The 55,187-nt window shown below is 63.1% G+C and carries 55 protein-coding genes, 1 tRNA gene and 2 pseudogenes (2 of these 58 only partly in view); 40 read left to right on the top strand and 18 right to left on the bottom strand.

Annotated elements, in window-relative coordinates:
* The 9 genes from rpsA to cysM form a co-directional block, all read left to right on the top strand.
* Positions 1–1,359 carry the 3' portion of a 30S ribosomal protein S1 gene (gene rpsA, locus ACEN9T_RS20295; RefSeq protein ID WP_004629196.1) on the top strand. It extends 330 nt beyond the left edge of the window, so 1,359 of the gene's 1,689 nt are visible here — the last part of the coding sequence; its start codon lies beyond the left edge, outside the window; its stop codon occupies positions 1,357–1,359.
* A gap of 45 nt (positions 1,360–1,404) precedes the next feature.
* Positions 1,405–1,833 (top strand): integration host factor subunit beta, encoded by a 429-nt coding sequence (locus tag ACEN9T_RS20290; protein WP_252693158.1) that lies wholly within the window; start codon positions 1,405–1,407, stop codon positions 1,831–1,833.
* Between the two features lie 182 nt (positions 1,834–2,015).
* On the top strand, positions 2,016–2,342 hold the full coding sequence (locus ACEN9T_RS20285; RefSeq protein ID WP_092971681.1) for a lipopolysaccharide assembly LapA domain-containing protein: 327 nt from the start codon (positions 2,016–2,018) through the stop codon (positions 2,340–2,342).
* A 3-nt stretch (positions 2,343–2,345) separates the two neighbouring features.
* Entirely contained in the window at positions 2,346–3,620 is a 1,275-nt protein-coding gene (gene lapB, locus ACEN9T_RS20280) for a lipopolysaccharide assembly protein LapB (protein ID WP_413706875.1), read from the top strand.
* Positions 3,621–3,684: 64 nt separating this feature from the next.
* Complete coding sequence (locus ACEN9T_RS20275) at positions 3,685–5,049, top strand: UDP-glucose dehydrogenase family protein (protein ID WP_092971679.1); 1,365 nt, start codon at positions 3,685–3,687, stop codon at positions 5,047–5,049.
* Positions 5,050–5,087: 38 nt separating this feature from the next.
* Positions 5,088–6,020: a D-glycero-beta-D-manno-heptose-7-phosphate kinase gene (gene rfaE1 / locus ACEN9T_RS20270; protein WP_092971678.1), complete on the top strand. Its 933-nt coding sequence runs from the start codon at positions 5,088–5,090 to the stop codon at positions 6,018–6,020.
* Positions 6,021–6,038: 18 nt separating this feature from the next.
* Positions 6,039–7,034, top strand: a complete 996-nt coding sequence (gene rfaD, locus ACEN9T_RS20265; RefSeq protein WP_092971677.1) for an ADP-glyceromanno-heptose 6-epimerase — start codon at positions 6,039–6,041, stop codon at positions 7,032–7,034.
* Positions 7,035–7,175: 141 nt separating this feature from the next.
* Positions 7,176–7,499, top strand: a complete 324-nt coding sequence (locus tag ACEN9T_RS20260) for a ComEA family DNA-binding protein (RefSeq protein ID WP_413706874.1) — start codon at positions 7,176–7,178, stop codon at positions 7,497–7,499.
* Positions 7,500–7,610: 111 nt separating this feature from the next.
* Positions 7,611–8,513, top strand: coding sequence for a cysteine synthase CysM (cysM, locus tag ACEN9T_RS20255; protein ID WP_092971675.1), 903 nt, complete (start codon positions 7,611–7,613; stop codon positions 8,511–8,513).
* Positions 8,514–8,580: 67 nt separating this feature from the next.
* Here cysM and mltB read toward each other — a convergent pair whose 3' ends face one another.
* Complete coding sequence (gene mltB, locus ACEN9T_RS20250) at positions 8,581–9,705, bottom strand: lytic murein transglycosylase B (protein ID WP_413706873.1); 1,125 nt, start codon at positions 9,703–9,705, stop codon at positions 8,581–8,583.
* A gap of 130 nt (positions 9,706–9,835) precedes the next feature.
* Here mltB and ACEN9T_RS20245 point away from each other — a divergent pair, with 130 nt between their 5' ends.
* The 7 genes from ACEN9T_RS20245 to ACEN9T_RS20215 all read left to right on the top strand — a co-directional run bounded on the left by ACEN9T_RS20245 (position 9,836) and on the right by ACEN9T_RS20215 (position 17,335).
* Positions 9,836–10,759 (top strand): histone deacetylase family protein, encoded by a 924-nt coding sequence (locus ACEN9T_RS20245; RefSeq protein ID WP_413706872.1) that lies wholly within the window; start codon positions 9,836–9,838, stop codon positions 10,757–10,759.
* A gap of 166 nt (positions 10,760–10,925) precedes the next feature.
* Entirely contained in the window at positions 10,926–11,975 is a 1,050-nt protein-coding gene (locus ACEN9T_RS20240) for a methionine ABC transporter ATP-binding protein (protein WP_092971672.1), read from the top strand.
* Complete coding sequence (locus ACEN9T_RS20235; protein WP_012761567.1) at positions 11,965–12,618, top strand: methionine ABC transporter permease; 654 nt, start codon at positions 11,965–11,967, stop codon at positions 12,616–12,618. The genes ACEN9T_RS20240 and ACEN9T_RS20235 overlap by 11 nt, the downstream gene beginning before the upstream one ends.
* Before the next feature lie 33 nt (positions 12,619–12,651).
* The gene (locus tag ACEN9T_RS20230) at positions 12,652–13,452 is read left to right on the top strand and encodes a MetQ/NlpA family ABC transporter substrate-binding protein (RefSeq protein WP_045204497.1); all 801 of its coding nucleotides are present in this window, start codon (positions 12,652–12,654) and stop codon (positions 13,450–13,452) included.
* Positions 13,453–13,641: 189 nt separating this feature from the next.
* On the top strand, positions 13,642–14,391 hold the full coding sequence (locus ACEN9T_RS20225; protein ID WP_413706871.1) for an electron transfer flavoprotein subunit beta/FixA family protein: 750 nt from the start codon (positions 13,642–13,644) through the stop codon (positions 14,389–14,391).
* A 54-nt stretch (positions 14,392–14,445) separates the two neighbouring features.
* Complete coding sequence (locus tag ACEN9T_RS20220) at positions 14,446–15,381, top strand: electron transfer flavoprotein subunit alpha/FixB family protein (RefSeq protein ID WP_027677863.1); 936 nt, start codon at positions 14,446–14,448, stop codon at positions 15,379–15,381.
* 169 nt (positions 15,382–15,550) lie between these two features.
* Positions 15,551–17,335, top strand: a complete 1,785-nt coding sequence (locus ACEN9T_RS20215) for an acyl-CoA dehydrogenase (protein WP_413706870.1) — start codon at positions 15,551–15,553, stop codon at positions 17,333–17,335.
* A 65-nt stretch (positions 17,336–17,400) separates the two neighbouring features.
* Here ACEN9T_RS20215 and ACEN9T_RS20210 read toward each other — a convergent pair whose 3' ends face one another.
* Positions 17,401–18,690 carry a D-amino acid dehydrogenase gene (locus ACEN9T_RS20210; RefSeq protein WP_413706869.1) on the bottom strand — a complete coding sequence of 430 codons (1,290 nt, stop codon included), beginning with the start codon at positions 18,688–18,690 and terminating at the stop codon, positions 17,401–17,403.
* Between the two features lie 122 nt (positions 18,691–18,812).
* Between ACEN9T_RS20210 and ACEN9T_RS20205 the strand changes: the two genes are divergently transcribed.
* The 3 genes from ACEN9T_RS20205 (at position 18,813) to ACEN9T_RS20195 (ending at position 22,201) form a co-directional block, all read left to right on the top strand.
* The gene (locus ACEN9T_RS20205; RefSeq protein WP_092971668.1) at positions 18,813–19,310 is read left to right on the top strand and encodes an Lrp/AsnC ligand binding domain-containing protein; all 498 of its coding nucleotides are present in this window, start codon (positions 18,813–18,815) and stop codon (positions 19,308–19,310) included.
* A gap of 64 nt (positions 19,311–19,374) precedes the next feature.
* Complete coding sequence (locus tag ACEN9T_RS20200; RefSeq protein ID WP_413706868.1) at positions 19,375–20,994, top strand: alkaline phosphatase D family protein; 1,620 nt, start codon at positions 19,375–19,377, stop codon at positions 20,992–20,994.
* Positions 20,995–21,076: 82 nt separating this feature from the next.
* The gene (locus tag ACEN9T_RS20195) at positions 21,077–22,201 is read left to right on the top strand and encodes a PA0069 family radical SAM protein (RefSeq protein WP_413706867.1); all 1,125 of its coding nucleotides are present in this window, start codon (positions 21,077–21,079) and stop codon (positions 22,199–22,201) included.
* Here the strand turns inward: ACEN9T_RS20195 and ACEN9T_RS20190 are convergent, their stop codons facing one another.
* From ACEN9T_RS20190 to ACEN9T_RS20175, 4 genes are all read right to left on the bottom strand, one after another.
* Positions 22,202–22,657 (bottom strand): NINE protein, encoded by a 456-nt coding sequence (locus ACEN9T_RS20190; protein WP_092971665.1) that lies wholly within the window; start codon positions 22,655–22,657, stop codon positions 22,202–22,204.
* Positions 22,658–22,844: 187 nt separating this feature from the next.
* A complete protein-coding gene (locus ACEN9T_RS20185) occupies positions 22,845–23,027 on the bottom strand; it encodes a hypothetical protein (RefSeq protein ID WP_413706866.1) in 183 nt (60 codons plus the stop codon).
* A 128-nt stretch (positions 23,028–23,155) separates the two neighbouring features.
* Positions 23,156–23,545, bottom strand: coding sequence for a hypothetical protein (locus ACEN9T_RS20180; RefSeq protein ID WP_413706865.1), 390 nt, complete (start codon positions 23,543–23,545; stop codon positions 23,156–23,158).
* Between the two features lie 193 nt (positions 23,546–23,738).
* Positions 23,739–24,812 (bottom strand): PQQ-dependent sugar dehydrogenase, encoded by a 1,074-nt coding sequence (locus tag ACEN9T_RS20175; protein WP_413708489.1) that lies wholly within the window; start codon positions 24,810–24,812, stop codon positions 23,739–23,741.
* Between the two features lie 145 nt (positions 24,813–24,957).
* On the opposite strand from ACEN9T_RS20175, the gene rpsP reads away from it, so the two are divergent.
* The 6 genes from rpsP to ACEN9T_RS20145 all read left to right on the top strand — a co-directional run bounded on the left by rpsP (position 24,958) and on the right by ACEN9T_RS20145 (position 29,032).
* Positions 24,958–25,212 carry a 30S ribosomal protein S16 gene (rpsP, locus tag ACEN9T_RS20170; protein WP_024976244.1) on the top strand — a complete coding sequence of 85 codons (255 nt, stop codon included), beginning with the start codon at positions 24,958–24,960 and terminating at the stop codon, positions 25,210–25,212.
* Between the two features lie 133 nt (positions 25,213–25,345).
* Positions 25,346–25,900 carry a ribosome maturation factor RimM gene (rimM, locus tag ACEN9T_RS20165; RefSeq protein ID WP_092971885.1) on the top strand — a complete coding sequence of 185 codons (555 nt, stop codon included), beginning with the start codon at positions 25,346–25,348 and terminating at the stop codon, positions 25,898–25,900.
* A gap of 23 nt (positions 25,901–25,923) precedes the next feature.
* The gene (trmD, locus tag ACEN9T_RS20160; RefSeq protein ID WP_413706864.1) at positions 25,924–26,712 is read left to right on the top strand and encodes a tRNA (guanosine(37)-N1)-methyltransferase TrmD; all 789 of its coding nucleotides are present in this window, start codon (positions 25,924–25,926) and stop codon (positions 26,710–26,712) included.
* A gap of 73 nt (positions 26,713–26,785) precedes the next feature.
* On the top strand, positions 26,786–27,172 hold the full coding sequence (gene rplS / locus ACEN9T_RS20155) for a 50S ribosomal protein L19 (RefSeq protein ID WP_045204485.1): 387 nt from the start codon (positions 26,786–26,788) through the stop codon (positions 27,170–27,172).
* A 105-nt stretch (positions 27,173–27,277) separates the two neighbouring features.
* Positions 27,278–27,982: a CoA pyrophosphatase gene (locus ACEN9T_RS20150; RefSeq protein WP_413706863.1), complete on the top strand. Its 705-nt coding sequence runs from the start codon at positions 27,278–27,280 to the stop codon at positions 27,980–27,982.
* 108 nt (positions 27,983–28,090) lie between these two features.
* On the top strand, positions 28,091–29,032 hold the full coding sequence (locus tag ACEN9T_RS20145) for a CobD/CbiB family protein (protein ID WP_413706862.1): 942 nt from the start codon (positions 28,091–28,093) through the stop codon (positions 29,030–29,032).
* A 29-nt stretch (positions 29,033–29,061) separates the two neighbouring features.
* Here ACEN9T_RS20145 and ACEN9T_RS20140 read toward each other — a convergent pair whose 3' ends face one another.
* Genes ACEN9T_RS20140 through ACEN9T_RS20130 form a run of 3 tightly spaced genes read right to left on the bottom strand, consistent with a single transcriptional unit; the run spans position 29,062 to position 31,609 of the window.
* A complete protein-coding gene (locus ACEN9T_RS20140; RefSeq protein WP_092971659.1) occupies positions 29,062–29,376 on the bottom strand; it encodes a hypothetical protein in 315 nt (104 codons plus the stop codon).
* A 29-nt stretch (positions 29,377–29,405) separates the two neighbouring features.
* Positions 29,406–30,353 carry a ribosome small subunit-dependent GTPase A gene (gene rsgA / locus ACEN9T_RS20135; protein ID WP_413706861.1) on the bottom strand — a complete coding sequence of 316 codons (948 nt, stop codon included), beginning with the start codon at positions 30,351–30,353 and terminating at the stop codon, positions 29,406–29,408.
* The gene (locus ACEN9T_RS20130) at positions 30,350–31,609 is read right to left on the bottom strand and encodes a M48 family metallopeptidase (protein WP_413706860.1); all 1,260 of its coding nucleotides are present in this window, start codon (positions 31,607–31,609) and stop codon (positions 30,350–30,352) included. The genes rsgA and ACEN9T_RS20130 overlap by 4 nt, the downstream gene beginning before the upstream one ends.
* Positions 31,610–31,685: 76 nt before the next feature.
* On the opposite strand from ACEN9T_RS20130, the gene orn reads away from it, so the two are divergent.
* Positions 31,686–32,333 (top strand): oligoribonuclease, encoded by a 648-nt coding sequence (gene orn / locus ACEN9T_RS20125; RefSeq protein ID WP_413706859.1) that lies wholly within the window; start codon positions 31,686–31,688, stop codon positions 32,331–32,333.
* A 3-nt stretch (positions 32,334–32,336) separates the two neighbouring features.
* Here orn and mog read toward each other — a convergent pair whose 3' ends face one another.
* Entirely contained in the window at positions 32,337–32,984 is a 648-nt protein-coding gene (gene mog / locus ACEN9T_RS20120; RefSeq protein ID WP_413706858.1) for a molybdopterin adenylyltransferase, read from the bottom strand.
* Positions 32,981–33,598, bottom strand: coding sequence for a ribosome biogenesis factor YjgA (gene yjgA, locus ACEN9T_RS20115; protein ID WP_413706857.1), 618 nt, complete (start codon positions 33,596–33,598; stop codon positions 32,981–32,983). Before yjgA ends, mog begins: the two co-directional genes overlap by 4 nt.
* Before the next feature lie 93 nt (positions 33,599–33,691).
* On the opposite strand from yjgA, the gene pmbA reads away from it, so the two are divergent.
* On the top strand, positions 33,692–35,065 hold the full coding sequence (gene pmbA / locus ACEN9T_RS20110) for a metalloprotease PmbA (RefSeq protein ID WP_413706856.1): 1,374 nt from the start codon (positions 33,692–33,694) through the stop codon (positions 35,063–35,065).
* Between the two features lie 63 nt (positions 35,066–35,128).
* Here pmbA and ACEN9T_RS20105 read toward each other — a convergent pair whose 3' ends face one another.
* Together ACEN9T_RS20105 and ACEN9T_RS20100 are read right to left on the bottom strand one after the other, a co-directional pair.
* Positions 35,129–35,632, bottom strand: coding sequence for a dihydrofolate reductase (locus ACEN9T_RS20105; protein WP_092971652.1), 504 nt, complete (start codon positions 35,630–35,632; stop codon positions 35,129–35,131).
* Between the two features lie 4 nt (positions 35,633–35,636).
* Positions 35,637–36,431 (bottom strand): thymidylate synthase, encoded by a 795-nt coding sequence (locus ACEN9T_RS20100; RefSeq protein WP_413706855.1) that lies wholly within the window; start codon positions 36,429–36,431, stop codon positions 35,637–35,639.
* Positions 36,432–36,647: 216 nt separating this feature from the next.
* Here ACEN9T_RS20100 and ACEN9T_RS20095 point away from each other — a divergent pair, with 216 nt between their 5' ends.
* On the top strand, positions 36,648–37,649 hold the full coding sequence (locus ACEN9T_RS20095; protein ID WP_413706854.1) for a threonine dehydratase: 1,002 nt from the start codon (positions 36,648–36,650) through the stop codon (positions 37,647–37,649).
* On the opposite strand, the gene ACEN9T_RS20090 is transcribed toward ACEN9T_RS20095, so the two are convergent.
* Positions 37,646–38,338 (bottom strand): TerC family protein, encoded by a 693-nt coding sequence (locus ACEN9T_RS20090; RefSeq protein WP_092971649.1) that lies wholly within the window; start codon positions 38,336–38,338, stop codon positions 37,646–37,648. The genes ACEN9T_RS20095 and ACEN9T_RS20090 overlap by 4 nt on opposite strands.
* 516 nt (positions 38,339–38,854) lie before the next feature.
* Here ACEN9T_RS20090 and egtD point away from each other — a divergent pair.
* Entirely contained in the window at positions 38,855–39,901 is a 1,047-nt protein-coding gene (gene egtD, locus ACEN9T_RS20085; protein WP_413706853.1) for an L-histidine N(alpha)-methyltransferase, read from the top strand.
* A gap of 65 nt (positions 39,902–39,966) precedes the next feature.
* The gene (locus ACEN9T_RS20080) at positions 39,967–41,265 is read left to right on the top strand and encodes an ergothioneine biosynthesis protein EgtB (protein ID WP_092971647.1); all 1,299 of its coding nucleotides are present in this window, start codon (positions 39,967–39,969) and stop codon (positions 41,263–41,265) included.
* Between the two features lie 143 nt (positions 41,266–41,408).
* On the opposite strand, the gene ACEN9T_RS20075 is transcribed toward ACEN9T_RS20080, so the two are convergent.
* Entirely contained in the window at positions 41,409–43,280 is a 1,872-nt protein-coding gene (locus ACEN9T_RS20075; protein ID WP_413706852.1) for a DEAD/DEAH box helicase, read from the bottom strand.
* Between the two features lie 498 nt (positions 43,281–43,778).
* Here ACEN9T_RS20075 and ACEN9T_RS20070 point away from each other — a divergent pair, with 498 nt between their 5' ends.
* Entirely contained in the window at positions 43,779–43,967 is a 189-nt protein-coding gene (locus ACEN9T_RS20070; RefSeq protein WP_012435166.1) for a hypothetical protein, read from the top strand.
* 111 nt (positions 43,968–44,078) lie between these two features.
* Here ACEN9T_RS20070 and ACEN9T_RS20065 read toward each other — a convergent pair.
* Positions 44,079–44,153: transfer RNA gene (locus tag ACEN9T_RS20065), tRNA-Arg, on the bottom strand.
* Between the two features lie 311 nt (positions 44,154–44,464).
* On the opposite strand from ACEN9T_RS20065, the gene ACEN9T_RS20060 reads away from it, so the two are divergent.
* Positions 44,465–44,680, top strand: coding sequence for a hypothetical protein (locus ACEN9T_RS20060; protein WP_024976225.1), 216 nt, complete (start codon positions 44,465–44,467; stop codon positions 44,678–44,680).
* Positions 44,681–44,811: 131 nt separating this feature from the next.
* On the top strand, positions 44,812–45,786 hold the full coding sequence (locus ACEN9T_RS20055; RefSeq protein ID WP_092971645.1) for a Kdo hydroxylase family protein: 975 nt from the start codon (positions 44,812–44,814) through the stop codon (positions 45,784–45,786).
* 60 nt (positions 45,787–45,846) lie between these two features.
* Here ACEN9T_RS20055 and ACEN9T_RS20050 read toward each other — a convergent pair whose 3' ends face one another.
* Positions 45,847–46,758, bottom strand: a complete 912-nt coding sequence (locus tag ACEN9T_RS20050; protein ID WP_413706851.1) for an amino acid ABC transporter substrate-binding protein — start codon at positions 46,756–46,758, stop codon at positions 45,847–45,849.
* 463 nt (positions 46,759–47,221) lie between these two features.
* A complete protein-coding gene (locus ACEN9T_RS20045; RefSeq protein ID WP_092971884.1) occupies positions 47,222–47,428 on the bottom strand; it encodes a hypothetical protein in 207 nt (68 codons plus the stop codon).
* Positions 47,429–47,451: 23 nt separating this feature from the next.
* Between ACEN9T_RS20045 and ACEN9T_RS20040 the strand changes: the two are divergent.
* The 7 genes and pseudogenes from ACEN9T_RS20040 to ACEN9T_RS20010 form a co-directional block, all read left to right on the top strand.
* Positions 47,452–48,429: pseudogene (locus ACEN9T_RS20040) on the top strand (ABC-F family ATP-binding cassette domain-containing protein); the annotation flags it as partial.
* Positions 48,430–48,636: 207 nt separating this feature from the next.
* Positions 48,637–48,948 (top strand): annotated as a pseudogene (locus tag ACEN9T_RS20035) (ATP-binding cassette domain-containing protein); the annotation flags it as partial.
* 258 nt (positions 48,949–49,206) lie between these two features.
* Complete coding sequence (locus tag ACEN9T_RS20030) at positions 49,207–49,512, top strand: hypothetical protein (RefSeq protein WP_413708488.1); 306 nt, start codon at positions 49,207–49,209, stop codon at positions 49,510–49,512.
* A 172-nt stretch (positions 49,513–49,684) separates the two neighbouring features.
* A complete protein-coding gene (locus ACEN9T_RS20025; protein ID WP_413706850.1) occupies positions 49,685–51,670 on the top strand; it encodes a DNA topoisomerase IV subunit B in 1,986 nt (661 codons plus the stop codon).
* 16 nt (positions 51,671–51,686) lie between these two features.
* Positions 51,687–52,577, top strand: coding sequence for a lytic transglycosylase domain-containing protein (locus tag ACEN9T_RS20020; RefSeq protein WP_413706849.1), 891 nt, complete (start codon positions 51,687–51,689; stop codon positions 52,575–52,577).
* A 49-nt stretch (positions 52,578–52,626) separates the two neighbouring features.
* The gene (parC, locus tag ACEN9T_RS20015; protein WP_413706848.1) at positions 52,627–54,969 is read left to right on the top strand and encodes a DNA topoisomerase IV subunit A; all 2,343 of its coding nucleotides are present in this window, start codon (positions 52,627–52,629) and stop codon (positions 54,967–54,969) included.
* Between the two features lie 4 nt (positions 54,970–54,973).
* Positions 54,974–55,187 carry the beginning of a chromate transporter gene (locus tag ACEN9T_RS20010; RefSeq protein ID WP_092971640.1) on the top strand. It continues 359 nt past the right edge of the window, so the window shows 214 of its 573 coding nt (coding positions 1–214); the start codon lies at positions 54,974–54,976; its stop codon lies beyond the right edge, outside the window.

The following is a 55,187-nucleotide window of genomic DNA, read 5'->3' as shown; positions in this document are numbered from 1 at the left end:
ATCTCCGGTACCGTGACCGGCAAGGTCAAGGGCGGTCTGACCGTTATGGTCAACGGTATTCGTGCATTCCTGCCGGGTTCGCTCGTCGACGTGCGTCCGATCAAGGACACCACGCCGTACGAAGGCAAGACCCTCGAATTCAAGGTCATCAAGCTGGACCGCAAGCGCAACAACGTTGTGCTGTCGCGCCGTGCCGTGGTTGAAGCCACGCTGGGCGAAGAGCGTCAGAAGCTGATGGAGACGCTCAAGGAAGGTGCGATCGTCAACGGTATCGTCAAGAACATCACCGACTACGGCGCGTTCGTGGATCTGGGTGGCATCGACGGTCTGCTGCACATCACCGACCTGGCATGGCGTCGTGTGCGTCACCCGAGCGAAGTGCTGTCGGTTGGCCAGGAAATCACTGCCAAGATCCTCAAGTTCGACCAAGAGAAGAACCGCGTCTCGCTGGGCGTCAAGCAGCTGGGCGAAGATCCGTGGGTCGGCATCTCGCGCCGCTACCCGCAAGGCACCCGCCTGTTCGGCAAGGTGACCAACCTGACCGACTACGGCGCGTTCGTCGAGATCGAAGCTGGTATCGAAGGCCTGGTCCACGTGTCGGAAATGGACTGGACCAACAAGAACGTGGCTCCGTCGAAGGTTGTCCAACTGGGCGACGAAGTGGAAGTCATGGTTCTGGATATCGACGAAGACAAGCGTCGTATCAGCCTGGGCATGAAGCAGTGCAAGGCCAACCCGTGGGACGATTTCGCGCGCAACCAGAAGAAGGGCGACAAGCTGGCTGGCCAGATCAAGTCGATCACCGACTTCGGCGTGTTCATCGGTCTGCCGGGCGGCATCGATGGCTTGGTGCACCTGTCGGACCTGTCGTGGCAAGAGACTGGCGAAGAAGCCGTTCGCAAGTACAAGAAGGGCGACGAAGTCGAAGCCGTGGTTCTGGCCATCGACGTCGACAAGGAACGCATCTCGCTGGGTATCAAGCAACTGTCGGGCGACCCGTTCAACAACTTCATCTCGACCAACGACAAGGGTTCGATCGTGCAGGTCACGATCAAGGCCGTTGATCCGAAGGGCGCCGTGGTGCAGCTGGCTGACGACGTGGAAGGCTACCTGCGCGCCTCGGAAATCTCGAGCGACCGTGTTGAAGACGCCCGCAACGTGCTGAAGGAAGGCGAAACGATGACCGCGATGATCGTCAACATCGATCGCAAGTCGCGCAACATCAACGTTTCCATCAAGGCGAAGGACAGCGCCGACCAACAGGAAGCGATGCAGAAGTTCTCGGCGGATACCGGCGCAGCTGGTACCACGAACCTCGGCGCGCTGCTGAAGGCCAAGCTGAACGAAACCAATCAGTAAGCATCAACCGGGTCGACCCTAAAGAACGACGAGGACGCGCGCAAGATGCCCATGACCAAGTCCGAACTCGTGGAAAAGCTGGCCGCCCGCTTTCCGCAGCTGCTGCTGCGGGATGCCGACATCGCGGTCAAGACGATCCTGGATGCGATGTCCGACGCCTTGGCGGACGGCCACCGCATCGAGATCCGCGGATTCGGGAGTTTTGGTCTGAATCGGCGTCCGCCGCGTGTCGGTCGCAATCCCAAATCTGGCGAGAAGGTGCTGGTGCCCGAGAAGCGGGTGCCGCACTTCAAGGCGGGCAAGGAGTTGCGCGAACGGGTTGACCGCAGCCTAGAGCGTCAAGGCGACCCCTCTTCGGAGGGCGAGCCTGCCGTGTCGCTCGCGGCTGTAAAGGCTGCGCGAAAGACTGACAGCACCCGTCAGGCTGCCGGATTTCCGGTAGACACGGCGGTGCCGTTGGCTATGTCGCGCTGAGCCCAAGTAGCACCTGGTAGTTTCAGGAACGCCCCGCTTGCCGGGGCGTTTTTTATTCTGGCAATGCTTGTCTCCCGCCCAGCGAGGCGTCGCTGGCCGCCATATGAATCCGCTACAATGCGGCACAACACGGCAATCGTGCCGCATCCGGCTGCTGCACCGCCGCCCGTTTCCGAATCCGCATGAAATTTCTCGTCTGGGTCATCCGTATCCTGTTGTTTGTGCTGCTTTTCGTGCTGGCACTGCACAACACGGCGGAAGTCTCGCTCGCGCTGCCGTTTGGCGTGGTCTGGCATGCACCGTTGATCCTGATCGCCTTGGCGTTCTTTGTCGCTGGCATCTTGCTGGCCATGCTGGCGATGGCACCGCGTGTGATGCGGCATCGCTTTGCGGCAAGCCGCCTGCGTCGCCAGATCGGTCGCATGAAGAAGGCCGAAGAGGTGACCGAGGCGCCGACGACGCCCGTTGTTGCCGATTCTCCGTATCACGTTCCCGGCCCCAAGGTCTGACGCATGGATTTTGATCTCTGGTGGCTGTTGGCCATCCCCCTGGTGTTTGGCTTGGGCTGGGTGGCTGCTCGGCTCGATGCCCGCCAGTTGCGCACCGAACAATCGTCGCTGCCGCGCTCGTATTTCAAGGGGCTGAATTTCCTGCTCAACGAGCAGCCGGACAAGGCCATCGACGCTTTCATTGAAGTTGCGCGTCTCGACCCGGAGACCACTGAGCTGCACTTTGCGCTCGGTAGTCTGTTCCGCCGGCGCGGCGAAACCGAACGCGCCATCCGCGTTCACCAGAACCTCGTCAACCGTCCGGATCTTCCGCCCAATGAACGCGATCACGCGTTGTTTGAACTGGGGCAGGATTTTCTGCGAGCGGGCCTGCTGGATCGCGCAGAGGAATCCCTGCGGATGTTGATGGAAGGCACATTCGCCGAGCCGGCCAAGCGCGTGCTGCTTGAGTTGTACGAAGTCGAGAAGGAGTGGCGCAAGGCCATTGAAGCCGCACGTGAATTGCAGAAGCTGCAAGGCAAGGATCACGTGGTGCAGATCGCGCAGTTCTGCTGCGAGGTCGCGCAGGAAGCGTTGCAGCGCAAAGACGTGCTGACTGCCATCGAATGGCTGGAACGTGCCCTGCAGGAGAATCCTAAGAACGTGCGTGCCACCATCCAGTTGGGCGATGTGGCGCAAGGGCAGGGCGATGTGGAAGGTGCCATCAAGCGTTGGCGCAGCATCGAACAGCAAAACACAGCGTTCTTGCCGCTGGTGGCCGAACGCCTGATGAAGGCGTACACGCAGCTTGGCCGCGCCGCCGAGGGACTCGCTTGGCTGCGCTCCAAGATGGACGCACGCCTGGGCCCCGAACTGCTCGATACGGTCTACAAATACGAATTGGACGTACACGGTATCGACGATGCCGTGGCGCTGATGCGCGACCAGATCCGTCGTCAGCCCTCGTTGATGGCGTTGACGCGGCTGGTGGAAGCCGAGGCGACGCGCGCGTCCGAGGCGGTTGGGCATGAAGCACCCGCGACGGCCGACGTTGCCGAGAGTGCACTAGCGGATCCGGTTGAAGCGGGCGGCAATGCTGACATCCAGCGCGCGCAGGATCTCGGCGCCATTCGCGATTTGCTGCAAAGTCGTACGCGCAATCTGGCGCGCTACACCTGCCAGGAGTGCGGTTTCCGCGCGCGTCTGTTTTATTGGCAATGCCCCGGCTGCAACCGCTGGGAAACGTATGCTCCGCGCCGTACCGAGACGCTCGGCGGCAGCGGCGGCGCCAGCATGTAATTCAGTCCGGCGCGGCGCGTTTGTAGCGGCCGCGCTGGCGCTTTTTTAATCTTCAAGTGTTTGTATGAAAATCACCATCATCGGTAGCGGTTATGTCGGTCTGGTCACCGGCGCGTGTCTGGCGGAGCTGGGCAACGATGTGTTTTGCCTCGATGTCGACCAGAAGAAGATCGACCTGCTCAATGCCGGCGGCGTGCCGATCTACGAACCGGGGCTGAAAGAGCTGATCGAGCGAAACCGCGCGGCCGGCCGCATTCAGTTCTCGACCGACGTGGCTGCCAGCGTGGCGCACGGCGACGTGCAGTTCATCGCCGTGGGCACGCCCCCCGATGAAGACGGTTCGGCTGACCTGAAATACGTGCTGGCGGCCGCCCGCAACATCGCCCAGCACATGACGAGCTTCAAGGTGATCGTCGACAAATCGACGGTGCCGGTGGGAACGGGCGACAAGGTGCGTGCCGCGGTTGACGAAGTGCTGGCAACGCGCGGCAAGTCGGACGTCGGCTTCTCGGTGGTGTCGAACCCGGAGTTCCTGAAAGAAGGCGCCGCGGTGGACGATTTCATGCGCCCGGACCGCATCGTGCTCGGCACGTATGGCGATAACGACGGCCTACGCGCCAAGGCCATCATGCGCACCCTCTACGCGCCGTTCAACCGCAACCATGAACGCACGTTCTACATGGACGTGCGCTCCGCCGAGTTCACCAAGTACGCCGCCAATTCAATGCTGGCCACGCGCATCTCGTTCATGAACGAGATGGCCAATCTGGCCGACAAGGTGGGCGCGGATATCGAACTCGTTCGCCTGGGCATCGGCTCGGATCCGCGTATCGGCTATAGCTTCCTCTACGCTGGCACTGGCTACGGCGGGTCGTGCTTCCCGAAGGATGTGCAGGCGCTCGTGCGCACGGCGCAGGAGTACGGTCAAACGCTGCACGTGCTGGAAGCCGTTGAAGCGGTCAACGACAAGCAGAAGGAAGTGCTGGTCGACAAGATCGAAGACCGCATGGGCGTCGACCTTACCGGCCGCGCCTTCGCCATCTGGGGTCTGGCGTTCAAGCCGAACACCGACGACATGCGCGAAGCACCGAGCCGCATCCTGATTGCAGCGCTGTTGGCGCGTGGCGCTCGCGTGCAAGTGTATGACCCGGTTGCGATGGAAGAAGCCCGCCACGCGTTGGCACTCGATCTTTCTGCCGAACAACTGGAACGTGTGACCTTCTGTGCCGGTCAGATGGACGCGCTCAAGAATGCCGACGCGCTGGTCATCGTGACCGAGTGGAAGGCGTTCCGCAGCCCGGACTTCAACGCCGTGAAGGCCCTGCTGAAGACACCGATGGTGTTCGATGGCCGCAACCTGTTCGAGCCGCAAGCCATGCGCGACGCAGGCTTTGAATACCAGGCCATCGGGCGCTCCACCCAATCGTAATCACAGAGACCCTCCGGCCGCTGCCGACGCTTAGACCCATGACCACGCTTGCTTCCGAACAGATCCACGCCGCCCGCATTCTCGTGGTCGGCGACATGATGCTCGACCGCTACTGGTTTGGGGATGTCGATCGGATTTCGCCGGAAGCGCCGGTACCGGTCGTGCAGATCAAGCGCCAGGATGAGCGTCTTGGTGGGGCCGCCAACGTGGCGCGCAACGTGGCGGCACTCGGCGCGCAGGCAGCCATGCTTGGTGTGATTGGCGACGACGAGCCGGGTCGCAGTATTGAAACGCTGCTCGGCGAGAGCCATGTTACGGGTCACCTGCATCGTGATCCGGCAGTCAACACGACGATCAAGCTGCGCGTGCTGGCACGTCAGCAACAATTGATTCGCGTTGATTTTGAAAACGCGCCCACGCACGAAGTGCTGATGTCGGTGCTCGATCGTTTCGGTACGCTGGTGCCGCAGCACGACGTGGTGGTGCTGTCGGACTACGGCAAGGGCGGACTCACGCACGTCGGCAAGATGATCGAGACCTCGCGCCGGGCGGGCCGACGCGTGCTTGTCGACCCGAAGGGCGATGACTATTCGCGCTACAAGGGTGCAACCATGATCACGCCCAACAGGGCTGAAATGCGCCAGGTGGTGGGTTCGTGGAAATCGGAGCAGGACCTGACCATCCGCGCACAGAACCTGCGTCGCGATCTGCAACTCGAGGCGCTGCTACTCACGCGCTCGGAAGAAGGCATGACGCTTTATACCGAGCACGAGGTGTTGCACGTGTCGGCGCAGGCGCGCGAAGTGTTCGACGTCTCCGGCGCCGGCGATACCGTGATCGCCACGCTGGCCACGCTGCTGGGGGCGGGCGCCAACATCAAGGAAGCCGTGCAGTACGCGAATCGCGCAGGCGGCATCGTGGTCGGCAAGCTGGGCACGGCGGTCGTCACCCACGCAGAACTCTTCAACTGATCACCTGATCAACGGATCATGACCATCATCGTCACCGGCGCGGCCGGCTTTATCGGCGCCAACATCGTCAAAGGTCTGAACGAGCGCGGCGAGACCGACATCATCGCCGTCGACAACCTCACACGGGCCGACAAGTTCAAAAACATCGTCGACTGCCAGATCAGCGACTACCTGGACAAGACCGATTTTGTTGAGCGTTTTGCGCGCGGCGAGTTCGGCAAAGTCCGCGCGATCTTCCATGAGGGCGCCTGCTCCGACACCATGGAGACCGACGGCCGCTACATGATGGACAACAATTACCGCTACTCGCTGGCGGTGATGCGCGCGTGCCTGGACCAAGGGGTGCAGTTTCTCTATGCCTCGTCGGCAGCCACGTACGGCGCGTCGGAAACGTTCCGCGAAGCGCCCGAGTTCGAGCGGCCGCTCAACGTGTACGGCTATTCCAAGCTGCTGTTCGACCAGATCGTGCGGCGTGTCATGCCAACCGCGCTGTCGCAGATCGTCGGCTTCCGCTACTTCAACGTCTACGGTCCGCGTGAGCAGCACAAGGGTCGCATGGCTTCTGTGGCGTTCCACAACTTCAACCAATTCCGCGCAGAAGGGACGGTCAAGTTGTTCGGCGAGTACAACGGCTACCCGCAAGGTGGCCAAATGCGCGATTTCGTGTCGGTGGAAGATGTGGTGAAGGTCAACCTGTTCTTCTTTGACAATCCGGACAAGTCGGGCATCTTCAACCTCGGCACGGGCCGCGCGCAGCCGTTCAACGATATCGCCACGACGGTCGTGAACACGTTGCGCGCAGCTGAAGGCAAGCCGGCGCTTTCGACCGAAGAGCTGGCACAGGAAGGCCTGATCGAATACGTGAAATTCCCCGACGCATTGCGTGGCAAGTATCAGTGCTTCACGCAAGCGGACCAGTCGCGCCTGCGCGCGGCGGGTTACACGGCGCCGTTCCTGACGGTCCAGGAAGGCGTGGAGCGTTACTGTCAGTGGCTGTTGAAGCAGCCGGCCTGATCGATCAGTTCTGCCAAGAATCAGACGGCGTGTGACTTTTTGTCCGTTCGCTGCGGAATCGCCAGGACGCTCTTTAAGATGTGTCGAAACCGCCACCTCATGTGGCGGTTTTTTTTTCCTCCCAATACCAAGGAGAAGCACATGTTGAAGAAGCTGTTGGCTACCGCGTTGATGTCGCTGTCGATGCTGTCGGTCTCGTGGGCCGCGGTAGATGTGAATACTGCAGATCATGCTGCGCTTGAGACGCTGTCCGGCATCGGTCCCAAGCGTTCCAAGTCGATCATTGAAGAGCGCACCAAGAACGGTCCGTACAAAGACGCCGCCGACTTCAAGGCTCGCGTGTCCGGCATTGGCGACAAGACGCTCGTCAAGCTGGAGAACGAAGGTCTGACGTTCGGCGCTCCGGCAGCGGCATCGGCGCCGGCCGCAGCCAAGAAGGACAGCAAGGACGCAAAGAAGAAGTAAGTCTGCGGTCACCTGCAGCCAACGCCCCGCCCCGAGCGGGGCGTTTTGCCATGTGTGGGGCAAGGGATTTGGGCTGCATTACAATGCCTTGATTCCCGTCCCCCACGCATCATGGCCTATCTCACCATCGAAGACACCATCGGCAACACGCCGTTGGTTCAGCTCCAGCGCATTCCCGGCGAAGGCAACGCGCGCCGCGGCAATGTCATCCTCGGCAAACTCGAGGGCAATAACCCAGCCGGCTCGGTCAAGGATCGCCCTGCGCTGTCCATGATCAAGCACGCCGAAGCGCGTGGCCGCATCAAGCCGGGTGACACGCTGATCGAATCCACGTCGGGCAACACGGGCATTGCCCTGGCCATGGCCGCCGCCGTGCGTGGCTACAAGATGGTGCTGATCATGCCGGAAGACCTGTCGGTGGAACGCCGCCAAAGCATGGCCGCTTACGGCGCGGAGATCATCCTCACCCCCGTCAAAGGCGGCATGGAATACGCACGTGACCTGGCCGACGCGATGGAGAAGGAAGGTAAGGGCGTCATCCTCGATCAGTTTGCCAATCCGGACAACCCGCTTTCGCACTACGAAACCACCGGCCCCGAACTGTGGCGCGACACCGAGGGCCGCATCACGCATTTCGTCTCGGCGATGGGGACGACGGGCACGATTACCGGTGTCTCGCGCTTCCTGAAAGAGAAGAACGCCGACATCCAGATCGTGGGCGCACAGCCGGAAGAAGGCTCGCGCATTCCGGGCATCCGCAAGTGGCCCGAGGCGTACATGCCGAAGATCTACGATCCGAAGTACATCGATCGCACCGAGCCGGTGAGTCAGTCCGACGCCGAGCACATGGCGCGTCGCATGGCTCGCGAAGAAGGTATCTTCTGCGGGATATCTGCGGCGGGTGCGTTGTGCGTGGCACTGCGTGTGGCCGAGGAAGTCGAAAACGCGACGATCGTGTTCGTGGTGTGCGATCGAGGCGACCGTTACTTGTCGACGGGCGTTTTCCCCGCCTGACGGCACGCCGCATCGCCAAGAAAAAAGCGCAGCCGGAGCTGCGCTTTTTGTTTGCGTGGACGGTGGATCAACCCTGCATCGCCTGCCGCACGGCTTGGCCCAACTCGTACACCGCAGCTGCGTAGAAGAAGCTGCGGTTGTAGCGCGTGAGCACGTAGAAGTTGCGCAGGCCGACGCGGTACTCGGTCGGCTGACCCGGCGTGGGCAGGTCGATCATCAGCACCTCGGTTTCCTGCTCGCGTGTGGCATCGACGCCCGGAGCCAGCGCCAGACCAGCGCGCATGAGCCTCGACAGCGTCATGCCGGGATACGGCTGGCCGTCCGCTGCCGCTGCTGCGATGCCTTGGCTGTCCGCATCACGGGCAATGTTCCACATCACAGGGCGGTTCGGTTCCCAGCCGTGCATCTGCAGGAAGCGTGCGACGCTGCCGATGGCATCCACCGCGCTGTTGCGCAGGTCGATATGACCATCGCGGTCGTAATCGATGGCGTATTCGCGGATGCTGGTTGGCATGAATTGCGGAATGCCGACTGCGCCCGCATACGAGCCGAGGACCGAGAAGGTGTCCGTGCCCGTGTCGCGGCACCAGAGCAAGAAGTCCTTGAGTTGGTTGCGGAACATCGTGCTGCGGTCTTCGCGGTTGGGCGTATCGGGGTAGTCGAAGGCCAGCGTGGACAACGCGTCCATCACGCGGAAGTTGCCCATGTCTCGGCCGTAGATGGTCTCGACGCCCAGGATGCCCACGATCACGTCGGCCGGCACGCCAAATTCGTTCTCGGCACGGCGCAGTGTGTCGCCGTATTGCTGCCAGAAGCGTACGCCGGCGCCAATGCGGATCGGCTCGATGAAGCGTCCGCGATAGGCCGTCCAGCTGCGACGCGCGGGCGTGGCCGGAGGCAGGATCAGGCGCGCCACCGTAGCGGAATAGGCCGTTCCGGCAAACAGCGTATCGAGCGATGTCCGGTCAAAGTTGTACTGCGCGACCAGCATGCCGATGAAGGCCTGCGTTTGCGGATTGTTGCGATAACGATCGGGGTCGATCTCTTCTTCATGCACCGCAACGCGGCGCGTGGGCGACTTGGCAGCTTTCTTGGCAGCCAGCGAGAGCGCCGGGAAAGAGAGCGCGGAAAGCGCTGCGCCAGCCACCAGGGCGCGCAATACGGGACGACGGGAAGAAGGCGATTGGCTCATGGGCAGGCTTCATACGGGATCGGGGCATTGTAGCGGATGCGTCTGTTGGATCGCCCGGGGGGGCGGCGTTGTCGCACAGCCGTGCTAACGTAGCGGCTGGAGACACTGAAGCACACCGGATCACAACAACATGGCGACCGGCCTCTACACGCATCCCGAATTCCTCCGGCACGAGATGGGACCGCACCATCCCGAATGCCCGGACCGCCTGCGCGCGATCGAAGATCAGCTCATCGCCAGCCGCATCGACGACCTGCTCGTTCCCTGCGAGGCGCCGCCCGCCACCGAGGCGCAGCTATGTCGCGTCCATCGCGCTGAATACGTGCGCGAGCTGGTGGCCAGCGTGCCGATTGCCGGTTATATGCCGATCGATCCCGACACCTCGATGAACCCGCACACATACATGGCTGCAGTGTTGGCGGCGGGGGCTGCGGTGGACGCCACCGACAAGGTCATCGCCGGCGAGCTGGAGAACGCCTTCTGCAGCGTGCGCCCACCTGGCCATCATGCGGAGCCGGGCCGCGCAATGGGCTTCTGCTTCTTCAACAATGTGGCCGTGGCCGCGCGTCATGCGCTGGACCATCACGGCTTGCAGCGCGTGGCGATCGTCGACTTTGACGTGCACCACGGCAACGGCACCGAGGCGGCGTTCATCAACGAGCCGCGCGTGCTGATGTGCAGCATCTTCCAGCACCCGTTCTATCCGTATTCCGGCACCGAAGCGGTAGCGGCCAACATGGTGAACATCCCGCTGCCGGCCTATACGAACGGTTTGACCGTGCGCGAAGTGGTGGAAACCATTTGGGTGCCTCGCTTAGATGCGTTCCAGCCCGAAATGCTGTTCATCTCCGCCGGTTTCGATGCGCACCGCGAAGACGATCTGGGCCAGATGGGCCTGGTCGAGGCGGACTACGCGTGGATCACGCAGCAGCTCATGCAGGTGGCGCGCACACACGCCAAGGGCCGGATCGTCAGTTGTCTGGAGGGCGGCTACAACCTCAGCGCGCTCGGGCGCAGTGTGGTGGCGCACGTTAAGGCGCTGGCCGAGCTTTAAGCGATCGACGGTGACGAATCGTCAATGACATTCAAAAAAGTAATAAAGACATCGTTAAAGAATCGTTCCTCGCATGTAGGGTCTGCCTTACACTAGCGTCTTATTCCAACAAAAAAGAGACGGCAACGGCCTAGGCACTGGGCGGTTGCCGTTTTTGTCTGTACGCATGATCGAACTCAAGGGGATATCGCAGCACTTTCGGGGAGCGGGCGGCCATGACGTCCACGCGCTGCGCGACGTGGACCTCACCATCGACCGGGGAGAAATCTTCGGCATCATCGGCCGCAGCGGCGCGGGCAAGAGCACGCTGGTCCGCGTCATCAATCTGCTGAATCGGCCGACCTCCGGCACCGTTACCGTGGCAGGGCAGGAGCTCACCGCACTCAATGCCGACGGCCTGCGGCAAGCGCGCCGCAAGATCGGCATGATCTTCCAGCACTTCAACTTGCTGTCCTCGCGCACCGTATATGACAACGTGGCGCTGCCGCTGGAGTTGGCCGGCACGTCGCGTGAACGCATACGCGAGATCGTGTTGCCGCTGCTGGAACTGGTGGGCCTGTCTGCGCACAAGGACCGCTACCCCGCGCAGATTTCCGGTGGCCAAAAGCAGCGCGTTGGCATCGCCCGCGCGCTGGCCAGCCAGCCAGATGTGCTGCTCTCCGACGAGGCGACCTCCGCGCTGGACCCGGAGACGACGCGCTCGATTCTTGACCTGCTGCGCAAGATCAACCGCGAACTGGGCCTGACCATCGTGCTGATCACGCACCAGATGGAAGTCATCAAGCAGGTGTGCGACCGTGTGGCGGTGCTCGACGCCGGCCGGGTGGTGGAACTGGGCCGTGTGATCGACGTGTTCCTGAAGCCCGCGCATGACGTAACGCGCGCGCTCATCGGCGAGGTGATCTCGCAGGAACTGCCGCCCTCGGTACTGGCCCGCGTGGAAAGCCGGCTCGTTGCGCGCGAGCAGGGCGGGCGGGACCATCTGTTCCGCCTAGCCTTCACGGGTGCGGGTGTGGATCAGCCGGTGCTGGCGCAGGCGATCCGCAACTACGGGCTCGACTTCAACATCCTGCACGGCCATATCGACGAGATCCAGGGCCAGGCCTTTGGTTCGCTGGCGATCCTGGCATCGGGGGAGACCGCCGACATCAACAACGCGATGAACTTCCTGCGCGAGCAAGGCGTGGTGGTCGAGGAGATCAACCATGTGGTCTGACCTGACCGATCTGTTCCTGCCGGCCTTCTGGGAAACGCTCGCCATGGTTGGCGTGTCCGGCGGCATTGGTGCGCTGTTTGGCGTGCCGCTGGGCGTACTGCTGTATCTGACGACTTCGGGCGGCGTGCTGTCGGCGCCGGTGTTCAACCGCGTGGCGGGCCTTGTCGTCAATGCCGTGCGCTCCGTGCCGTTCATCATCCTGCTGGTCGCGGTGATTCCGTTCACGCGCCTGCTGGCGGGCTCCTCCATCGGCACCGCCGCGGCCATCGTGCCGCTGACGATCGCGGCGATTCCCTTTGTCGCCCGCCTGGTCGAGACCGCGTTGCGCGAAGTGGACCGCGGCCTGATCGAGGCAGCTCAATCGATGGGGGCGACGACGGGCCAACTCGTCTACAAGGTGCTGTTGCCAGAGGCGATGCCGGGCATCCTCGCCGGCCTGACAATCACCTTCGTCAGTCTTGTAGGCTACTCGGCCATGGCCGGTACCATCGGCGGCGGCGGCCTGGGCGATCTGGGCATTCGCTACGGCTATCAGCGCTACGAATCGGACATCATGCTGGCGGTTGTCGTCATCCTGATCGTCTTTGTGCAGGCGGTGCAATCGACGGGCGATTGGCTCGTGCGCCGCCTGAGCCACCGTTAATCACCCAATCGACAGACAAAACGAGGAAACACAATGAATCGCCGTCAACTGCTTCAATGGTCCGCGAGCCTTGGTGCCGCACTGGCGTTGGTCGCAGGCAGCGCCCTGGCGCAGAGCAAGCCGATCAAGATCGGCGTGACCGCCGGCCCGCACGCCGAGATCATGGAAGAAGTGAAGAAGGTCGCCGAGAAGGACGGCCTGAAGCTCCAGATCGTCGAGTTCAACGATTACATCCAGCCGAATGCGGCCCTCGCTGCCGGCGATCTGGACGCCAACAGCTATCAACACCAGCCGTATCTGGACGACCAGATTGCCACGCGCGGCTACAAGTTTGTGAGCGTCGGCCAGACCATCACCTTCCCGATGGGGATCTACTCGAAGAAGATCAAGTCGCTGAAGGAATTGAAGGACGGTGCGCGCTTCGGCCTGCCGAACGATCCCACCAATGGCGGCCGCGCGCTTCTGCTGCTGCAATCGCAAGGCGTGATCAAGCTCAAGCCGAACGCCGGTTTCAAGGCCTCGCCGCGCGACGTGGCGGAGAACCCCAAGAAGCTGAAGTTCGTCGAGTTGGATGCCGCGCAACTGCCGCGCTCGCTGGATGACCTGGATGCCGCCGCCATCAATGGCAACTATGCCGAGAAGGCCAACCTGGACCCGACCAAGGACGGCATCGCCATCGAAAGCCCGAAAGGCCCGTATGCCAACGTGATCGCCATCCGCGCCGCCGACAAGGACCAACCCTGGGTCGCCAAGCTGGTGAAGGCGTATCATTCCGACGCCGTGAAGTCTTTCGTCAAGACGAAGTACAAAGATGCGGTGATTGTGGCTTGGTAATCACTTTATGATTTCTCGGTGACCCGGTAGAGGGTTCTACCGAACAGATTGCCGGACGTTTGACTGGCGTCCGGCAAATTTTCGCGGTTAAAATAGCACGACCGTTCGGAAAAATTACGCGAGCGACCAGCCCCCCTTATAATGGCCGGCGTTTTGCAAAATCGTCTTATCAATTAGTGGAGTGAGCGCATGAAAGTCCTGGTCGCAGTCAAGCGCGTGATCGATTACAACGTGAAGGTTCGCGTGAAGACGGACGGCAGCGGTGTCGATCTGGCCAACGTCAAGATGAGCATGAACCCGTTCGACGAGATCGCCGTGGAAGAGGCGGTCCGCCTGAAGGAAGCGGGCGTCGCTACCGAAGTGATCGCCGTCTCGTGCGGCGTGACGCAGTGCCAGGAAACCCTGCGCACCGCCATGGCCATCGGCGCCGACCGCGGCATTCTGGTCGAGACTGCCGAAGAGCTGCAGCCGCTGGCCGTCGCCAAGCTGCTCAAAGCGCTGGTCGACAAGGAACAGCCTCAGCTGATCATCCTCGGCAAGCAGGCGATTGACGACGATGCCAACCAGACCGGCCAGATGCTGGCTGCGCTGGCTGGCCTGCCGCAAGCCACGTTTGCCTCGAAGGTGCAGATCGCTGATGGCAAGGCTTCGGTCACACGTGAAGTGGACGGCGGTCTGGAAACCCTGTCGGTCAAGCTGCCGGCCGTGGTCACCACCGACCTGCGCCTGAACGAGCCGCGCTACGTGACGCTGCCGAACATCATGAAGGCGAAGAAAAAGCAGCTCGACACGGTCAAGCCGGAAGACCTGGGCGTGGACGTTGCACCGCGCCTGAAGACGCTGAAGGTCGTCGAGCCCGCCAAGCGCAGCGCCGGTGTGATGGTGCCCGACGTGGCCACGCTGGTGTTCAAGCTCAAGACGGAAGCCAAGGTGCTGTAAGGCGGTCAACCGCTACTGCACGCAACTTCAAGCACACCGAACAGGCAGATCAAGATGACCGCACTCGTTATTGCTGAACACGACAACCAATCCATCAAGGCCGCGACACTGAACACCGTGACGGCCGCCGCCCAATGCGGCGGTGACGTCCACGTGCTGGTGGCCGGCGCTGGCTGTGGCGCCGCTGCACAAGCCGCCGCGCAGATCGCCGGCGTGACCAAGGTGCTGGTGGCCGACGCCCCTCAGTTTGCCGATGGCCTGGCCGAGAACGTCGCCGAGCAGGCCCTGGCCGTTGCCGGTAACTACAGCCACATCCTGGCGCCCGCCACCGCCTACGGCAAGAACATCCTGCCGCGCGTGGCCGCCAAGCTGGACGTGGCCCAATTGTCCGACATCACCAAGGTCGACGGCCCGGACACCTTCGAGCGCCCGATCTACGCCGGCAACGCGATTGCCACCGTGCAATCGGCCGACAAGGTGAAGGTAATCACCGTGCGCGGCACGGCATTCGACCCGGCCGCTGCCACCGGTGGCTCCGCTGCTACCGAAAACCTGACCGCCGTGGCTGACGCCGGCATCTCGCAATTCGTCTCGCGCGAAGTGACGAAGAGCGACCGCCCGGAATTGACCGCCGCGAAGATCATCGTGTCGGGCGGCCGTGGCGTAGGCTCGGGCGAGAACTACACCAAGGTGCTGACGCCGCTGGCCGACAAGCTGGGCGCAGCGCTGGGCGCCTCGCGCGCGGCAGTGGACGCCGGCTTTGTGCCCAACGACTACCAGGTTGGCCAGACCGGCAAGATCGTCGCGCCGCAGCTGTATATCGCCGTCGGTATCTCGGGCGCGATCCAGCACTTGGCAGGCATGAAGGATTCCAAGGTGATCGTTGCGATCAACAAGGATCCGGAAGCGCCGATCTTCCAGGTGGCGGACTACGGCCTCGTGGGCGATCTGAACGCCGTCGTGCCGGAGCTGGTGACCGCACTGGGCTGATTGCAACGCGCTGCGCGCATCAAGAGAGGCGCGCAGCAATGCCCGACGCAAAGCCGTTTCCGACCTGTTTGGAAACGGCTTTTTTTGTACGCGAGCGCCATCAGGAGAGTGCGTCACGCACTCGATGCGGCACTGTCCTGATCGCGCTTAACAAGAGTTGGAGAGAGACATGACCTATCAAGCCCCAGTCAAGGACATGCTGTTCGTGATGAACGAGCTGGCCGGCCTGGACAACGTCGCCAAGCTGCCCGGCTTTGAAGACGCCACCGCCGACACGGCACAGGCCGTGCTGGAAGAAAGCGCGCGCTTTACCGGTGAAGTCGTTGCGCCGCTGAATGTGGAAGGCGACCGTAACCCGAGCAGCTGGAAGGACGGCGTCGTCACGGCCACCGCGGGTTTCAAGGAGGCGTTCGCGCAGTTCGGCCAAGGCGGCTGGCAGGGCGTGCAGCATCCGGTGGAATACGGCGGCCAGGGCCTGCCGAAGCTGATCGCCACGGCGTGCATCGAAATGCTGAACGCGGCGAACCTGTCGTTCGCGCTGTGCCCGTTGCTCACGGATGGCGCCATTGAGGCGTTGTTGACGGCCGGCACCGAAGAGCAGAAACAGCTTTTTGTTCCCAAGCTCATCTCGGGCGAATGGACGGGCACGATGAACCTGACTGAGCCGCAGGCTGGCTCCGACCTGGCACTCGTACGCACGCGCGCCGAGCCGGTAGGCGACGGTACGTTCAAGATTTTCGGCACGAAGATCTTCATCACCTGGGGCGAGCACGATATGGCCGAGAACATCGTCCACCTTGTGCTGGCGCGTACGCCGGGTGCGCCGGAAGGCGTGAAGGGCATCTCGCTGTTTGTGGTGCCGAAGTTCATGGTCAATAAAGACGGCTCGCTGGGCGCGCGCAACGATGCGCATTGCGTGTCGATCGAACACAAGCTCGGCATCAAGGCGAGCCCGACGGCCGTGCTGCAATTTGGCGACAACGGCGGCGCGATCGGCACGTTGGTTGGCGAAGAAAATCGCGGCCTGGAATACATGTTCATCATGATGAACGCGGCGCGTTATGCGGTGGGCATGCAGGGTATCGGCGTGTCGGAGCGCGCGTATCAGAAGGCCGTCGCCTATGCGCGCGAGCGTGTGCAGAGCCGCCCCGTGGATGGCTCTGCTGCCAAGGCCGTGCCCATCATTCACCACCCGGATGTGAAGCGCATGCTGCTGACGATGCGCGCCATGACGGAAGGTGCGCGTGCGCTGGCCTATGTGGCTGCTGCGGCGTGCGATGCCGGCCATCACGCTGCCGACGACGCTGCACGCAAGCAGAACGCAGCGCTGTACGAATTCCTGGTGCCCATCGTGAAGGGCTGGAGCACCGAGATGTCGATCGATGTGACGAGCCTGGGCGTGCAGGTGCACGGCGGTATGGGCTTTATCGAAGAGACGGGCGCCGCGCAGTTCTATCGCGATGCGCGCATCCTGCCGATCTACGAAGGCACCACGGCCATCCAGGCCAACGATCTGATCGGCCGCAAGACTGTGCGTGACGGCGGTGCGGTGGCGCTGGGCATTTGCGCGGAAATCGCTAAGGTGGAATCGGCGCTGGCGGCAAAGGGCGGTGCGCATTGCGACGCGATGCGGGCGCGTCTGGCAGCAGGTCGCGAGGCACTGGAATCGGTGGTGCGCTTTGTGGTCGCACAGACCAAGGCGCAGCCGAACGCCGTGTTCGCGGGCAGCGTGCCGTATCTGCGTCTCTGCGGCATCGTGCTGTCGGGTTGGCAGATGGCGCGTGCGCTGCTGGTGGCCCTCGACCGCGAGAGCGAAGACCCGAACTTCTATGGTGCGAAGATCGCCACCGCGCGCGTGTTCGCTGACGTGTTGCTCACGCAGGCACCCGGTATTGCGCAGAGCGTGCTGACAGGCGGCGAGACGATCGGCGCGATGCCTGAATTGCGGTTCTAAGCGGCATCAGCGGAACAAAAAAGGGAGGCTTCGGCCTCCCTTTTTATTGCATGCAGCGTAGGCGATCAGGCCAGCGCAGGCTGGGTTGCCGGCATCGGCGTCCCACCCATGTAGCGATACACCGACAGGTCATCTGAGCGGATGGCAGGCGAGCGGCCGGACACCAGATCCGACAGCAGCTTGCCCGAGCCGCATGCCATGGTCCAACCCAGCGTGCCGTGCCCAGTGTTGAGCCACAGGCCGCGCACGGGCGTCTGGCCGACGATGGGCGTGCCGTCCGGCGTCATCGGGCGCAGGCCCGTCCAGAACGAGGCACGCGACACATCCCCGGCACCCGGGAACAGGTCGTTGACCACGAACTCCAGCGTCTTGCGCTTGCCCGGGTCCAGGCGCTTGTCATAGCCGACGATCTGCGCCATGCCGCCCACGCGGATGCGGTCGTCAAAGCGCGTCACGGCCACTTTGTAGGTCTCGTCCAGGATGGTGGACGCAGGGCTCTTCGCCGCGTCGGTCATCGGTACGGTGATCGAGAAACCCTTGAGCGGGTAGACCGGCACGTTCACCAGATTCTTCAGGAACGGCGTGCTGTAGCTGCCCAGTGCCACGACCACGAGATCGGCGTCGATCGGCTGGCCGTCGACCAGCGCGCCGCGTACGGCGTCGTTCTTGAAGATGAGGCTGTTGATCGTGCTGTTGAAACGGAAGCGCACGCCGAGCTTTTCCGCCATCGCGGCGAGGCGCGTGGTGAAGAGTTGGCAATCGCCCGTTTCGTCATTGGGTAGGCGCAAGCCACCGGCCAGCTTGTGGCGGGTCGAGGCCAGGCCTGGTTCACTGCGCACGAGGTCTTCGCGCGAAAGCAGTTCGTAGGGCACACCAGCACGCTCGAGCACGGCGATGTCGTTCGCGGCGCCGTCGAGCTGTTGCTGGGTGCGGAAGATTTGCAGCGTGCCTTGCTGGCGGCCTTCGTAGGCGATGCCGGTGTCGGCGCGCAGGTCGCGGATGCAGTCACGGCTGTATTCGGCCAGGCGGACCATGCGCTCCTTGTTTTGCGCATAGCTGGCGGCGTCGCAGTTGCGCAGCATCTGCCACATCCACTTGAGCTGGAAGAGCGTGCCGTCGGGGCGGATGGAGAGCGGCGCGTGCTGCTGGAACATCCACTTGATGGCTTTGAGCGGCACGCCCGGGGCGGCCCACGGCGACGCGTAGCCCGGCGAGATCTGGCCAGCATTGGCAAAGCTCGTCTCCAGCGCCGGACCGGCTTCACGATCGACGACGGTGACTTCATGGCCCGCGCGGGCCAGGTAATAAGCGCTGGTCACGCCAATCACGCCGCTGCCAAGAACGAGCACGCGCATGGTGATACTCCCCGGAGATGCATTTGCGATAGATGCCGCTATCGTATTCGCACAACTCCAGTAGATGTTTCTGTATATTTATTGGAAACAGTAACAACTTCGATTTTGAGGCGTTTTCCACCATGCGAACCCAGCGCAAGCCCGTCCGGGCCCTCGATAAGCTTGACCGGCGCATCCTCGACCTGCTGCAAAAGGACGGACGGTTGTCGATGAAGGAACTCTCCGAGGCGGTCGGCCTGACCATCACGCCGTGCATCGAGCGTGTCAAACGGCTGGAGCGAGAACGCTTCATCCTGGGCTATTACGCGCGGCTCAACCCGGCCATGCTGGGCGCGTCGCTGCTGGTGTTTGTGGAGATCAGCCTAGGCAGCAAGTCGGGCAACATGTTCGAGCAGTTCCGGCGTGAGGTGCTGCGCATTCCCGAGGTGCTGGAGTGTCATCTGGTGTCGGGCGATTTCGATTACCTCATCAAGGCGCGCATTCGCGAGATGAGCGAATATCGCCGCTTGCTGGGCGACATCCTGCTGCAGTTGCCCGGCGCGGTGCAGTCCAAGAGTTACATCGTGATGGAGGAGATCAAGGAGACGCTCGCCATCGATGTGACGGAAGAGGGCGGGTGACGTAGCGTTGTCACGGAAGCGCCTTAGGCTGGCCGGCACCTTCATCACCGACACCGGAGCCCGCATGTCCGACCAGCCGATCTTCAAACCGACCCGCCGCACGCTTATCAAGGGCCTCGTTTCCGTCAGCGGCACGGCGCTGCTCGGCTCGCGTATTGGCGACGTGCTGGCCCAGGGCGTCGCGCCGGCCGCAGTGACGTCCGAACGCCTGCGCCCGCAACTGCCTGGCGGTGTGATGAGCGGTGATATCACGGCCGAAAGCGCCATCGTCTGGAGCCGCTCCGATCGTCCGGCACGCATGATCGTCGAATATTCCACGGATGCCGCGTTCAAGAATGTCGTGCGCCGTGTGGGGCCGGCGGCCCTCGACAGCAGCGGCCTGACAGCCCGCGTTGACCTCAATGGGCTGCCCGCTGGCGCTGACCTGTTCTACCGCGTCCGCTTCCAGGATCTCGTGCACGACAAAGCCTTCAGCGAGCCCGTCACTGGTCGGTTTCGTACGGCACCTGTGTCGGCCAATCGCCCGATCTGCTTCGTCTTCTCTGGCGATGAAGCCGGCCAGGGCTGGGGCATCAACGAGCGCTTCGGCGGTTACCGGCTGTACGAAGCGATGCGTCGCGAATCGCCCGACTTCTTCATCCACTCCGGCGATCAGATCTATGCCGACGGCCCGATCCAGGCCGAGGTGAAACTGCCCGACGGCTCGCTGTGGACCAACCTCGTTACCGAGGCCAAGTCGCACGTTGCCCAGACGCTCGACGACTACCGCGGCGCCTTTGCCTACAACCAGCTCGACAAGAACAAGCGGGCGTTCTCGGCTGAAGTGCCGTTCCTCGTGCAGTGGGACGACCACGAAGTGCGCAACAACTGGTATCCCGGCCAGCAGATCGGCCCGGAAGAGAAGCGCTACCAGGAGCGCAGCGCGTCGCTATTGGCGGCGCGTGCGAAGCAGGCGATGTTCGAGTACAACCCGTTCCGCTTCAACCCGATCGACCCCGAGCAAATCTATCGCGCGTTCCAATACGGGCCGCTGCTCGACGTGTTCATGCTGGACGAGCGTAGCTACCGCGGGCGCAATTCGCCGAACCGCCAGACCCGGCTGGATGCCGATTCGGCCTTTCTCGGCCCGGCACAGGCGGCGTGGCTGAAGAAATCGCTCAAGCAGTCGAAGGCGACGTGGAAGGTGATTGCGAGCGATATGCCGATCTCGCTGGTGGTGCCCGATCTGAATCCGGACGTGCCCAAGGGCACCTACGAAGCCTGGGCGAACGCGGACGATGGCGCGCCGTCGGGCCGCGAACTGGAACTGGCTGAGATCCTGCGCTTCATCAAGCAGGAGAACATCCAGAACGTGGTGTGGGTGACGGCCGACGTGCACTACGCACAGGCCACGTACTACCACCCCTCGCGCGCGAAGTTCACGGAATTCAAGCCGTTCTGGGAATTCGTCGGCGGGCCGATCAACGCGGGCACGTTCGGGCCGAACGAAGTGGATCAGACCTTTGGGCCGGACCTGCGCTACATCAGCATTCCCAAGGACAATCCGCAGAACCAGTCACCGGCAGCGCTGCAGCAGTATTACGGCCGCGCCAAGATCGACCCGGCCACGCGGACGATGCACGTGTCGCTCCATGACCTCGACGGCAAATCGCTCTGGGAAGTGAAGCTCGATCCCGAGGCGTAGCCAGCGTCACCCACAGCGGAGCGGGGGCGGATGCGATAGGATCAGCAAGCCCCCGCATCCATTCTGTTCTGCTGTGTCCGATATGTCCGATCGCCATGTCCCCCGCAAGGGACGCGGCGCCACTTCCAATCTGCAAGGCCGCTTCGAACGCGACGAACGCACGCGCGTCGACGACGGCTGGCAACCGCTCGTCGGGCACCTCGAACCGGACGACGCGCCGCCGCGCATCCAGACCTCCGTCTCCATCGAACGCGCGCGCTCGATCCTGAGCCATAACCAGTCGCCGGATATTCCGTTTGGGGTGTCGCTCAATCCATATCGTGGCTGTGAGCATGGTTGTGTGTATTGCTTTGCGCGGCCGACGCACGCGTATCTGGAGTTATCGCCCGGGCTCGATTTCGAGACCAAGCTGTTCGCCAAGACCAATGCTGCCGAGGTGCTGCGTGAAACGCTGGCCAAGCCCAGCTACCGTTGCGAGGCAATTGCGCTGGGCGTGAACACCGATGCGTATCAGCCAATTGAGCGCGAGCTGCGCATCACGCGCGATGTGCTGCAGGTGCTGCACGATTGCGATCACCCCGTCGGGCTCATCACCAAGTCGACATTGATCGAGCGCGACGTCGATCTGCTCGCCCCGATGGCGGCGAAGAATCTTGTCGTCGCCGCCGTCACAATCACCACGCTCGACGCCGATCTGGCGCGCAAGCTGGAGCCCCGTGCCGCCACGCCATCGCGCCGCCTGCGCACGATTCGTACGCTGGCCGAGGCGGGCATTCCGGTGGGAGTCAGCGTCGCGCCGATGATTCCCTTCATCACGGACGACCACATGGAGCAGATTCTGGAAGCCGCGCGCGAAGCGGGCGCCACGTACGCGAGCTATATCGTGCTGCGCTTGCCAAACGAGCTGAACACGGTGTTTCAGGACTGGCTGATGGCGCATTTCCCCGACCGCGCGCAACGCGTGATGAATCGCATCCGCGACCTGCACGGCGGGCAGGATTACAAGGCGGATTTCGCCACGCGCATGCGCGGAACCGGCATTTGGGCGGACTTATTGCGGCAGCGTTTCTACAAGAGCGCCGACAGGCTCGGCTTCAGTTACCACCGCTACAACGAACTGGTGCTTGATACCTCGCAGTTCAAACCTCCGGCGCGCGCCGTCAAGCCGCGAAAGCCGGTCGATGAGCGCCAGGGCAGCTTGTTTTGACTACTGCGACAGTTCTTTCGCTGCCTGCACCTGCGTTTCGAAATACGTCTGGAAAGTAATGGCGAGGCCGGCCATCAGCAGGCCGGTGCCAATCATCAGCGTGAGAATGCTCAGCAGGACGACAGGCCAGCCCGAATGCGTGGGCGTGCCGTCGGCATTGAACTGCGCATCCCATTTTTCGTCGGGGCGCAGGCCGTAGACCAGCGCAGACAGATACCCTGCCAGCACTGAAGATCCACCGATCATCGCGCAGACCCAGCCTGGGACGCTCGCACGCTGCGTCGACCACAGCAGCGCCACGCCAACCACGCCGAGCACCATGGCAAGCACTTGCGACCACGCCCAGAAGTCGCGTCCGCCCTTGAGGTAGAAGCGATGTGCGCCCACGCTCCCGAACAGGAAGGCGAGCAGCACGGTCAACAGCTTGGATTTTTTCTGGAGAGCGGTCGTAGACATAGCGGGCGATGAACACACGGCAAGACACAGCGCCGCGCATTCTACGCCCAACATCAACCGCGGCGCAGCCAAATGACGACGCCGGAAGCGCGTCCTAAAGACGTATCAGCAACTAAAAGAAGAGGCCGTCAGTTCGGCCGGATGCGCGCAACGCTGCGGAGCGCTTGCGGCAGGAGAGGCCGGATCACTAAATCGGAACCGGACGCAGCGACGGCACGCTCATTGAAACCGTCGAGTCCTGCTGTAGCTGAGGTGCCTGATGGCGCGAACCGACTTCACCGTAGAGCAGGTGAGCGAGCATCAGCATAAAGGCCGTGGTCCAGACGAGGCCAAGGATAAGCCGCACATGGCGGTGGAGGGGGAATGCCATTGGAGCACCTGTTGTCGTTGTGATTGGTGTGATGCTGCGTGCGCGCCAAACGTGTGCACGCAGCATCCAATACGACTCAGATGTGCCCCGGCAAGTTCCGGGATGTGAAATGCGGCGGCGTGTGCGCCTCAGCCCCGGCGCGAACCGCGCCAGTTGCCTTGGTCGCCGTTGCCTCGTTCCTGGCGCATGCGCTCCTGCTGTTGCCAGTCACCGCGGCCGCCGCCGTCCCGAGGTTGAACGCGACCATTAAGGCGGTCATCTGCACGGGCACGCGCTTCCATGCGCTCCACTTGCGCGCGGATGCGGGCCGCCTGCTCGCTACGCGTGTCGGCAAAGAATTGCGCCACCAGCGGACGCGTCTGCGGCGCCGTCTGTGCCGTTTGCGTCCAGACGGGCAGGGCGGATTTTGCAAAGGCGACGGCGGCTTGACGCGCCGATGCGTTGGCAGCCACAGCGCCCGCAGAGGCGACGATCAGAACGCCTGCCGCCAAGGGGCGAAGCAATGCGCGAATCGGCATGGCTATCTCCTGTCGGGCAAGGATTCGAAAGCGCCACGCGCCGCGTGCTTCTGATGTATGCAACAGAGATCGGCTGCGCGTGTTCATGCTTGTCAATGTAAGGCTTCACTCAGTAGGCATCCACTGTCCGAACGTTACCCGTGTAACGAGATGTTTCGTGCACGCTTTGCCATGGCGAGGGGCGACGCCGAGGTCATTTCCCCGTGTAGCGGATGCGATACACAGCGCCGGCCAAGTCGTCGGACACAAGCAAGCTGCCATCGGGCGCCACGAGCACATCGGCGGGGCGTCCCCACGCCTGTTCGCCCTGCAGCCAGCCGTGCGCGAACGGTTCCTGCTTCGTCACATTGCCGGCAGCGTCCAGTGCGACGCGCATGACGCGGTAGCCCACCTTTGACGATCGGTTCCAAGAGCCGTGCTCGGCAATGAAGATGTTGTTCCGGTACTCCGCCGGAAAGCTGCCCCCCGAATAGAACCGCATGCCCAACGCCGCCACATGCGCTCCGAGCTTGGCCACAGGCGGCAGGTAGTTGCTGCACGGGTGTCCGGCGCCGAATTCCGGGTCGGGAATGTTGCCCGCGTGGCAGAACGGGTAGCCGAAGTGCGGGGTGGGTTTGGTGATGCGGTTCAACTCGTCGTCGGGCACGTCGTCACCCATCAGGTCACGGCCGTTGTCGGTGAACCACAATTCGTGCGTGGTCGGGTGCCAGTCGAAGCCGACCGTGTTGCGAATGCCGCGCGCCACCAGTTCCAGGCCGCTGCCGTCGGCGTTCATGCGCATGATGTTGGCGTACCGGTTTTCATCCGGGCGGCAGATGTTGCAGGGTGCGCCAACGGGCACATACAGTTTTCCATCCGGCCCGAATGCGATGAATTTCCAACCGTGATGGGCTTCCGTCGGCAGCTTGTCGTTGATAACCACTGGCTCGGGTGGATTGCTGAGTTGCTTGTCGATGCCATCGAGCCGCACCACACGCGAAACCGCAGACACATACAGGTTGCCGTCACGCCATGCCACGCCAACAGGGAGTTGCAGCCCGGACGCCACCACACGGATGGGCGCATTCGGCGTTTGCCATGGCATTGCGTAGACTTTGCCGGCGCGGCTTCCAACATAAAGAATTCCGGCCGGAGAAAGCGCCATTTCACGTGCGGCCGGCATCGCGTCGGTCAGCACCTCGACACGGAAGCCAGGCGGTACGTGGAGTGTCTCGATGGGCAGCTTCGCGAGCGCCGCGGTGACTGTACCAAGCCAAGCTGCGACCACAATAGCGGGCTTTATGTACCGTCGTTGCCGCGCGTACCGCCCGGCATCTCCATTCGCTACGCCTAAGTGTTTGTTTGGCCGGAGGAATTGCGCTATACTTGCGTGTTTCTCTGTACGCATATCCAGTTTTTCAAGGAAAAGATCCATGGTCGTGATCCGTCTGGCCCGCGGTGGCTCCAAGAAGCGCCCGTTCTTCAATATCGTTGCGACCGACTCGCGTAACCGCCGTGATGGCCGTTTCATCGAGCGCGTCGGTTTCTACAACCCGCTCGCCGGTGAAGGCGAAGAAGGTCTGCGCATCGTGCAAGACCGCCTGACCTACTGGGAAGGCGTGGGCGCACAACTGTCGCCGACGGTTGCCCGTCTGGTGAAGCAAAACGGCAAGAAAGCTGCTGCCTAAGTTTTAGCATGCGTCGATCGACGGTGCCGTCCGAGCACTTCCTGCTGTGACGCGCGCCGCATCGACACGGCCCGGTCCTGTGGCTGCTGCAACGCAAGCAACCTCGCAAAAGGTTGCCGAACGGCTGCAAGCCATGCGCCCGGGCGCGGGCTCCAACCCGGCGCTCCCCGACGATCTCGTCGAGGTGGGTTATGTGGGTGGGGCTTACGGTATTCGCGGCTGGATCAAGGTCCAGTTGCACGGCGACGCCGACGCGCTGCTGAATGCTCGCACCTGGTGGCTCAAGCCGGCTGCTGGCGCACTGGCAACGTCGGCGGACTGGCGGGTGTTTCCCGTCGGCACGTCGCGTGAGCATAGCGGTACGGTGGTGGCGGGTTCGCCTGCCGCGCCTGACCGCAATGTTGCCGAGGCACTGCGCGGCTATGCCGTGTGGGTTAGCCGGGCCGATTTTCCCGAGCCGGACGATGACGAGTTCTACTGGGTCGATCTGATCGGCGCCACGGTCGTCAACGAGCAAGAGGAAACGCTTGGCACGGTGGGCGGCCTGATCGATAACGGCGCGCATCAAATCCTGCGTATCGTCGGTGAAGGCGAGGTCGAGCGGCTCGTGCCGTTTGTCGAGGTTTACGTGAAGTCGGTGGATGTTGCGGGCAAGCGCATCGTCGTCGACTGGGGTCTGGATTACTGAACATGCGGCCGGAGAATTCGGCGATGCAGTTCGACGTCGTCTCGCTGTTTCCGGACATGTTCCGGGCGCTCACGGATTGGGGGATCACCAGCCGTGCAGCCAAACAGCAGGTGTACACGTTGCGCACCTGGAACCCGCGCGATTTCACGACGGACAACTACCGCACCGTGGACGACCGCCCTTACGGCGGTGGCCCAGGCATGGTGATGTTGGCCAAGCCGCTGGAAGCGGCGCTGGACGCGATTCAGGAGGCGCAAGCGCCTGCGGTGTCGCATGTGGTGCTGCTGTCGCCGCAAGGCAAGCCGCTTACGCACAAGCGGGTGATGGAACTGGCGCAACTGCCGGCCCTCACGTTGCTGTGTGGCCGTTACGAAGCGATCGATCAACGTCTGGTCGACCGTCGCGTAGATGAGGAAATCAGCCTTGGTGATTTCGTCCTCTCCGGCGGAGAGATTGCTGCGATGGCAATCATCGACGCCGTAGTGCGGCAATTGCCTGGCGTGCTGGGCGATGCGCAGTCGGCGGTGCAAGACAGCTTCGTCAACGGTTTGCTGGACTGCCCGCACTACACGCGGCCGGAAGAGTACGAAGGTGTGCGTGTGCCCGATGTGCTGTTGGGGGGGCACCATGCCGAGATCGAAAAGTGGCGCCGCCAGCAGGCGCTGTTGAATACGATGCGCAAGCGGCCCGATCTGATCGAGGTAGCGCGCAAGCAGGGTTTGTTGTCCCGCAGCGATGAGGTCTTCCTCGCTGCCGCGGCGATAACGGCAAAGGGGTCAGAGGCTTCCACACAGGAAGGTTCGACCAAGTGAAGTTCCCATCCTCTACCGGGGCCGCGATCAACCGATCAGGCAAAACGCCGGCATGATGGTCTAGGAGAAAAAGATGAATATCATCGAGCAAATCGAGCAGGAAGAAATCAAGCGCCTGACGGCCAACAAGACGATCCCCCCGTTCGCCCCTGGCGACACCGTGATCGTCAACGTGAACGTCGTTGAAGGCACCCGCAAGCGTGTGCAGGCGTATGAAGGCGTCGTGATTGCCAAGCGCAACCGTGGCCTGAATTCGTCGTTCATCGTTCGCAAGATTTCCTCGGGCGAAGGCGTGGAGCGTACGTTCCAGCTGTACTCGCCGCTGCTGGCGAGCATCGAAGTGAAGCGTCGCGGTGATGTGCGCCGTGCGAAGCTGTACTACCTGCGCCAACGCTCGGGCAAGTCGGCACGCATCAAGGAGAAGCTGACCTTCAAGCGCAAGGAAGCCGTAGCGGAGTAATCTGCGCGCGTTGCGAAAAGGCACCTTCGGGTGCCTTTTTTCTCTTTTGCGGCGGAAGATTGACCGCATATGTTTCTTCGGCCCATACCCATACATTCCCATCCGATGCGCCGTCCCGTGTTCGATCCTGAGCAGTTGCCGGTGGTGCCGACCGAGGCATCATTGCCTGCGCTCGGGGTCGCGCGCCTGACCGCCGAGTTCGTGCGCGAGCGGCTGCAAATGCCGCCCGACTGGCAGCCGGAGCAGACGGATGAATCCCGCTTGATCGACGCCTCGCTCAAGTTGCGCGAGGCAGCGGTGTTGGTGCCGCTGGTGCAGCGCGAAGCGGGTCTGACGGTGCTGCTGACCCAACGCAATGCGTCGCTTAGCCAACATGCTGGCCAGGTCAGTTTTCCGGGCGGCGGGCGCGAGGACTTTGACCGGGACATGGTTGATACCGCGCTGCGCGAAACGATGGAGGAAGTCGGCATCAGTGCGGATCACATTGAAGTGATCGGTCGCCTGCCTGACTACATCACCGGAACGGGTTTCCACGTGAGCCCGATTGTCGGGTTGCTGGTGCCTGATTTCACACTTCAGCCTGACCCAAGTGAAGTGGCCGAGGTGTTTGAAGTGCCGCTGGCCTTTTTGATGGACCCGGCCAACCACGAAGTGCGCGAGCTGCGGTGGGAAGACCGTGTGCGTCGTTTCTATGCGATGCCTTATCGACGATCTGGGCGATCTGGCCAAGAATCTGACTCTGGTCATCACTTTATATGGGGTGCGACGGCGGGTATGCTGCGCAACCTGTATCACCTGCTGGCAGCGTAGCGTCGGCGCGAATATGGGCCCGAAGGTGCGCTGTTGCGCGCACGCTGTGTGCTATCGTCTTGCACATCGCCTCCACGGCGTGATCCACGCCTTCGCAACGCCCTTCCAATGACTTTTTTCTCCGTACTCTGCGCGCTGATTCTTGAACAGTTCCGTGCGCTCAGCCGGGACAACCCGATCTACGACGTCGTACGCGCACTGGCCGCGCGGGCAGAAGAATGGTTCGACACGGGCCATCGTCGCGATGCTGTGCTCGCCTGGTGTGTGGTCACGCTGCCGGCCGTGGTGGTCGTGGCGCTGGTGCACTATCTGCTGTCGTCGATCAGCCTTGGGCTGGCGTTCCTGTGGAACGTGCTGATGGTCTATCTGACGCTCGGTTTCCGCCAGTTCAGCCACTACTTCACCGACATCCATGAGGCGCTGCGCAGCGATGACATTGTCACTGCGCGCCTGCTACTCAACGAATGGTCGGGCCGGGACACGACCGATATGCCCGTCAACGAGATCGTCCGCCATACGCTCGAATGCGCGATCGTGGCGGCGCATCGTCACGTGTTTGGCGTGTTCTTCTGGTTTCTGGTGCCAATTGGGCCGGCGGGTGTGGTGCTGTATCGCGGCGCTGAATACCTCGCTCGCCACTGGAGCGATACGTCGACGGAGCGCAGCCCCGCGCTGGGCCTATTCGCCCGTCAGGCGTTTTTCGTCATCGACTACATCCCCGCGCGCCTGACTGCGATTGGCTTCTCCATCGTCGGCAACTTTGAAGATGCCGTGTACGCGTGGCGCAACCGCGCTGCCAAGTGGAACGATGAAGTGAATGGCATCCTGCTGGCCGCCGGCGGCGGTGCACTCGGCGTGCGTCTGGGCACGCCCATTCCACAACGCGATTCTGCCGATAGCATTGCCGACGAAGACGGCGCCTATCCAATGGAAGTGGGGCAGGAGCCAAATGTACGCACGCTGCAGTCGGCTGTGGGACTAGTGTGGCGCGCGGTGGTGCTGTGGATGCTGCTGCTGGCGATGCTGTCGATTGCCGTGTGGCTGGGCTGATGCGGCTCGCCTAGCTGCTGAACGATCAATCAGGCCGCATCCTCGCGATCTTTGCCGCAGCGCCAGCACTGGGCGAACTGCGGCTCGTGACTCTCTCCGCAATGCACGCAACGCCATGCCGGCCCGGTGGGCGGGTGCTGCGCCTGATCGATCAGCGCTCGGGCCTGCGCTTCCTGCTCCGGGTTCACGAGCCAGACTTGCGCCGCGCAGTCCTGCGGCGGAACGTCACCCGCTACGCTGCTTAGGTAAATGTTGCGCAGCTCGGTGCGGATGCCGGCTGCAGCCAGCACGTTCTGCCAGTGTGCGGCCATGCCGAGCGATGAACTGCTGATCAGCAACTTCATCCCAGCCCCCCGAACGTGTTACGAAGCCGTTACCAAGGCTTCTGTTGCTCCGATTCGTGCAGCAGTTGCGCGTAAAGCTGGTGCCGCCGTGGATCGATCTTGCCTTCGGCAATCGCGCCCAGAATGCCACAGCCGGGCTCTTGCAGGTGCCGGCAGTTATAAAAGCGGCACTCGGTCAGGCGCGGGCGGAACTCGGGAAAGGCGCGTTCCAGCATCCCTTCGCTCAAGTGATGCAGACCGAACTCCTGGAAGCCCGGCGAGTCGATCAGCACGCCGCCCTGGCCCCATTCAGTAGGCAGGTGATAGAGCCGTGTGAACGTGGTTGTGTGCTTGCCGGAATCCAGCTTTTCGGAGATCTCGCGCGTTTGCGCATCCACACCCGGAATCAGCAGGTTCAGCAGTGACGACTTGCCCATGCCCGACTGCCCGATCAGGATCGAAGCGCGCCCGGTCACGTGCGGTTCGAGCGCGGCGTGCGCGGCGTCCGGCGCACCATGCACCGTCAGTTCCACAATGGTGTAACCCAGGTCTCGATAGAGCGCCAGGCGTGAGCGAGCCGTCTCCAGCCGAGCGGTCAGGTCGATCTTGTTGAGCAGGATGAGTGGGGTGAGACCGAGGGATTCTGCTGCGACGAGCGCGCGGCCGAGCAGGTCTTCCGAAAAGCTCGGCTCGGTGCCGAGCATGATGATGACTTGATCCAGGTTCGCCGCCAGCACCTTCGATTTGAACTGGTCGGAGCGGTGGAGCAGGTTGCGGCGATCGTCAACGCGCACGACGACGCCCTGGTCGACGGCGGTGGCTTCATAGACCACGCGATCGCCGACAGCGCATTCGCTGCGTTTGCCGCGCGGGAAGCATTGCAGGAAGCCGCCGCCCTCGCGTTCCACCAGGTAATGGCGCCCGTGTGCGGCGATGACGAGCCCGTGTTCGCCGGTGGCGGCCTGCTTATGAGCGCGGCTCGGTTTGCCGCGCGTCATGCCGTGCGGGCCTGCACCAGGCGCTCCACGCGCTGCGATGCAGTCGGGTGCGAATAGTAGAACGTTGAGTAGACCGGGTCCGGCGTGAGCGTCGATGCGTTGTCCTGGAACAGCTTGACCAGCGCCGAGACGAGTTGATTGGCGTCGGCGTGCTCGGCGGCAAAGGCATCCGCTTCGTACTCGTCCTTGCGCGACGACAGGCTCGCCAGCGGCGACACGAAGAACGTGAACACCGGCAGGACCAGGAAAAACAGCATCAGCGCCAGCGCATGGTTGTCGGAGAACAGGTTGGGCGCGACGCCCAGGCCGAGGTAGAACCACGTGCGCGTCATGAGCCAGCCGAGCAGTGCCAGCGCACCGAGGCTCAGCACGAACGTCACGGCGATGCGCTTGGTGATGTGGTGGCGCTTGAAATGGCCCAGCTCATGCGCGAGCACGGCTTCCATTTCGGACGGGTTCAGGCGGGCTAGCAGCGTATCGAAGAAGACGATGCGCTTGGTTGCGCCAAAGCCGCTGAAGTAGGCGTTGCCGTGGGCGCTGCGGCGGCTGCCGTCCATCACGAAGAGGCCCTTGCTGGCGAAGCCGCAGCGCTTGAGCAGGCTTTCGATGCGCGAGCGCATTTCCTCGTCCTGCAGCGGGGTGAACTTGTTGTAGAGCGGCGCGATGACGTTCGGGTAGATGGCCTGAACAAACAGCATGAACGCCATCCACACGACCCAGGTGTACAGCCACCAGTGCGCGCCCATCTTGCCCATCAGCCAGAGCACCGCCAGCAGCAGCGGCAGACCCAGCACGGTACCGATGGCCAAGCCCTTGAGGTTGTCGGCCAGCCAAAGCTTGAACGTCATGCGGTTGAAGCCGAAACGCTCCTCGACGACGAACTGTGCGTACAGCGAAAACGGCAACTCGATCACGCTGCTGATCACGATGACCGATGCGATCAGCGCCACGCCATACGCATAACCGGGGCCAAACACGCCCAGCCACGCCTGGTTGATCCAGTTCAGCCCGCCGAGCAGCGTCAGGGCGATCAGCAGCGCGGCCTGAACCGGCACTTCCAGCATCGCCAGACGGGTGCGGGCGATGGTGTAGTCCGCGGCCTTGCGGTGCATGTCCAGCGTGATTGATTCGGCAAACTGCGCAGGTACGGCGTCGCGGTGACGCGCCACGTAACGGACTTGCCGCGCGGCCAGCCACAGGCGCGTGGCGGACATCAATACAAGGGTGATCAGGAAGACAGCGGTAAAGGCGGGCATGTGGGGAAACACCTATCAGATATGCGAAAATTATAGCCTTCAGTCATTTTCTCAAGGCCCTTGAGTGAGCACCCCCGTGAGTACCGCCGTTTCCCCGTCCGCCGCATCCCCGTCCACCCCCAGCCGCGTTGCCGCGAAAAGCGATAACAACCTCGTTTGGCTCGACATGGAGATGACCGGCCTGAGCCCCGAGAACGACCGCATCATCGAAGTGGCCGTGGTGGTGACGGATTCGGAGCTGAACATTCTTGCTGAAGGTCCGGTGCTGGTGATTCATCAGTCCGACGAGCTACTCGACGGCATGGACGCCTGGAACAAGGGCACGCACGGGCGTTCGGGCCTGATCGACAAGGTCAAGGCATCCACCACGACCGAAGCGGAAGCGGAAGCGGAACTGCTGGCTTTCCTCAAGAAGTGGGTGCCGAAGAGCAAGTCGCCAATGTGCGGCAACTCCATCTGCCAGGACCGCCGCTTCATGGCGCGCTACATGCCCAAGCTGGAGGAGTATTTCCACTACCGCAACCTGGACGTCTCTACGCTCAAGGAACTCTGCAAGCGCTGGCAGCCGGCCATTGCCAAGGGCTTTACGAAGCACCAGCGGCACACGGCGTTCGCAGACATCATCGAATCGATCGAAGAACTGCGCTATTACCGCGAGCACTTCATCCGCGACGTGCCGCAAACGCCGGACGCTGAAGCGCTGGCGTCTTCGGTGGCCCCGTAAGCGTTAAACCTGCAGCGGTTTTGGGCGCACAGCGTGCTTGGGCCGCCAGGCCTTGACCACGCTGTCGTGCGTCTCGACATATGGGCCGCCGATCAGGTCGATGCAGTACGGCACGGCCGCAAAGATGCCCGGCACGGTGGCGCGGCCTTCCACATCCTTCACGCCTTCCAGCGTTTCCTTGATGGCGCGCGGCTGACCAGGCAGGTTGATGATCAGCGTGGCGCGCGACGGCGTTTCGCGGATCACCGCCACCTGACGCGACAGAATCGCCGTCGGAACGAAATGCAGGCTGATCTGGCGCATCTGCTCGCCAAAACCCGGCATTTCCTTCGTGGCGACGGCCAGCGTGGCCTCGGGCGTCACATCGCGGCGCGTCGGGCCGGTGCCGCCCGTGGTGAGCACCAGATCGCAGCCGACATGATCGACGAGGTCGATCAGTGTTTCGGCAATCGCCGCTTGATCGTCCGGAATCAGCCGCTCCACCCCTTGCCACGGCGATGAGATCGCGGTGCCAAACCAGTCCCGCAGCGCGGGAATCCCTTCGTCCTGATACGTGCCGGCCGAGGCGCGGTCCGAAATCGACACAAAACCGACGATCAGCTCATCGGCGTGGCGGCGGGTGATCGGAGCGGAGCGGGTAGGGGCTGTCATGCGTCGTCGCCTTCGGCTTCGGGTTGATCGGCGTCGTCTTCATCACGATCATTGCCGGCCAGGGCCTGCTTGACCATCTGGAACAGCTCGCGCGACGACTTGGGCGGCTTGGCCAACTGCGTTTCCTTGCGCGCATTGCGCACCAGCGTACGCAGCGCCTGCACGTCGGAATCCGGGTGCGCTGCAATGAACTCGGTAACGGCGTCGTCGCTGGTGATCAGGCGGTCGCGCCAACGCTCCATGGCATGCAGGCGCGCGGTTTCGGCTTTCGAGGCGCCAACGAAGGTGGCCAGGACGCGGCGAATGGCCTCCACTTCCTCGTCGGTCAAGGTGCGCATCAGCTTGCCGATGTACTGCATCTGGCGGCGCTTGCCTTCATGGGCGGTGGTGCGTTTGGCTTCGCGCAGGGCGTCGAGCAGCTTTTCGGGCAGCGGTACCTTGGCGAGTTTGTCCTTGGGCAGCGCTTCCAGGGCAGTGCCCAGGTCTTGCAAGGCGTTTACCTCGCGTTTGCGCTGCGATTTGCTCTTGGGCGTATCCGGATCGTCCTCGTCACCGATGTCGGTGCGCACGACGGGTTGGAGATACGTGGGGTTGTGTCGGGATGCTCGGCTCATGGCGCGCATTGTATCTTGCTATGATGGGCACTTTCGCCAGTTCTTGCCTGCCTTTGGCAAAATCGCGGCACCCGTTTCTTCCCTCCATTGCCTATGTCTCAAACGCTCGATTCCAAGACCGCCCCTGTGTTTGCCTACCGCCGCGAACAGCTCGAGGAGATGGCCACCGATGTGCTCCGCATTGCACGCGAACTCGGCGCCTCCGATGCCGCAACGGAAATCTCCGAAGGCCAAGGCCTGTCAGTCACGGTGCGCAAGGGCGAGATCGAGACCATCGAGCAGAACCGCGACAAGATCGTTGGCGTGACGGTCATGCTCGGCAAGAAACGCGGCAACGCCAGCACGTCGGACTTTTCGCCGGCGGCACTGCGGTCCACCGTCGAGGCTGCCTACAACATTGCGCGCTTCACCGCCGACGATGATTGTGCCGGCTTGGCAGAAGAAGAACTGCTGGAGAAACACCCGCAAGACCTGCAGCTCTATCACCCGTGGATGATCGACGCGGAAGCCGCCGTGGAGATCGCTCGCGCCGCGGAAGCTGCTGCCTTTGCCGTAAGCCCGAAGATCCGCAACAGCGATGGCTCGAGCATCTCGGCGCAGCATTCGCACTTCGTGCTGGCCACGTCGCGCGGTTTCATGGCGGGCTACCCGTATTCGCGTCACTTCATTTCTGCTGCGCCGATCGCCGGTTCGGGCGCGCATATGCAGCGCGACGATTGGTATTCGTCCAAGCGCTCGCCGGACGATCTGGCTGCGCCCGAAGCGATCGGCAAGTACGCGGCAGAACGTGCGCTGGCGCGTTTGTCCGCGCGTCGGCTGACAACGCGCAAGTGCCCCGTGTTGTTCGAGGCGCCGCTGGCGGCGGGTTTGCTGGGGGCCTTTGTGCAGGCGGTGTCGGGCGGAGCGCTCTATCGCAAGTCGACGTTCCTGCTCGATACGCTGGGCAAGGAAGTTTTCGCGCCGCATGTGCAGATCACGGAAGACCCACACGTCCTCAACGGCATGGGCAGCGCGCCGTTCGACGAGGAAGGCGTGCGCACGCAGCGCCGCGATGTGGTGAAGAACGGCGTGGTGGAAGGCTACTTCCTGTCGACGTATTCCGCGCGCAAGCTCGGCATGCAAACCACGGGCAATGCTGGCGGCTCGCACAACCTGACGTTGTTCTCCGACCAGACCACGCCAGAAGACGACTTTGCCGGCATGCTGCGCCGCATGGGCACGGGCTTGCTGGTCACCGAACTGATGGGCCAGGGCGTGAACTACGTGACGGGTGATTACTCGCGCGGCGCGTCAGGTTATTGGGTTGAAAATGGCGTGATTCAGTATCCGGTGGAAGAAATCACGATTGCCGGCAACCTTGGTGAGATGTTCCGCCAGATCGTTGCCATCGGAGCCGATGCGCTCGTGCGTGGTACGAAGGAAACTGGCTCGATCTTGATCGAACAGATGACGATCGCCGGCGAATAAATCGTCACTGCCGAAATAAAAAACGCGCTCGAAACTGAGCGCGTTTTTTATGGTCTGCTGGGATTATTGCTCGTCCGATGGCGGACGTTCATACGTAACGAACGCGTAGTCGAAATCGTTGGGCGCTGCCGCGTGGTGCGTCTCGCGTGCGACTTCATGCCAGAGCTTCGGGTCGGGCGCGGGGAAGTGCGCGTCGCCTTCGAAATCGGCGTCGATTTCCGTGACGATCAGGCGGTCTGCGCTCGGGAGGGCATCCGCATACAGTTGCGCGCCACCGATCAGGAAGATCTGCTCGGCGCCTACGCACAGACGCTGCGCATCTTCCATCGAGTAGGCAATCTCGCAGCCCGGCAGCTCGAGCTTGGCATTACGCGTGACGACAATGTTGCGCCGGCCTGGCAGCGGGCGGCCGATCGAATCGTACGTCTTGCGGCCCATCACGATGGGTGCGCCCATGGTCGTGCGCTTGAAGTGGGCGAGATCTTCGGGCAGGCGCCAGGGCAGGGTGTTGTCGCGGCCAATCACGCCATTGCGGGCGCGGGCGACGATGAGCGTCAGGATGGTCATACGGTTACACGGCCACCGGTGCTTTGATGGCAGCGTGGCTTTGGTAGCCGACGATCTCAAAGTCTTCGTACTGGTAGTCGAAGATGCTTTCAGGCTTACGCTTGATGTGCAGCTTTGGCAACGGCAGCGGCTCACGTGCGAGTTGCGTCTCGACCTGTTCGAAGTGGTTGTTATAGAGGTGGCAATCGCCGCCCGTCCAGACGAAGTCGCCCACATCGAGGCCAGTCTGCTGCGCAACCATGTGCACCAGCAGCGCGTAGCTGGCAATGTTGAACGGCACGCCGAGGAAGATATCCGCACTGCGCTGGTAGAGCTGGCACGAGAGCTTGCCGTCAGCCACATAGAACTGGAAGAACGCGTGGCAGGGCGGCAGCTTCATGCGCGGGATCTCGGCCACGTTCCAGGCGGAAACAATCAGCCGGCGTGAATCGGGGTTGCGCTTGATCTGGGCGATCAGTTCGGCGATCTGGTCGATGTGTTCACCGTCAGGCGTCGGCCAGGAGCGCCATTGGGAACCGTACACGGGGCCCAGCTCGCCGTCGGCGTCAGCCCATTCGTCCCAGATCGTCACGCCGTTGTCTTGCAGCCAGCGCACGTTGGTCGAGCCTTGGAGGAACCACAGCAGTTCATAGACGATGGACTTGATGTGGACCTTCTTGGTGGTCACCAGCGGAAAGCCGTCCTGCAGGTTGAAGCGCATCTGGTGGCCAAACACGGAGCGCGTGCCGGTGCCGGTGCGGTCGGCTTTGTCGGTGCCATGTTCGTAGACATGGCGCATCAGGTCGAGATAAGGCTTCATGCGAGCGCGGGCGAGAAGGCGGGGGCGTCGGATATCAGGTGAGCCGCATTGTAACGTGAGCCGCGCGGCGCCGACTGTACCGGCAGTGTCCGGAAACTGGCCCGGCCGGATGAGCGGCACGGTAGGACTGGCAAAGCGCAGAATTGTCGATGTTGCCTGGCAGGCAACGCTGGCAAGATCGCCACATCACTTTCAACTGTCCGCCGGAGAAACACCGTGTCGTCTATGGCTACCCAGGCTTCGACCACCCGTGCCGCCGAATTGCGCTCTCTTCGCGCAGCCGCCAACGTGGTCCATGCGGCGATTGCGCCGACCCCGCAGTACTGCTGGCCGTTGCTCTCGGAAGCGATGGGGGCGGCGGTGTGGGTTAAGCATGAAAACCACACCGAAGTGGGCACGTTCAAGGTGCGGGGCGGGCTGACTTATCTGCATGCCTTGCGCCAACGTGAGCCTGAGGTGCGCGGTGTGATTGCGGCGACGCGCGGTAATCACGGTCAGTCGATTGCATTGGCGGCGCGCGGGAACGGTATCGCCGTCACCATCGTCGTGCCACATGGCAATAGCGTGGAGAAGAATGCCGCCATGCGTGCACTTGGCGCAGAGCTTATTGAAGCGGGTGATGACTTCCAGGCAAGCCGCGAGTTCGCCGATCAATTGGCCGGTGAACGTGGTTTGCACTTTGTGCCCTCGTATCACGACGATCTGGTCGTCGGGGTGGCGAGCTACTGGCTGGAGTTTCTTGAGGCCGCGCCGCTGGATGTGGTCTACGTGCCGATCGGCATGGGCTCGGGGATTTGCGCGGCGGTGCGGGCCCGCGATGCGTTGGGTCTGTCGACACGCATTGTCGGCGTCGTGTCAGCACATGCCCGATGCTACGAGCAGTCGTTTGCAAGCGGTACCGTGGTGTCGGCGCCGGTGTCGACGCTGCTGGCTGACGGGCTTGCATGCCGCACACCGGATGCGAAGGCGCTTGAGGTGATCCGCGCCGGCGTCGACGAGATCATTGCGGTGACGGATGACGATGTGGCGGAGGCTATTCGGCTGTACTTTTCTACCACGCACAACGTGGCGGAGGGCGCCGCCGCCGCCGCCCTTGCGGGGGCATGGCAGCAGCGGGAGCGGATTGCGGGCCTGCGTGTCGGCCTGCCGCTGACCGGCGGCAACATTGATCGCGCCAAGCTGGCACGCGTGCTTGCCGGTCAGCCGATCCTGGCTTAGGCGGGTTGTTGGCGGCGACGTTGGACAAGCCAGCCGCCGCCCAACACGACCACGAACACCACCACATACACTGCCCACTTAAGCGGCGGCTGTGCGGCAAAGAACGCCTTGAGAACCGGTTCGGCCACGATCATGTGCGCGGCCGTATAAGCCAGCACAGCGGCGCCGCCGTAGATGATGACCGGGAAGCGTTCGATCAGGCGCAGTACCACGCCGCTACCCCACACGACGACCGGCACGCTGATCAACAGCCCCAGCACCACCAGCAGGAAGCTGCCATGCGATGCACCGGCAATGGCGAGCACGTTGTCGATGCCCATCACTGCATCGGCGATGATGATGGTCTTCATGGCGCCCATCAGCGTGGTGCTGCCCGCGCCGTGTTCATCGCCGCCCTGGCCGTCGTCAGCCAGAAGCTTCCATGCGATCCACACCAGCGCCAAGCCGCCCACCAGCATCAGGCCTGGAATCTTCAGCAGCCACACCACTGCCAGCGTCATTAGCGCACGCACGATGATTGCGCCCGCGGCGCCCCACATGATGGCTTTCTTCTGTAGCGCGGGCGGCAGGTTGCGCGCGGCCAGCGCGATGAGGATGGCGTTATCGCCCGCAAGCACGAGGTCGATCACGATGATCGACGCCAGCGCGGCGGCAAACTGCATGGTGAAGATGTCAGACAACCATTCCATGGTGGCTCCAAGTCAAACAACAATAAAAATCGGTTGACCGAACTGCATGGAATGCTGGGGCGAGACGCTTTGCAGACCATGAAATCCGGTTGCAAAGGTCTTGCTCGACACGAACAGGTTAGGAACCTGCTGGTGCCGGCACGACCGGAAGCGTGGGCTTCGTCATGACGATCGTGCCTGGGGCTGAAGAACCCCCGAGCTACTCCCCTTTGAGGAAGCCCGCATTATATCGCAGCGAGCGGATTGTGCGCTGCAAAAACGCAACGTTGGCCTAGCAGCAAGGTGTGCGTGATTTTTTCAGCGGTGCGGGTGATTTTTACGATTAGCGCGATGCCGCGTTGTGGCAGCCTCCGGCGAAAGAACGGTGGCGCTGTCACAAAGCGGCGTCTACGCTGCAATTTCATCCGCGCGTCACCGACGTGCGGTGATGGCATAGGCGCGATGGCACATTTCTCGCTGTCAACGGCCCTCATGACCATGCAGCACCGTGCCGTTCCACCCACAACGGGAGACACCATGCAGGCCACCAAGCCGTCCGCCGATGCCTATGCCCGCCGCGCGCTGGCTCGTCTGATCCAGCCCCAGCCCACGGTCGACGCTATTGGCGCGGGCCTGACTTTCTACCAGCTCTTTACGGAAGACGACGCTGCCCTGCGTGCCGAAGCGGAAGCTGGCCTGCTTTCACCCGCGGCCAATATCAGCCCGAAGTTCTTCTACGATGCCCTCGGCTCGCGTCTGTTCGAAGCGATTACCGACCTGCCCGAGTATTACCCGACGCGCACCGAAGCCGCCATCTTCAGCCTGCACGCGGCCGAGATCGCGATGCGCGTAGGTCGCGGCGCCACTTTGATCGACCTGGGCGCCGGCAATTGCGAGAAGGCCGCACGCCTGTTCCGTACGCTTGCGCCGTCCCGTTATGTGGCGATCGACATCTCGGCGGATTTTCTGCGCGATACGCTGCGTGGGCTTGCGCGTCAGCATCCGCAATTGCCGATGGTCGGCATTGGCGCCGATCTGTGCGCACCGCTGGTGTTGCCTGATGCCGTGGGCGACGGGCGCCGCGTGTGGTTCTACCCCGGTTCGAGCCTTGGCAATTTCACGCCGGAAGAGGCGAGGGCATTTCTCTCACGCCTGCACGAGGCTTCCGCGCCTGGCGACAGCGTGCTGATCGGCATCGACCTTATCAAAGACGCCCAACGGCTCGAAGCCGCTTACGACGATCCGCTCGGTGTGACCGCCGCGTTCAACCTGAACGTGCTGCGCAACCTGAATCGGCTCCTGGGGGCGGATTTCGACGTGCGGGATTGGCGCCATGTCGCGCTGTACCGCCCAGAAGCCCATCGCGTTGAGATGCACCTAGAAGCTCGTCGCGATGTAACGGTGCGATGGGACAAGCAAGCCCGCGCCTTCGCCGCCGGCGACCGCATGCACACCGAGAACTCCGTCAAATACGACTTGGCGAGCCTTCAAGTGATGTTTGCCGATGCCGGGTTCGAGGATCTGCATGCCTGGACTGACACCGGCGGCGACTTTGCCGTCTGCCATGCGAGCGTAGGCCGTTAGGCACGAACGCGGCGCCTGGCAGGCCGGTGCGATAATGGATCGATTCCTGCCCGAGGTTTGCCGCGATGGCTGAATTCTTCATGCTCCCTGATCCGACCTTCATCGGATCGCTTCCCGACTGGACCGATGGCCGCCGCTTGCCGCGCCAGGGCATCGCGCACAGCTTGGTCGATGCGCGCAACCGCACGCTGGCGCTGTTGTCGGCCTTCGGGGATACGCAGCGCGGCTGGCAGATTGAACGCGTGGAGCATCACGCTCCGCCGCTCTGGACACTCGGCCAACTGGCCTGGTTTGCAGAGTTCTGGTGCCTGCGCGAACCGCGGCGCAACGGCAGCGACACCATCGAAGACGGCGCCGGTACCGAGTGGGACTTGGCGCTGTGGCAAGCTACGCTGCCCGCCGCACTTGATGGCGCCGACGCCTTCTTTGACATGGATCGCATGCCGCCAGAAGCGTGCTGGGAGCTGACGCTGCCCGGCATTGCCGCGATCAAGCAGTACGCGCATGACGTGCTCGACCGCGTGCTGCGCAAGCTCGCCACGCTCGGCAGTGATGACGATGCGGCGCTCGAACCGTTCCGCTGGGCTGTGTTCCACGAAGACCTGCGCGCCGAACATCTGCACGGCCTGCTGCAGGTGTTGGGCCTGCAGCCCGCTGGCCAGCCGCCGCTGGCCGCCGTGGCCGTGCCGGCTGCGCAGACACTGTCGTTGCCCGGCGGCCGCTTCCAGATGGGCTGGCCAGACGCCGATGGGTTCTTCTTCGACAACGAGTGTCCGCCGTACCGCACGTATGTGCCCGCATTCGAGATCGATGCGCAGCCGGTCACGAATGGCCAATACCTGGAGTTCATCGAAGACCGCGGTTACGACCATCCGCAATGGTGGTCGCCGGCCGGCATGGAGTGGCTGATGATGCAGGAGCGATCAGCGCCGCTGGGTTGGCAGCGCGATCCCGCCACGCGTACCTGGCAGGCACTGCGCTACGGTCAGGCACGTACGATCAACCGCGACGAACCCGTGCGCCATGTGAGCCTGTACGAAGCCCAGGCGTGGTGCCGCTGGGCCGGCCGTCGCTTACCGACCGAAGACGAATGGGAGATGGCCGCGGTGCAGGGTCGGGCCGGCTTTCATTGGGGGCAGGTGTGGGAGTGGACGTCGTCGCCGTTCGAGCCGTATCCGGATTTTGTACCGGGCATGCCGCGCGGTCGTGTGGCGAGCCTGTCGGCGCCGCACTTCATGACGATGCAGGCGGTGCGAGGCGCTGCCGCACATACGCCGCAACGCACCCGTCACCCGCGTTTCCGGGGCTTCCTGCTGCCGGAGCGTGATGACGTCTTTGTTGGCTTCCGAACCTGTGCGCTGTGATGTAGGCCTTTTCGGGCACGACCGGCAAGTCGAGTCGCGATTGACCGGCGTTGCCCAAGAAGCAAAAAACCCCACGCTGTTAGACGTGGGGTTTTTTGTTGGCTGTCTGCTAAGGCCATCCGGAAAAGATGACCCCTCATCGATCAACGATCGAAATCGCGCGAACGGCCCTTGCTGCCATAGCTGTCGCGGTTGCCGTCGCGATTGCCGTAGCTGCGACGCTGCGCGCCGTTGCCACCGTCGCCGAAGCGGCTGCCGCCGTTGTTGTCGCCGAAGCGACGCGGGGCGGCGCCTTCACGGTTGCCATCACGATTGCCATAACCGCCACCGGTGCCGGTGCCGGCGCTGTTGCCGTAGCCACGGTTGCCGTCTTGCGTGCCTTGCGTACGCGCGGGGCGTTGTTGCCAGTCGCCACGGTTTTGCTGGCCTTGGCCATACGACGGACGCGGGGCGCGGTCGTCGCGGTTCCATTCGCGTTGGGCGCCTTGGTAGCCGCCGCCGTTGCCGTTGCGGTCGTCGCGGCGCGGAGCAAAGCCGTCGCGGTCGCCGCCGAAGCTGCGTTGGAAGCGGCCTTCGTTGTTGCCGCTATTGCCACCGTTGCCGCCTTGGCGTGCGCCGTAGCCTTCACGCTGGCCGCGATAACCGCCGCCGTTACCACCGTTTCCACGGTAGCCGCCACGGTCGCCGCCGGCACGCGGGCCACCAGTGCGGGGCTTGGCCGAGCGCTTCGGCTCCAGGCCCTCAACCACCGATGCGTCGATGCGGCGATCAACGAAGCGCTCGATACGGCGCCATTGGAACGTGTCGTTGTGGTTCACCAGATTAATGGCGATGCCGCTGCGGCCCGCGCGGCCCGTACGGCCGATGCGGTGCACATAATCTTCAGCTTGCTTGGGCAGGTCGAAGTTGACCACGTGCGTGATGTCCGGCACGTCGATGCCGCGGGCCGCCACGTCGGTGGCCACCAGCACGCGCAACTGGCCGCGGCGCAGCGCCGTCAGCGTACGGTTACGTGCGCCCTGATGCATGTCGCCGTGCAACGCGCCAGCGGAGAAACCGTGCTCGGTCAGGCGTTCGGCCAGCGAATCGGCATCACGCTTGGTCGCCGTGAAGACGATGGCTTGCTTGAGCGACGCATCGCGCAGCAGGTGATCCAGTAGCTGCTGCTTGTGCGACATGTCGTCGGTGAAGTGCAGGCGCTCTTCGATGTTGCTTTGGTCGATTTTCGCGGCGGCGATTTCGATACGCTGCGGCTCGCGCATCATGCGCTCGGCCAGTTGCTCGATGCGGCGGTCCATCGTTGCCGAGAACATCAGCATCTGGCGCGTGGCCGGCGTGGCGCCGACGATGGCTTCGATGTCATCCGAGAAGCCCATGTCCAGCATGCGGTCGGCTTCGTCAAAGACGAGCATGTCGAGTGCCGACAGGTCGATGCGGCCCGAGTCGATGTGGTCCAGCAGGCGGCCCGGCGTGGCGATGATGATGTCCGGCATGCGTGCCAGCATGTCGAGCTGCTTCGGGTAGGGCATGCCGCCCAAGATGCTCGCGCAGACAATGCGGCGCAGATGACGGCCGTATTGTGCGGTGGCGGTGGTTACTTGCAGGGCCAGTTCGCGCGTGGGCGTGAGCACCAGCAGCGACGGCTTGGCCGGTGCCGGGCGGGGGCGGCGGCCCTTCATGCGTTGCGGCGGGCCGTCCATGCGCGGCCGCTGCGGCTCAGGCTGCTCGCTGATGCGCTGGATGGCCGGCAGAATGAACGCGGCGGTCTTGCCCGAACCGGTCTGGCTCGTGACCAGCAGGTCGCGGCCCGACAGGCAGGCCGGAATGGCTTGCGCCTGAACTGGCGTCGGCGTGGTGTAGTTCACTTCACCCAGCGCACGGACGATGCGGTCGTCCAGGCCCAGTGCAGCAAAGGCGCTGGCACGGGTCGCGGTTTCGGCGATGAGGTTCTCGGTATTGGTGTTGCTGGTTTCAGCGTGCGCAATAGCGCCGCTGCCGTCTTGAGGCTGCGTCATGTCGAATAGGTAGTAAGGCTGCCGCGCCGCTACATCAACGGATGCAGACGACGGAAATGGGATACGGCGACCGGTTAATCACGGGCGTCGGCGCCAATCGGATAAGGCCGGTTCGACAGACGGGCTGCAGAACGGACAGGCGGGGGAGTGGGCCGGCCTCAAGCTGAACAGGTCAGCGAGGTGGGGCGGCGGTCCCTTCGGCGTGATGTGAATCCACGCGGGAGATCGGAGACGATGCCAAGCACAATGGCAATCGGCTGCGCATGCATGCAACGGACGGGGATTCTGGCGATGACACTGATTTTGATACCAGCCATCGACCCACCGCGGACCGAAAAATACGGCAGTAAGCAGCCAAGCCACGAACTATAGCACGTATTTTTGCAGTGCGCAAAAATACCGGCGCCACTGATGTATGTGCCCGCGCCGCCGCTTGCCCGGTTGAACCCGCGGCCTATACTCAAAAGACCGGCCATGCTCACGGCCGGGAAGGGGCGGATGATGGAATTCCCGATGGCCTTCTCCAACCTGTACCTGTTGCTCGCCGTTTGCGTTGCGGGCGTGATCGGACTGGCGTCTGCGCCACTGGTAATCCGAGGTGCGCGAGTAGGGATCCGCGTGCTACTGACGATTATCGGGGTGCTGATCGGGCTGCTCGTGCTTGAAGCGCTGCCGGTGCTGACCTAGATGGCCCGGGGCCATCCGCAGCCATAGGCCCGCCCGTATGTGGCGGGCCTCGTTGTTTCGTGCGGGCAAAAAACAAAAGCCAGGCGTGTTGCCTGGCTTCGTCGTATCTGCTGGTCCCGCCGACAGGAATCGAACCTGTATCTCACGCTTAGGAGGCGCGTGCACTATCCATTGTGCTACGGCGAGTGACCGACTCCCGGGTGACGCCAACGGCCGCCCGAGCGAGCCGCGATTCTACGCAATTTGCAGAGCCAAGACCAGAGAGCCGCCGAAGCACAGGGCCGCGTCGGCAGCGCCTACCGACGCCATATGAAACGATGATGACGCCCCGGGTTTTGTAGGTTGTTGCCCACAGTCCAGATGTTCCTGTGAGGGGGGCAAACGCTAAAGCGAACGAACGATCGGTCAAAGAATCAGATTTAAGTATTACGAACTTTCCACGGTTGTTCACGGAAGTTATGCTTCATCACCCATTTCCGAAACCCTAGGCGACCAACATGCTGACATCCGAAGAACGGGACGATCCGTGGACGGTGGAGCCGTCGCTGGAAAGTCTGCTTCCCAAGCATCGGCCCGGGACGATTGATCGACCGATCTATTTCCGTCACACCGATACCCCTGACGGCCACGTCATCAAGCAATTTCCTGACGGTTCACGCCAGCTCGTGCGCTTTGTCGGCCTCGAAGAGCAGGTCGTCAAACACTTTCTCTGAAATCCGTTTCCCGCCCCGGTAAGTCTTCGGCACATGTCGTAAGACATGATGTGTTGTGTTTTCTGACGATGCACTGAACTGGTGAGCGCTCTATCATTCGCAAATATTTTACGTAAGCGATTGATAAGTTCATGGGAAGTATGCAAGGGTTTGCGCCCGCCACGCCGCGGACGTACAACCATGATGCTGGTCAGCAAGTCGGCGCTGCGCCGACCGCCATCGACATGGTGGTGCCGTGGCCGGTGCGTGAATGGTCACCCGCGGTGACGTTCGATGAGGCGGCTGCCATGCGGTCCGCGTTGGAGCGCGGCAATGTGCTGCACTTTCCCGCGCTCGATTTCCCACTTGATGCTGGGGAGCAGCGCTTTCTTGACGCACGCTGGTCTGACGGCAAGACGAAGAACATCAACCTGCGGGCGAATGAATCCAGCGTGCGCGGCGCCGTCGGGCAGCCTGCTGACCTGCGCGATCTCGCTACCCTGATCCGGCGTTACGCCGATGCTGCCGAGCGCCTCGTGCTGAGGTTGTTTCCCAGCTATGCCCCGCACCTGAAGCGGGCCGGCACGTCGTTGCGGCCAGCCGAGATTGCCGGGCGGCCAGTCAGCTGGCGTAAGGACGACACACGCCTGCACGTCGACGCATTCCCGTCGAATCCGCTGCACGGCCAGCGCCTCTTGCGTGTGTTCCACAACGTCGATCCGGATGCCCCGCGCGTCTGGCGCATCGGCGAACCCTTTGCCGACTTCGCCCAGCGGTTTGTGCCGAAAACACGTGGGATGCTGCCGGGACAATCGTGGCTGATGCACAAGCTGCATGTCACCAAACGCCCGCGCTCCGAATACGACCACCGCATGCTGCAGCTGCACGATCTCGCGAAGGCGGATCTGGTCTATCAGCGCCGGGCACCGCAGCAGACGTTCGAATTCGCGCCGGGTGCGACGTGGGTGGTCTTCAGCGATCAGACGCTGCATGCGGCGATGCATGGCCGCGCGATGATGGAGCAGACTTTCTATCTTGACCCAGCGGCGATTGCCGATCGCACCCATTCGCCCGAAGCTGTCCTGTCGCGCATGCTCAACAAGCCGATGCTGCCGGTCCAGCGCTGACAGCGCAAAGCAAAACGCCGCCTGACTGCACGGCGGCGTTGCCTGATTACACAGGTGCGTTCAGTCGGCGACCTTGTCGCTCGGATACTTGAACGAATCGCGCAGCAGGAAACTCATTGGAATATCCAGCTTCGCGCTGTGCGGCGGAATCGGTTGCTGGAACCACTTTTTGTAGAGCTTGTCGGCGTCGTAGTCGAGGATGATGTTGGTCATCGCGCGATCAACGAGGCGCTTGAACTCGGCGTCGTCCTTGCTGAGCATGATCGCGTAGGGCTCGACCGTCAGCATGTCGCCGACGACGGCGTAGTCGCTTGGCGTCTTGGTGTTGGCGCGGAAGCCATAGAGCAGCACGTCGTCCATCGCAAAGGCGTCCGCCTTGCCAGCTTCGACCATCGCAAACGATTCAGCGTGGTCCTTGGCTTCGAGGAACTTCATGTTCAGCACGCGCACGTCGTTCATCTTGCGCAGTTCCGCCACGCTGGTGGTGCCCTTGGTGGTGACGACGGTCTTGCCGCGCAGGTCATCCCATCTGCGGATGCCCGACGACGCTTTGACGATCATGCGGATGCCCGCGATGTAGTGCGGGATCGTGAAGGCCACTTTCTCGCGGCGTTCGCGGTTGTTGGTGGTCGAGCCGCATTCGAGGTCGGCCTTGCCCTCCATGATGGCCGGCATCCGCGTTGAAGGCGTGACCATCACATATTGCACTTTCAGATCGGGCCGCTTGAGGTCGCTGCGCAGCTTGTCGACCACGCGCAGGCAGAGGTCCATGGCGTAGCCGACGGGCTTTTTATCGGCGTCATAGAACGAGAAGGGTACGGAGCTTTCGCGGTAGGCGACGCGGACGGTGCCGGTATCACGGATGCGATCAAGCACCGGCGTGGAGGAGGCGAAGGCAACGCCCGGTATGAAACTGGACAGCGAAGCGTAGAGCAGCACTGCAGCCGGCAGTGCGCGCGTGAAGAACGGCATGGTTGTATCCCCCGGAAAGAATCGGCGGCCCACTTTATCGTTATGCCCGGCTCGTGACCGGAGGGCCTGCCGCATGATACGGCCCGGCGCTGCAACCTGCTGGCCTGCGCTTTTCTGGTGTTGTAAGCAGGCTGCAAGGGCGGATGTCGCCTTCTAAAAGTCGATTCGCGACGATGGCCTTGCAGTGGTGCACTGCGCACATGCGGCGTGCGCGACGCACCACTACAACTGTCTAGCCGGTGCAGTGCACTTACCTGTGGTGCAGGCTTGACGGGGCATGCGTTGCTGCGGTGCGAAGCCGCACGGGGCATAGCGTTAGGCGTTTTTCCCTACCGGGTTTGTCCCGACTGCCCGAGACGGACGAGGGGCGCTATGCTCCGGCCATGTCTTGTTCGCAAGGCATCGAGGAGAGACTCTTCCGGCCCGCCGAAAGCGGGCCGTTTTTCTTGAGTGTGCCCGCCTTCTAGCTCTGGTTGGGCAGCACGTTGCCGGGCTGGGACGCCTGCCGCGGCCAGTTCGAGAACGCGAAAATCCACAGCGCCACCAGGTTCACCACCGGTACCAGCACAAGCAGCGTCCACCAAGGTGAGAAGCCGGTCCGCAGCAAGATCTGCCGCACTGGAATGCCTGCCACGATCAAGATGATCAACAGCCCGAATAGTCCGCGCAGCGTCATTCCCCTTCCGTAACGGTATGAATGGCGCGGCCGGAAAAAGCGAGTCCGGCGGCACAAGCGTTATAGCACCGGCATCTGTAAGCGCAATGCCGCCGATAGACGAGGCGCGGGGCGACTACAATACGCGCCTTCCGGCCGCATACGGCCTGCATCCTTTTCACTCCAGCATGGCCCTGTTTTCCATTACCGATGCGCAACTGGCGTTCGGCCACGTGGCGTTGCTCGACCACACCGATTTCTCGCTGGAGGCCGGCGAGCGCGTAGGCCTGATCGGCCGCAACGGCACCGGCAAGTCGTCACTGCTCAAGATCGTGGCGGGTACGACCTCGCCGGATGACGGCCTGATCGCCCGTCAGAGCGGTGTGACCTCGGCCTATGTCCCGCAAGAGCCCGAATTCGACCCGGAGCAGACCGTGGCCGAAGCCGTGGCGATGGGGGTGCCGCATGCCGCCGGCCTGCTGGCTGAATACGAGGCGCTGATCGCCTCCATGGGCGATGTACAAGATGATGAGGCGATGCATACGTTGCACGCCCTGCAAGCCCAGCTCGACGCCGCTGATGCTTGGCAATTGCACACCCGCGTGGAAACCACCATTGCGCAGCTTGGTTTGCAACCGGGCGCGCGCATCGGTTCGCTGTCAGGCGGCCTGACCAAGCGCGTGGCGCTTGCGCAGGCGCTGGTGGGCGCGCCCGACATCCTGCTGCTGGACGAGCCGACCAACCACCTCGACTACGACTCCATCCGCTGGCTCGAAGATTTGCTGCTGGCCTTCCGCGGCAGCGTGCTGTTCATCACCCACGATCGCGCGTTTCTCGACCGCGTCGCCACGCGCATCATCGAACTCGATCGCGGCAAGCTGCGTTCCTACCCCGGCAACTTTACGGCGTATCAGACGCGCAAGGCGCAGGAATTGGAAGCCGAAGCCTTGGAGAACGCGCGCTTCGACAAGCTGCTCGCGCAGGAAGAAGTGTGGATCCGCAAGGGCGTGGAAGCGCGCCGCACTCGCAGCGTCGGCCGCGTGGCGCGGCTGGAACAGATGCGTGGAGAGCGCCAGGCGCGCCGCGAAGTGCAGGGCAACGTCAAGCTGGAGGTCTCGCAGGGCGATCGCTCGGGCAAGATCGTTGCCGAACTGATCGACGTGACCAAGCGCTATGGCGACAAGACCGTCGTCGACAACTTCACCGCCACAATCATGCGCGGCGACAAGGTTGGGATTCTCGGCGCCAACGGGGTCGGCAAGACCACGCTACTGAAGTTGATTCTCGGCGAACTGGCACCCGATTCGGGCACGGTGCGCAACGGCACCAACCTGCAGGTCGCCTATTTCGACCAGATGCGCGCCCAGTTGGACCTGAATCGGTCGCTCGCCGACACCATCAGCCCGGGCAGCGACTGGATCGAAGTCAACGGTCAGCGCAAGCACGTGATGAGCTATCTGGGCGATTTCCTCTTCCCGCCCGAGCGTGCACGCTCGCCGGTGGCCTCGCTGTCGGGCGGCGAGCGCAACCGGCTGCTGCTGGCGCGCCTGTTTGCCCGTCCGGCCAACGTGCTGGTGCTCGACGAGCCGACCAACGATCTGGACATCGACACGCTTGAACTGCTGGAAGAGCTGCTGCAGGAGTACAGCGGCACCGTATTTCTGGTTTCGCACGATCGGGCGTTCGTCGACAACGTCGTCACCTCGGTGATTGCGGCAGAGGGCGAGGGCCGTTGGCGCGAATACGTGGGCGGGTTTTCAGATTGGCAGACGCAATCAGCGCGCTCGGCGCAGATGGCGCAAGCCGTCAAGCCCGTCGCTGAAGAGAAGAAGCCCGAGGTGGCCAAGTCGCGCGAGCGTGCCACGGTCAAGCTCAGCTACAAGGAGCAGCGCGAACTCGACGCGTTGCCCGCCACCATCGAGACGCTGGAGGCGGAGCAGAAGCAGGTTGGCGGCGAACTGGAGGACGGCACGATCTACGGCCGCGACCCCGAGCGCGCGCAAAAGCTGGCCGAGCGCCACGAAGCCATCGAATTGGAACTGCTGGAGGCGCTGGAGCGCTGGGAAGCCCTCGAGGCCAAGCGCGCCGGCACGGTGTGATGCCGCAGTAACTACGCAATATGTCAGCGGGATGTCGACCGGATGTGGGTTTCGGGTCGCATTCCAACGCTGACGATCCCTCCGCATTGTTGAGGACGGCTTCCTTTACAATGCGCGCTGCATTCCCGGTGCTTGGGGACAGACCCAAGCCTGGTCAGTTTTTCCGCCTTCCATGAGCAAAACCTCCCAATACAGCGAATCGTCGATCAAGGTCCTCAAGGGCCTGGAACCGGTCAAGCAACGGCCGGGCATGTACACGCGTACCGACAATCCCCTGCACATCGTGCAGGAAGTCATCGACAACTCCGCTGACGAGGCGTTGGGCGGCTACGGCAAGTTGATTGCCGTGACGCTGCACAAGGACGGCAGCGTGAGTGTGGAAGATGACGCGCGCGGCATTCCCGTCGGCATTCACCCCGAAGAGGGCGTGCCGGTGGTCGAGATCGTCTACACGCGTCTGCATGCCGGCGGCAAGTTCGACAAGGGCCGCGGCGGCGCATACGCGTTCTCCGGCGGCTTGCACGGCGTGGGCGTGTCGGTCACGAACGCGCTGTCGACGCGGCTGGAAGTAACGGTCTGGCGTGACGGCAATGTGTCGACGCTCGCGTTCTCCGGCGGCGACGTGATCGAGCCGCTGACCACCCGCAAGGCCGAGCGCGGCGAGAAGAAGAGCGGCACACGCGTGCGCGCGTGGCCCGACGCCAAGTATTTCGATTCCGAGAACATCCCTCAGGCCGAGCTGCAGCGCTTGCTGCGCAGCAAGGCCGTGCTGCTGCCGGGCGTGAAGGTCACGCTCACGCTGGAAAAAACCGGCGAGACGCTCGAATGGCAGTACGACCAAGGCTTGCGCGGTTATCTGGTCGAATCGCTTGCGCAGGGCAGCGGCGCCGAGCCGGTGATCCCCCTGTTTGAAGGCGAGCACTTTGCCGACCCCGACAAGGCTGGCGAAGAAGGTTTTGCCTTTGGCGAGGGCGCCTCGTGGGTCGTGGCCTGGACGGAAGAGGGCTCGCCGGTGCGCGAGTCGTACGTCAACCTGATCCCCACGCCCGCCGGCGGCACCCACGAATCGGGTTTGCGCGAAGGTCTCTTTCAGGCGGTGAAGAGCTTTGTCGAGATGCACGCGCTGCTGCCCAAGGGCGTCAAGCTGATGTCCGAAGACGTGTTTGCGCGTGCCTCGTTCGTGCTGTCAGCCAAGGTGCTCGACCCGCAGTTCCAGGGGCAGATCAAGGAACGCCTGAACAGCCGCGATGCAGTGCGGCTCGTGTCGACCTTCAGCCGCCCGGCGCTGGAGCTGTGGCTGAACCAGCACGTTGAGCACGGCAAGAAGCTGGCCGAACTTGTCATCAAGCAGGCGCAGGCGCGTACACGTGCTTCGCAGAAGGTCGAGAAGAAGAAGGGCTCCGGCGTGGCCGTGCTGCCTGGCAAGCTGACCGATTGCGAGTCCGACGACGTGACCCGCAACGAACTCTTCCTGGTGGAAGGTGACTCCGCCGGTGGCTCGGCCAAGATGGGCCGCGACAAGGAATTCCAGGCCATCCTGCCGCTGCGCGGCAAGGTGCTCAATACGTGGGAAACCGAGCGCGACCGCCTGTTCGCCAACAACGAAGTGCACGACATTGCAGTCGCCATCGGCGTGGATCCGCACGGGCCGAACGATGCGGTCGACCTGTCGGGCCTGCGCTACGGCAAGATCTGCATCCTGTCCGATGCTGACGTGGACGGCGCGCACATCCAGGTGCTGTTGCTCACGTTGTTCTTCAAGCACTTCCCGCAACTGATCGATCGCGGGAACGTATGCGTGGCCCGGCCGCCGCTGTATCGTGTCGATGCCCCCGCGCGCGGCAAGAAGCCCGCGCAGAAGCTCTACGCGCTGGACGACGGCGAGCTGGAAGCCATTGAAGACAAGCTGCGCAAGGACGGCGTGAAGGAAGGCGCCTGGCAGATTTCCCGCTTTAAGGGCCTGGGCGAAATGAGCGCCGAGCAGCTCTGGGAAACCACCATGAACCCCGATACGCGCCGCCTGCTGCCTGTGGCGCTGGGCGAACTGGGCCAAGACCAGACCATCAACATGATGAACATGCTGATGGGCAAGGGCGAAGCCGGCGCGCGCCGCACGTGGCTGGAAGCGCGCGGCAACGAAGTCGAAGCCGATATTTGATCGCTGACCGACAACGATGAAGCTGTTTGCACGTTTCGCATTCGCATTGACGGCGCTGGCCCTGTTGGCCAGCCAGCCGGTGCGCGCGGACGTCTACGGCTACATCGATGAAAACGGTCTCGCGCACTTCGCCGCCGAACGGCTGGACGATCGCTACGTGCTGTTCATGAAGGGCGCGGCGGTGGCGAGCAAGGGTGACGACAAGGCCAGGGACGACAGCGCCATCGCCCTGCAGGCAACCGAGCTGCCCGATGCCGATGCGTACCTCAACGCCAGCAAGCGCGATGCTCTCGACAACGCCGCCGGCATGCGCCAGCGCCTGGTGCGCGCGGTGCTGCAGCATCCGAACGTGCCGACGGTGGAGCCGCTGATCCGCCAGGCCGCCAGCAAGCACGGTATCGACCCCGCGCTGGTGAAGGCCGTGATTGCCGCTGAATCGGGTTTCAACCCGCAGGCAGTGTCGCCCAAAGGTGCAATCGGGCTGATGCAGGTGATTCCGGACACCGGCGCGCGTTACGGCGTGACTGGCGACGCCCGCCGCACGGCTGCACAGAAGCTGGCCGACCCGAGAACGAACATCACCACCGGCGTGCGTTACCTGAGCGATCTGCTGCGCATGTTCTCAGGCAACCTTGAGCTTGTGCTGGCCGCCTACAACGCGGGCGAAGGCGCGGTGCAGAAGCACGGCAACGACATTCCGCCCTACGCCGAGACACAGAACTACGTGAAGACGGTGCTGCAGTTCTATCGTTACTACAACCCCGTTGCCGCCGTGCCTGGGTTGATGAACGTGAGCGCCAACGGCGTCATCGCCACGCGTAAGCCCGGTCGCACGGGCCGGCCCGCACGCATCGAACTCGTATTGGACCCGGCCACCGGCGTGGCCACGAACCTACCCCAACATTGATCCCGGCGGCGCCGCCAAGTTGAAGCGCGCCGCTTTCGCTTGAGCCTCCATGGAACAACAAGACATCCTCTTCGACCCCAGCGAGCCGGCCGAAGCGCTCACGCTTGGCGCCTATGCCGAGCGCGCCTATCTCGACTACGCCATCAGCGTGGTCAAGGGCCGCGCGCTGCCCGAGGTGGCCGATGGCCAGAAGCCGGTGCAGCGCCGCATCCTGTTTGCGATGCACGAGATGGGCCTGCGCTCCGATGCCAAGCCGGTCAAATCGGCGCGCGTGGTGGGCGACGTGCTGGGTAAATACCACCCGCACGGCGATCAATCCGCCTACGACGCGCTGGTGCGCCTGGCGCAGGATTTCTCGCTGCGCTACCCGCTGATCGACGGGCAGGGCAACTTCGGCTCGCGCGATGGTGACGGTGCGGCGGCGATGCGCTACACCGAAGCGCGTCTCACGCCCATCTCGCGTCTGCTGCTCGAAGAGCTGGACCAGGGCACGGTCGACTTCATCCCGAACTACGACGGTTCGATGGATGAACCGAAGCTGCTGCCGGCGCGCTTGCCGTTCGTGCTGCTTAACGGCGCATCGGGCATTGCGGTGGGGATGGCCACGGAGATCCCGTCGCACAACCTGCGCGAAGTGGCGAACGCCACCGTGGCGCTCATCCGCGACGACAAGCTCACCAGCACTGACCTGATGCAGTACATGCCGGGGCCGGACTTTCCGGGCGGCGGCCAAATCATCTCGTCCGCAGCCGACATTGCGCAGGTATATGAGAGCGGTCGCGGCAGCCTGAAGGTGCGTGCGCGCTGGAAGATCGAAGAACTCGCGCGCGGCCAGTGGCAGCTCGTGGTGAACGAGTTGCCGCCCAACACCTCGTCGCAGAAGGTGCTGGAAGAGATTGAAGAGCTGACGAATCCGAAGGTGCGCACGGGCAAGAAGTCGCTGTCGCCGGATCAGCTCACCATGAAGCAGACCATGCTGGGTCTGCTCGATGCCGTGCGCGACGAGTCCGGCAAGGACGCCCCGGTGCGCCTCGTGTTCGAGCCCAAGAGCAAGAACATCGACCAGCAGGAATTTGCCAACGCGCTGCTGGCGCACACGTCGCTGGAATCGGGCGCGGCCATCAACCTCGTGATGATCGGCACGGACGGCCGGCCGCGCCAGAAGGGCCTGGCGGAAATCCTGCGCGAGTGGATCGCCTACCGCTTTGCCACGGTCACGCGCCGCACGCGCCATCGTCTGGGCAAGGTGGAAGACCGCATCCACATTCTCGAAGGCCGCCAGCTGGTGCTGCTGCGCATTGAGGATGTGATCCGCATCATCCGCGAAAGCGAAGAGCCGAAGGCTGCGCTGATCCAGGTCTTCAACCTGAGCGACCGCCAAGCGGAAGACATCCTGGAAATCCGCCTGCGCCAACTTGCGCGCCTGGAGGCCATCAAGATCGAGCAGGAGCTGAAGAACCTGCGCGAAGAACAGGGCGAGCTGGACGTGCTGCTGAAGTCCGAGACCATGATGCGCCGTCGCATCATCAAGGAGATCGAGACCGACGCGAAGCAATACGGCGACGACCGCCGCACCTTCATCCAGGAAGAGCGCCGCGCCGCTGCCGAAGTGAAGGTCGTCGACGAACCCGTCACGGTGATCGTCTCGCAGAAGGGCTGGGTGCGCACGCGCCAGGGCCATGGCCACGACGCCACGCAATTCGCCTTCAAGGCGGGCGACACGCTGTACGACACGTTTGAATGCCGCACCACCGACGCGCTGCTGATCTTCGGTACGCGCGACGACAAGGGCACGGGCCGTGTCTATTCCGTGGCCGTGGCGAATCTGCCGGGTGGCCGTGGCGACGGCGTGCCGCTGACGACGCTGATCGAACTCGCGCCGGGCACGCATATCACCCACACCTTCGCGGGCCATGCGGAACAGAACCTGGTGATCTCCACGCGCGGCGGCAACGGCTTCCTTGCCAAGGTGGGCGACATGGTCGGCCGCCAGAAGGCCGGCAAGGCGTTCCTGACGCTGGACGAGGGCGACCAGCCCAATAAGCCGGCGCCGGTGCCGGCTGACGCTTATGGCGTGGCGTGCCTGTCGGAAGGCGGCCGCATGCTGCTGTTCCAGATCAGCGAGTTGAAGACGCTCGCCAGCGGTGGCCGGGGCGTGATCCTGATGGAGCTGGAGAAGAACGAAACGCTGCTTCAGGCGGTGGCCTTTGGTGCAGCGGGCTTTGTGCTCTCGGGCACCGGCCCGCGCGGCGGCAAGGCAGTCGAGCAGACCCTGACGACGCGCGCCCAAGAGCCGTACGCCGGCAAGCGCGCACGCAAGGGCAAGACGCTGGAGCCCAAGCTGCGCGATCCGAAGCTCTCGTTGCCCAAGCCCGTGCCGGACGCCGCCTGAACCCATGAGCGATCCGACCGCCGCGCCTGAAGCCAACACCGCAGCAAACATGCCGTCCTGCAGCAAGCTCTTCACCGAGTTTGCGCGGATGGGCCTGTCGGGCTTCGGCGGCGTGCTGCCCTTTGCGCGCGCCGGCATTGTCGATCGCAACCGCTGGCTCTCCAACACCGAGTTCGCCGAGCTGCTGAGCCTGGGTCAGGTGTTGCCCGGCCCCAACA

Origin of the sequence: Ralstonia sp. Ralssp110 (assembly GCF_047325135.1) — a bacterium.
In the GTDB taxonomy this organism is placed as follows: Bacteria; Pseudomonadota; Gammaproteobacteria; order Burkholderiales; family Burkholderiaceae; genus Ralstonia; species Ralstonia mojiangensis.
Note: the sequence above shows the minus strand (reverse complement) of the source record. Positions and strands in the feature narration are given on the sequence as shown.

What these genes read in the sequence shown, in the direction of transcription:
- ACEN9T_RS20225 (WP_413706871.1), top strand. Translation starts at nt 13,642, where the DNA reads ATGAAAGTCCTGGTCGCAGTCAAGCGCGTGATCGATTACAACGTGAAG.
- ACEN9T_RS20080 (WP_092971647.1), top strand. Translation starts at nt 39,967, where the DNA reads ATGGCTGAATTCTTCATGCTCCCTGATCCGACCTTCATCGGATCGCTT.
- yjgA (WP_413706857.1), bottom strand. Translation starts at nt 33,598, where the DNA reads ATGAGCCGAGCATCCCGACACAACCCCACGTATCTCCAACCCGTCGTG.
- ACEN9T_RS20075 (WP_413706852.1), bottom strand. Translation starts at nt 43,280, where the DNA reads ATGACGCAGCCTCAAGACGGCAGCGGCGCTATTGCGCACGCTGAAACC.
- ACEN9T_RS20260 (WP_413706874.1), top strand. Translation starts at nt 7,176, where the DNA reads ATGTTGAAGAAGCTGTTGGCTACCGCGTTGATGTCGCTGTCGATGCTG.
- rfaE1 (WP_092971678.1), top strand. Translation starts at nt 5,088, where the DNA reads ATGACCACGCTTGCTTCCGAACAGATCCACGCCGCCCGCATTCTCGTG.
- egtD (WP_413706853.1), top strand. Translation starts at nt 38,855, where the DNA reads ATGCAGGCCACCAAGCCGTCCGCCGATGCCTATGCCCGCCGCGCGCTG.
- ACEN9T_RS20245 (WP_413706872.1), top strand. Translation starts at nt 9,836, where the DNA reads ATGGCGACCGGCCTCTACACGCATCCCGAATTCCTCCGGCACGAGATG.
- ACEN9T_RS20185 (WP_413706866.1), bottom strand. Translation starts at nt 23,027, where the DNA reads ATGGCATTCCCCCTCCACCGCCATGTGCGGCTTATCCTTGGCCTCGTC.
- ACEN9T_RS20230 (WP_045204497.1), top strand. Translation starts at nt 12,652, where the DNA reads ATGAATCGCCGTCAACTGCTTCAATGGTCCGCGAGCCTTGGTGCCGCA.
- ACEN9T_RS20025 (WP_413706850.1), top strand. Translation starts at nt 49,685, where the DNA reads ATGAGCAAAACCTCCCAATACAGCGAATCGTCGATCAAGGTCCTCAAG.
- pmbA (WP_413706856.1), top strand. Translation starts at nt 33,692, where the DNA reads ATGTCTCAAACGCTCGATTCCAAGACCGCCCCTGTGTTTGCCTACCGC.
- rfaD (WP_092971677.1), top strand. Translation starts at nt 6,039, where the DNA reads ATGACCATCATCGTCACCGGCGCGGCCGGCTTTATCGGCGCCAACATC.
- ACEN9T_RS20145 (WP_413706862.1), top strand. Translation starts at nt 28,091, where the DNA reads ATGACTTTTTTCTCCGTACTCTGCGCGCTGATTCTTGAACAGTTCCGT.
- ACEN9T_RS20070 (WP_012435166.1), top strand. Translation starts at nt 43,779, where the DNA reads ATGATGGAATTCCCGATGGCCTTCTCCAACCTGTACCTGTTGCTCGCC.
- rplS (WP_045204485.1), top strand. Translation starts at nt 26,786, where the DNA reads ATGAATATCATCGAGCAAATCGAGCAGGAAGAAATCAAGCGCCTGACG.
- ACEN9T_RS20240 (WP_092971672.1), top strand. Translation starts at nt 10,926, where the DNA reads ATGATCGAACTCAAGGGGATATCGCAGCACTTTCGGGGAGCGGGCGGC.
- ACEN9T_RS20220 (WP_027677863.1), top strand. Translation starts at nt 14,446, where the DNA reads ATGACCGCACTCGTTATTGCTGAACACGACAACCAATCCATCAAGGCC.
- ACEN9T_RS20190 (WP_092971665.1), bottom strand. Translation starts at nt 22,657, where the DNA reads ATGTCTACGACCGCTCTCCAGAAAAAATCCAAGCTGTTGACCGTGCTG.
- mltB (WP_413706873.1), bottom strand. Translation starts at nt 9,705, where the DNA reads ATGAGCCAATCGCCTTCTTCCCGTCGTCCCGTATTGCGCGCCCTGGTG.
- ACEN9T_RS20210 (WP_413706869.1), bottom strand. Translation starts at nt 18,690, where the DNA reads ATGCGCGTGCTCGTTCTTGGCAGCGGCGTGATTGGCGTGACCAGCGCT.
- ACEN9T_RS20050 (WP_413706851.1), bottom strand. Translation starts at nt 46,758, where the DNA reads ATGCCGTTCTTCACGCGCGCACTGCCGGCTGCAGTGCTGCTCTACGCT.
- ACEN9T_RS20215 (WP_413706870.1), top strand. Translation starts at nt 15,551, where the DNA reads ATGACCTATCAAGCCCCAGTCAAGGACATGCTGTTCGTGATGAACGAG.
- cysM (WP_092971675.1), top strand. Translation starts at nt 7,611, where the DNA reads ATGGCCTATCTCACCATCGAAGACACCATCGGCAACACGCCGTTGGTT.
- ACEN9T_RS20205 (WP_092971668.1), top strand. Translation starts at nt 18,813, where the DNA reads ATGCGAACCCAGCGCAAGCCCGTCCGGGCCCTCGATAAGCTTGACCGG.
- rpsP (WP_024976244.1), top strand. Translation starts at nt 24,958, where the DNA reads ATGGTCGTGATCCGTCTGGCCCGCGGTGGCTCCAAGAAGCGCCCGTTC.
- ACEN9T_RS20105 (WP_092971652.1), bottom strand. Translation starts at nt 35,632, where the DNA reads ATGACCATCCTGACGCTCATCGTCGCCCGCGCCCGCAATGGCGTGATT.
- ACEN9T_RS20060 (WP_024976225.1), top strand. Translation starts at nt 44,465, where the DNA reads ATGCTGACATCCGAAGAACGGGACGATCCGTGGACGGTGGAGCCGTCG.
- ACEN9T_RS20290 (WP_252693158.1), top strand. Translation starts at nt 1,405, where the DNA reads ATGCCCATGACCAAGTCCGAACTCGTGGAAAAGCTGGCCGCCCGCTTT.
- ACEN9T_RS20235 (WP_012761567.1), top strand. Translation starts at nt 11,965, where the DNA reads ATGTGGTCTGACCTGACCGATCTGTTCCTGCCGGCCTTCTGGGAAACG.
- ACEN9T_RS20275 (WP_092971679.1), top strand. Translation starts at nt 3,685, where the DNA reads ATGAAAATCACCATCATCGGTAGCGGTTATGTCGGTCTGGTCACCGGC.
- ACEN9T_RS20150 (WP_413706863.1), top strand. Translation starts at nt 27,278, where the DNA reads ATGCGCCGTCCCGTGTTCGATCCTGAGCAGTTGCCGGTGGTGCCGACC.
- ACEN9T_RS20055 (WP_092971645.1), top strand. Translation starts at nt 44,812, where the DNA reads ATGGGAAGTATGCAAGGGTTTGCGCCCGCCACGCCGCGGACGTACAAC.
- parC (WP_413706848.1), top strand. Translation starts at nt 52,627, where the DNA reads ATGGAACAACAAGACATCCTCTTCGACCCCAGCGAGCCGGCCGAAGCG.
- ACEN9T_RS20020 (WP_413706849.1), top strand. Translation starts at nt 51,687, where the DNA reads ATGAAGCTGTTTGCACGTTTCGCATTCGCATTGACGGCGCTGGCCCTG.
- mog (WP_413706858.1), bottom strand. Translation starts at nt 32,984, where the DNA reads ATGACAGCCCCTACCCGCTCCGCTCCGATCACCCGCCGCCACGCCGAT.
- ACEN9T_RS20285 (WP_092971681.1), top strand. Translation starts at nt 2,016, where the DNA reads ATGAAATTTCTCGTCTGGGTCATCCGTATCCTGTTGTTTGTGCTGCTT.
- ACEN9T_RS20130 (WP_413706860.1), bottom strand. Translation starts at nt 31,609, where the DNA reads ATGCCCGCCTTTACCGCTGTCTTCCTGATCACCCTTGTATTGATGTCC.
- ACEN9T_RS20140 (WP_092971659.1), bottom strand. Translation starts at nt 29,376, where the DNA reads ATGAAGTTGCTGATCAGCAGTTCATCGCTCGGCATGGCCGCACACTGG.
- ACEN9T_RS20200 (WP_413706868.1), top strand. Translation starts at nt 19,375, where the DNA reads ATGTCCGACCAGCCGATCTTCAAACCGACCCGCCGCACGCTTATCAAG.
- ACEN9T_RS20180 (WP_413706865.1), bottom strand. Translation starts at nt 23,545, where the DNA reads ATGCCGATTCGCGCATTGCTTCGCCCCTTGGCGGCAGGCGTTCTGATC.
- rsgA (WP_413706861.1), bottom strand. Translation starts at nt 30,353, where the DNA reads ATGACGCGCGGCAAACCGAGCCGCGCTCATAAGCAGGCCGCCACCGGC.
- trmD (WP_413706864.1), top strand. Translation starts at nt 25,924, where the DNA reads ATGCAGTTCGACGTCGTCTCGCTGTTTCCGGACATGTTCCGGGCGCTC.
- ACEN9T_RS20030 (WP_413708488.1), top strand. Translation starts at nt 49,207, where the DNA reads ATGGCGCAAGCCGTCAAGCCCGTCGCTGAAGAGAAGAAGCCCGAGGTG.
- ACEN9T_RS20100 (WP_413706855.1), bottom strand. Translation starts at nt 36,431, where the DNA reads ATGAAGCCTTATCTCGACCTGATGCGCCATGTCTACGAACATGGCACC.
- lapB (WP_413706875.1), top strand. Translation starts at nt 2,346, where the DNA reads ATGGATTTTGATCTCTGGTGGCTGTTGGCCATCCCCCTGGTGTTTGGC.
- ACEN9T_RS20195 (WP_413706867.1), top strand. Translation starts at nt 21,077, where the DNA reads ATGTCCGATCGCCATGTCCCCCGCAAGGGACGCGGCGCCACTTCCAAT.
- ACEN9T_RS20090 (WP_092971649.1), bottom strand. Translation starts at nt 38,338, where the DNA reads ATGGAATGGTTGTCTGACATCTTCACCATGCAGTTTGCCGCCGCGCTG.
- rimM (WP_092971885.1), top strand. Translation starts at nt 25,346, where the DNA reads ATGCGCCCGGGCGCGGGCTCCAACCCGGCGCTCCCCGACGATCTCGTC.